This is a genomic window from Novosphingobium sp. Gsoil 351, from assembly GCF_009707465.1.
Taxonomy (GTDB): domain Bacteria; phylum Pseudomonadota; class Alphaproteobacteria; order Sphingomonadales; family Sphingomonadaceae; genus Novosphingobium.
The window spans coordinates 2,533,428-2,589,667 of the sequence record NZ_CP046120.1; the positions used below are offsets into that span (position 1 = coordinate 2,533,428).

The 56,240-nt window shown below is 66.5% G+C and carries 53 protein-coding genes and 3 pseudogenes (1 of these 56 only partly in view); 31 read left to right on the top strand and 25 right to left on the bottom strand.

The genetic code is table 11. The features are described from left to right. Window positions 1-247: 247 nt before the first annotated feature. From GKE62_RS12285 to GKE62_RS12295, 3 genes are all read left to right on the top strand, one after another. Window positions 248-1,276, top strand: a complete 1,029-nt coding sequence (locus GKE62_RS12285) for a quinone-dependent dihydroorotate dehydrogenase (RefSeq protein WP_154692485.1) — start codon at window positions 248-250, stop codon at window positions 1,274-1,276. An 11-nt stretch (window positions 1,277-1,287) separates the two neighbouring features. Next, window positions 1,288-3,027: a gamma-glutamyltransferase gene (gene ggt / locus GKE62_RS12290; RefSeq protein WP_154692486.1), complete on the top strand. Its 1,740-nt coding sequence runs from the start codon at window positions 1,288-1,290 to the stop codon at window positions 3,025-3,027. A 142-nt stretch (window positions 3,028-3,169) separates the two neighbouring features. Continuing rightward, window positions 3,170-4,969 carry a long-chain fatty acid--CoA ligase gene (locus GKE62_RS12295; protein ID WP_154692487.1) on the top strand — a complete coding sequence of 600 codons (1,800 nt, stop codon included), beginning with the start codon at window positions 3,170-3,172 and terminating at the stop codon, window positions 4,967-4,969. Window positions 4,970-5,087: 118 nt separating this feature from the next. Here the strand turns inward: GKE62_RS12295 and GKE62_RS12300 are convergent, their stop codons facing one another. The 4 genes from GKE62_RS12300 to GKE62_RS12315 form a co-directional block, all read right to left on the bottom strand. Continuing rightward, window positions 5,088-5,627 carry a hypothetical protein gene (locus GKE62_RS12300; RefSeq protein ID WP_154692488.1) on the bottom strand — a complete coding sequence of 180 codons (540 nt, stop codon included), beginning with the start codon at window positions 5,625-5,627 and terminating at the stop codon, window positions 5,088-5,090. Window positions 5,628-5,728: 101 nt separating this feature from the next. Continuing rightward, a complete protein-coding gene (locus tag GKE62_RS12305) occupies window positions 5,729-7,378 on the bottom strand; it encodes a M20/M25/M40 family metallo-hydrolase (protein WP_154692489.1) in 1,650 nt (549 codons plus the stop codon). A gap of 133 nt (window positions 7,379-7,511) precedes the next feature. Continuing rightward, window positions 7,512-8,309 (bottom strand): crotonase/enoyl-CoA hydratase family protein, encoded by a 798-nt coding sequence (locus tag GKE62_RS12310; protein ID WP_154692490.1) that lies wholly within the window; start codon window positions 8,307-8,309, stop codon window positions 7,512-7,514. 137 nt (window positions 8,310-8,446) lie between these two features. Beyond that, complete coding sequence (locus tag GKE62_RS12315) at window positions 8,447-9,646, bottom strand: LL-diaminopimelate aminotransferase (RefSeq protein ID WP_154692491.1); 1,200 nt, start codon at window positions 9,644-9,646, stop codon at window positions 8,447-8,449. A gap of 193 nt (window positions 9,647-9,839) precedes the next feature. On the opposite strand from GKE62_RS12315, the gene GKE62_RS12320 reads away from it, so the two are divergent. From GKE62_RS12320 to GKE62_RS12340, 5 genes are all read left to right on the top strand, one after another. Beyond that, window positions 9,840-11,717: an alpha/beta hydrolase gene (locus tag GKE62_RS12320; RefSeq protein ID WP_154692492.1), complete on the top strand. Its 1,878-nt coding sequence runs from the start codon at window positions 9,840-9,842 to the stop codon at window positions 11,715-11,717. Between the two features lie 137 nt (window positions 11,718-11,854). Next, the gene (locus GKE62_RS12325) at window positions 11,855-12,898 is read left to right on the top strand and encodes a rod shape-determining protein (RefSeq protein WP_230206676.1); all 1,044 of its coding nucleotides are present in this window, start codon (window positions 11,855-11,857) and stop codon (window positions 12,896-12,898) included. 123 nt (window positions 12,899-13,021) lie between these two features. Then, on the top strand, window positions 13,022-13,900 hold the full coding sequence (locus GKE62_RS12330; RefSeq protein WP_154692493.1) for a phasin family protein: 879 nt from the start codon (window positions 13,022-13,024) through the stop codon (window positions 13,898-13,900). 142 nt (window positions 13,901-14,042) lie between these two features. Continuing rightward, window positions 14,043-14,423, top strand: coding sequence for an ATP-dependent Clp protease adapter ClpS (gene clpS, locus GKE62_RS12335; RefSeq protein ID WP_154692494.1), 381 nt, complete (start codon window positions 14,043-14,045; stop codon window positions 14,421-14,423). A gap of 102 nt (window positions 14,424-14,525) precedes the next feature. Then, on the top strand, window positions 14,526-14,921 hold the full coding sequence (locus tag GKE62_RS12340; RefSeq protein WP_154692495.1) for an MAPEG family protein: 396 nt from the start codon (window positions 14,526-14,528) through the stop codon (window positions 14,919-14,921). A 16-nt stretch (window positions 14,922-14,937) separates the two neighbouring features. Here GKE62_RS12340 and GKE62_RS12345 read toward each other — a convergent pair whose 3' ends face one another. Continuing rightward, entirely contained in the window at window positions 14,938-15,645 is a 708-nt protein-coding gene (locus tag GKE62_RS12345) for a VIT family protein (protein WP_154692496.1), read from the bottom strand. A gap of 83 nt (window positions 15,646-15,728) precedes the next feature. Between GKE62_RS12345 and GKE62_RS12350 the strand changes: the two genes are divergently transcribed. Further along, entirely contained in the window at window positions 15,729-16,973 is a 1,245-nt protein-coding gene (locus GKE62_RS12350) for an LptF/LptG family permease (RefSeq protein WP_154692497.1), read from the top strand. After that, on the top strand, window positions 16,963-18,063 hold the full coding sequence (gene lptG / locus GKE62_RS12355) for an LPS export ABC transporter permease LptG (RefSeq protein WP_154692498.1): 1,101 nt from the start codon (window positions 16,963-16,965) through the stop codon (window positions 18,061-18,063). Before GKE62_RS12350 ends, lptG begins: the two co-directional genes overlap by 11 nt. A 1-nt stretch (window position 18,064) precedes the next feature. Here lptG and GKE62_RS12360 read toward each other — a convergent pair. Beyond that, a pseudogene (locus GKE62_RS12360) lies at window positions 18,065-19,137 on the bottom strand (fatty acid desaturase). Window positions 19,138-19,252: 115 nt separating this feature from the next. On the opposite strand from GKE62_RS12360, the gene GKE62_RS12365 reads away from it, so the two are divergent. After that, entirely contained in the window at window positions 19,253-20,410 is a 1,158-nt protein-coding gene (locus GKE62_RS12365; protein WP_154692499.1) for an N-acetyltransferase, read from the top strand. Between the two features lie 125 nt (window positions 20,411-20,535). Next, the gene (locus tag GKE62_RS12370; protein ID WP_154692500.1) at window positions 20,536-20,973 is read left to right on the top strand and encodes a response regulator; all 438 of its coding nucleotides are present in this window, start codon (window positions 20,536-20,538) and stop codon (window positions 20,971-20,973) included. A gap of 321 nt (window positions 20,974-21,294) precedes the next feature. Here GKE62_RS12370 and GKE62_RS12375 read toward each other — a convergent pair whose 3' ends face one another. Next, a complete protein-coding gene (locus tag GKE62_RS12375) occupies window positions 21,295-22,005 on the bottom strand; it encodes a Crp/Fnr family transcriptional regulator (RefSeq protein WP_230206677.1) in 711 nt (236 codons plus the stop codon). Window positions 22,006-22,214: 209 nt separating this feature from the next. Here GKE62_RS12375 and GKE62_RS12380 point away from each other — a divergent pair, with 209 nt between their 5' ends. Continuing rightward, complete coding sequence (locus tag GKE62_RS12380) at window positions 22,215-22,553, top strand: response regulator (protein WP_195908371.1); 339 nt, start codon at window positions 22,215-22,217, stop codon at window positions 22,551-22,553. Window positions 22,554-22,649: 96 nt separating this feature from the next. Then, on the top strand, window positions 22,650-23,444 hold the full coding sequence (locus GKE62_RS12385) for a response regulator (protein WP_154692503.1): 795 nt from the start codon (window positions 22,650-22,652) through the stop codon (window positions 23,442-23,444). A gap of 26 nt (window positions 23,445-23,470) precedes the next feature. On the opposite strand, the gene GKE62_RS12390 is transcribed toward GKE62_RS12385, so the two are convergent. After that, a complete protein-coding gene (locus tag GKE62_RS12390; RefSeq protein ID WP_154692504.1) occupies window positions 23,471-25,144 on the bottom strand; it encodes a CHASE domain-containing protein in 1,674 nt (557 codons plus the stop codon). A gap of 241 nt (window positions 25,145-25,385) precedes the next feature. Here GKE62_RS12390 and GKE62_RS12395 point away from each other — a divergent pair, with 241 nt between their 5' ends. The 3 genes and pseudogenes from GKE62_RS12395 (at window position 25,386) to GKE62_RS12405 (ending at window position 27,418) form a co-directional block, all read left to right on the top strand. Further along, window positions 25,386-25,574, top strand: a complete 189-nt coding sequence (locus GKE62_RS12395) for a NepR family anti-sigma factor (RefSeq protein WP_154692505.1) — start codon at window positions 25,386-25,388, stop codon at window positions 25,572-25,574. Continuing rightward, window positions 25,567-26,169, top strand: coding sequence for a sigma-70 family RNA polymerase sigma factor (locus GKE62_RS12400; protein WP_154692506.1), 603 nt, complete (start codon window positions 25,567-25,569; stop codon window positions 26,167-26,169). The genes GKE62_RS12395 and GKE62_RS12400 overlap by 8 nt, the downstream gene beginning before the upstream one ends. Before the next feature lie 167 nt (window positions 26,170-26,336). After that, window positions 26,337-27,418: pseudogene (locus GKE62_RS12405) on the top strand (AI-2E family transporter). A 4-nt stretch (window positions 27,419-27,422) separates the two neighbouring features. On the opposite strand, the gene GKE62_RS12410 reads toward GKE62_RS12405, so the two are convergent. Beyond that, a complete protein-coding gene (locus GKE62_RS12410) occupies window positions 27,423-28,022 on the bottom strand; it encodes a superoxide dismutase (protein ID WP_370516002.1) in 600 nt (199 codons plus the stop codon). 126 nt (window positions 28,023-28,148) lie between these two features. Here GKE62_RS12410 and GKE62_RS12415 point away from each other — a divergent pair, with 126 nt between their 5' ends. Beyond that, window positions 28,149-29,141, top strand: coding sequence for a PAS domain-containing protein (locus GKE62_RS12415; protein WP_195908372.1), 993 nt, complete (start codon window positions 28,149-28,151; stop codon window positions 29,139-29,141). Between the two features lie 41 nt (window positions 29,142-29,182). Here the strand turns inward: GKE62_RS12415 and GKE62_RS12420 are convergent, their stop codons facing one another. Further along, window positions 29,183-29,803, bottom strand: coding sequence for an HNH endonuclease (locus tag GKE62_RS12420; protein ID WP_154692509.1), 621 nt, complete (start codon window positions 29,801-29,803; stop codon window positions 29,183-29,185). A 178-nt stretch (window positions 29,804-29,981) separates the two neighbouring features. On the opposite strand from GKE62_RS12420, the gene gluQRS reads away from it, so the two are divergent. The 5 genes from gluQRS to GKE62_RS12445 all read left to right on the top strand — a co-directional run bounded on the left by gluQRS (window position 29,982) and on the right by GKE62_RS12445 (window position 32,976). After that, on the top strand, window positions 29,982-30,851 hold the full coding sequence (gene gluQRS / locus GKE62_RS12425) for a tRNA glutamyl-Q(34) synthetase GluQRS (RefSeq protein WP_154693708.1): 870 nt from the start codon (window positions 29,982-29,984) through the stop codon (window positions 30,849-30,851). After that, on the top strand, window positions 30,824-31,054 hold the full coding sequence (locus GKE62_RS12430) for an HIG1 domain-containing protein (RefSeq protein ID WP_154692510.1): 231 nt from the start codon (window positions 30,824-30,826) through the stop codon (window positions 31,052-31,054). Before gluQRS ends, GKE62_RS12430 begins: the two co-directional genes overlap by 28 nt. A gap of 38 nt (window positions 31,055-31,092) precedes the next feature. Further along, on the top strand, window positions 31,093-31,659 hold the full coding sequence (locus GKE62_RS12435) for a cob(I)yrinic acid a,c-diamide adenosyltransferase (RefSeq protein WP_154692511.1): 567 nt from the start codon (window positions 31,093-31,095) through the stop codon (window positions 31,657-31,659). Between the two features lie 64 nt (window positions 31,660-31,723). Continuing rightward, the gene (locus GKE62_RS12440) at window positions 31,724-32,593 is read left to right on the top strand and encodes a 3-hydroxyacyl-CoA dehydrogenase family protein (protein WP_154692512.1); all 870 of its coding nucleotides are present in this window, start codon (window positions 31,724-31,726) and stop codon (window positions 32,591-32,593) included. Window positions 32,594-32,664: 71 nt separating this feature from the next. Continuing rightward, window positions 32,665-32,976, top strand: a complete 312-nt coding sequence (locus GKE62_RS12445; RefSeq protein WP_154692513.1) for a hypothetical protein — start codon at window positions 32,665-32,667, stop codon at window positions 32,974-32,976. 38 nt (window positions 32,977-33,014) lie between these two features. Here GKE62_RS12445 and GKE62_RS12450 read toward each other — a convergent pair whose 3' ends face one another. From GKE62_RS12450 to hflK, 5 genes are all read right to left on the bottom strand, one after another. Then, complete coding sequence (locus tag GKE62_RS12450) at window positions 33,015-33,221, bottom strand: hypothetical protein (protein WP_154692514.1); 207 nt, start codon at window positions 33,219-33,221, stop codon at window positions 33,015-33,017. Window positions 33,222-33,304: 83 nt separating this feature from the next. Next, on the bottom strand, window positions 33,305-33,850 hold the full coding sequence (locus GKE62_RS12455; protein WP_154692515.1) for a PA2169 family four-helix-bundle protein: 546 nt from the start codon (window positions 33,848-33,850) through the stop codon (window positions 33,305-33,307). A 157-nt stretch (window positions 33,851-34,007) separates the two neighbouring features. Next, the gene (locus GKE62_RS12460) at window positions 34,008-35,549 is read right to left on the bottom strand and encodes a Do family serine endopeptidase (protein WP_230206678.1); all 1,542 of its coding nucleotides are present in this window, start codon (window positions 35,547-35,549) and stop codon (window positions 34,008-34,010) included. A gap of 116 nt (window positions 35,550-35,665) precedes the next feature. Continuing rightward, complete coding sequence (hflC, locus tag GKE62_RS12465; protein WP_370516004.1) at window positions 35,666-36,508, bottom strand: protease modulator HflC; 843 nt, start codon at window positions 36,506-36,508, stop codon at window positions 35,666-35,668. Continuing rightward, window positions 36,505-37,617, bottom strand: a complete 1,113-nt coding sequence (gene hflK, locus GKE62_RS12470; RefSeq protein ID WP_154693711.1) for a protease modulator HflK — start codon at window positions 37,615-37,617, stop codon at window positions 36,505-36,507. Before hflK ends, hflC begins: the two co-directional genes overlap by 4 nt. Before the next feature lie 354 nt (window positions 37,618-37,971). Here hflK and GKE62_RS12475 point away from each other — a divergent pair. The 4 genes and pseudogenes from GKE62_RS12475 (at window position 37,972) to GKE62_RS12490 (ending at window position 43,598) form a co-directional block, all read left to right on the top strand. Continuing rightward, a pseudogene (locus tag GKE62_RS12475) lies at window positions 37,972-38,738 on the top strand (Mrp/NBP35 family ATP-binding protein). Between the two features lie 137 nt (window positions 38,739-38,875). Continuing rightward, on the top strand, window positions 38,876-41,158 hold the full coding sequence (locus GKE62_RS12480; RefSeq protein ID WP_154692516.1) for a xanthine dehydrogenase family protein molybdopterin-binding subunit: 2,283 nt from the start codon (window positions 38,876-38,878) through the stop codon (window positions 41,156-41,158). Continuing rightward, window positions 41,158-42,171 (top strand): ferrochelatase, encoded by a 1,014-nt coding sequence (gene hemH / locus GKE62_RS12485; RefSeq protein ID WP_154692517.1) that lies wholly within the window; start codon window positions 41,158-41,160, stop codon window positions 42,169-42,171. The genes GKE62_RS12480 and hemH overlap by 1 nt, the downstream gene beginning before the upstream one ends. A 47-nt stretch (window positions 42,172-42,218) precedes the next feature. Continuing rightward, the gene (locus GKE62_RS12490) at window positions 42,219-43,598 is read left to right on the top strand and encodes a cytochrome P450 (RefSeq protein WP_154692518.1); all 1,380 of its coding nucleotides are present in this window, start codon (window positions 42,219-42,221) and stop codon (window positions 43,596-43,598) included. A gap of 42 nt (window positions 43,599-43,640) precedes the next feature. Here the strand turns inward: GKE62_RS12490 and GKE62_RS12495 are convergent, their stop codons facing one another. The 7 genes from GKE62_RS12495 to GKE62_RS12525 all read right to left on the bottom strand — a co-directional run bounded on the left by GKE62_RS12495 (window position 43,641) and on the right by GKE62_RS12525 (window position 49,899). Continuing rightward, window positions 43,641-43,883: a hypothetical protein gene (locus GKE62_RS12495; RefSeq protein ID WP_154692519.1), complete on the bottom strand. Its 243-nt coding sequence runs from the start codon at window positions 43,881-43,883 to the stop codon at window positions 43,641-43,643. A gap of 344 nt (window positions 43,884-44,227) precedes the next feature. Continuing rightward, entirely contained in the window at window positions 44,228-46,495 is a 2,268-nt protein-coding gene (locus GKE62_RS12500; protein WP_370516098.1) for a transglycosylase domain-containing protein, read from the bottom strand. A 106-nt stretch (window positions 46,496-46,601) separates the two neighbouring features. Then, window positions 46,602-47,003: a peptide-methionine (R)-S-oxide reductase MsrB gene (gene msrB / locus GKE62_RS12505; RefSeq protein ID WP_154692520.1), complete on the bottom strand. Its 402-nt coding sequence runs from the start codon at window positions 47,001-47,003 to the stop codon at window positions 46,602-46,604. Between the two features lie 28 nt (window positions 47,004-47,031). Then, the gene (locus GKE62_RS12510; RefSeq protein WP_154692521.1) at window positions 47,032-47,472 is read right to left on the bottom strand and encodes an NfeD family protein; all 441 of its coding nucleotides are present in this window, start codon (window positions 47,470-47,472) and stop codon (window positions 47,032-47,034) included. 3 nt (window positions 47,473-47,475) lie between these two features. Further along, window positions 47,476-48,426, bottom strand: coding sequence for an SPFH domain-containing protein (locus GKE62_RS12515; protein ID WP_154693713.1), 951 nt, complete (start codon window positions 48,424-48,426; stop codon window positions 47,476-47,478). A 248-nt stretch (window positions 48,427-48,674) separates the two neighbouring features. Then, entirely contained in the window at window positions 48,675-49,391 is a 717-nt protein-coding gene (locus tag GKE62_RS12520) for a hypothetical protein (RefSeq protein ID WP_154692522.1), read from the bottom strand. Between the two features lie 136 nt (window positions 49,392-49,527). Continuing rightward, window positions 49,528-49,899: a hypothetical protein gene (locus tag GKE62_RS12525; RefSeq protein ID WP_154692523.1), complete on the bottom strand. Its 372-nt coding sequence runs from the start codon at window positions 49,897-49,899 to the stop codon at window positions 49,528-49,530. A 176-nt stretch (window positions 49,900-50,075) separates the two neighbouring features. Between GKE62_RS12525 and GKE62_RS12530 the strand changes: the two genes are divergently transcribed. The 4 genes from GKE62_RS12530 (at window position 50,076) to GKE62_RS12545 (ending at window position 53,015) form a co-directional block, all read left to right on the top strand. After that, entirely contained in the window at window positions 50,076-50,567 is a 492-nt protein-coding gene (locus tag GKE62_RS12530) for a helix-turn-helix domain-containing protein (protein WP_195908374.1), read from the top strand. 297 nt (window positions 50,568-50,864) lie between these two features. Continuing rightward, window positions 50,865-51,518, top strand: coding sequence for a cupin domain-containing protein (locus GKE62_RS12535; RefSeq protein WP_195908375.1), 654 nt, complete (start codon window positions 50,865-50,867; stop codon window positions 51,516-51,518). 173 nt (window positions 51,519-51,691) lie between these two features. Beyond that, window positions 51,692-52,453, top strand: coding sequence for a class II aldolase/adducin family protein (locus tag GKE62_RS12540; RefSeq protein ID WP_154692525.1), 762 nt, complete (start codon window positions 51,692-51,694; stop codon window positions 52,451-52,453). Window positions 52,454-52,472: 19 nt separating this feature from the next. Further along, window positions 52,473-53,015, top strand: coding sequence for a (2Fe-2S)-binding protein (locus GKE62_RS12545; RefSeq protein ID WP_154692526.1), 543 nt, complete (start codon window positions 52,473-52,475; stop codon window positions 53,013-53,015). Here GKE62_RS12545 and GKE62_RS12550 read toward each other — a convergent pair. The 3 genes in view from GKE62_RS12550 to GKE62_RS12560 are tightly spaced (at most 10 nt apart) and all read right to left on the bottom strand, a layout consistent with a single transcriptional unit that may run on beyond the window. After that, a complete protein-coding gene (locus GKE62_RS12550; RefSeq protein WP_195908376.1) occupies window positions 53,012-53,683 on the bottom strand; it encodes a PepSY-associated TM helix domain-containing protein in 672 nt (223 codons plus the stop codon). The genes GKE62_RS12545 and GKE62_RS12550 overlap by 4 nt on opposite strands. Next, window positions 53,680-54,360, bottom strand: a complete 681-nt coding sequence (locus GKE62_RS12555) for a Fe2+-dependent dioxygenase (protein ID WP_154692528.1) — start codon at window positions 54,358-54,360, stop codon at window positions 53,680-53,682. Before GKE62_RS12555 ends, GKE62_RS12550 begins: the two co-directional genes overlap by 4 nt. Window positions 54,361-54,370: 10 nt before the next feature. Next, window positions 54,371-56,240, bottom strand: the 3' portion of a protein-coding gene (locus GKE62_RS12560) for a TonB-dependent siderophore receptor (RefSeq protein ID WP_230206679.1). The gene runs 596 nt beyond the window's last position; the window shows 1,870 of its 2,466 coding nt (coding positions 597-2,466); its start codon lies off the right edge, out of view — the gene reads right to left on this strand; its stop codon occupies window positions 54,371-54,373.

The following is a 56,240-nucleotide window of genomic DNA, read 5'->3' on the forward strand; positions in this document are numbered from 1 at the left end:
ACCCGACAAAGAAGGGCAGCCCGGCCACGAATGGCTGGACTGCCCTTTTAAAGTGGAGAACTCGCCGCATTTCTGCACCGAGCCCTTCGGGTCGCAGGCGTGGCTTAGGCCACCGGTGGATTTGCGAATTGTATGGATTCGACAAATTGCCGGCCTCACGAAATATTTTGTTGCGTATCCTTATGTTACAGATGTGTGACGCGGCTTGCGTTGAACCACGCCCGGACCACTGCCATAGGCGTGCGGGATGCTGTTTGCGTTGCTCCGCCCTGCGCTGTTCGCGCTCGACGCCGAAACCGCGCACGGTCTGAGCATCGCCGCGCTAAAGACGGCGCCGTTGCCGGCTCAGCCGATCGACCCGGCTTTGCGCACCACCGTCGCGGGAATCGCGTTCCCCGGTCCGCTCGGCGCCGCGCCCGGTTACGACAAGAATGGCGAGGTGCCTGGCGCGCTGCTGCGCCTGGGCTTCGGGTTCGCCGAAGTCGGCACGGTCACCCCGCTGGCCCAGCCCGGCAATCCGCGCCCGCGGCTGTTCCGCTTGGCCAAAGATCGCGCTGTGATCAATCGGATGGGTTTCAACAACGCCGGAGCCGAGGCGATGCTGGCGCGGCTGAAGGCCCGCGCAGGGCAGGCGGGCGTGATCGGGGTCAACATCGGCGCAAACAAGGATTCGCCCGATCGCATCGCCGATTATGCGCAACTGGCGCGGCTCATGGCGCCGGTCGCGAGCTATCTGACGGTAAATATCAGTTCGCCCAACACCCCCGGCCTGCGCGCGTTGCAGGACGAAGGTGCGTTGGGGGCGCTACTCGATGCGGTGATGGCGGCGCGCGGGGACGAAGGTCCACCTGTCTTTCTCAAGCTTGCCCCCGATCTCGAACCTACGGACATCGACGCGATCTGCCGGATCGCGCTCGAGCGGCGGCTCGGCGCGTTGATCGTCTCGAACACCACCATTTCGCGTCCGGCCTTGCGCTCGCGCCATGCCGCGGAGGCGGGCGGGCTGTCGGGCGAGCCCTTGCGTGACCTCGCCCACCAACGCCTGCGCGATTTCCGCGACGCCAGCGGCGGGGCGATTCCCTTGATAGGGGTCGGCGGGATCGCGACCGCCGATGACGCCTGGGCGCGGATTCGCGCGGGAGCAAGCCTCGTCCAGCTGTACTCGGCGATGGTCTTCGCAGGTCCGGGCATCGCCCGGCAGATCAACGCCGGGCTGGTGCGCCGGATGCGCCGCGACGGATTTTCCTCGATTGCCGAGGCGGTCGGCAGCGCATAGCGTCGGCGGCGATGTCGCACCGTCTCTTGATTCCGTTCGCCGCGCTCGCGCTGTCTGCTTGCGCCACCCTTCCCGCCACGACCACCGCGCCCCCGCGCATCGGCCAGCTCGATAGCGCCACCGCCGGGGCGCAAGGCATCGTCAGCGCCGCCGATCCGCGCGCGTCGCAAGCCGGGGCGGAGATGCTTCGCGCCGGGGGCACCGCCACCGACGCCGCGATCGCAACGATGCTCGCGTTGACCGTGGTCGAGCCGCAGAGCTCGGGTATCGGGGGCGGCGGGTTCCTCGTCCGGGGCGACCCGAACGGCGCGGTGACTACGTACGACGGACGCGAGAATGCGCCCGCCGCGGCGAACCCCGAGTGGTTCTTCAAGGACGGCAAGCCGATGTCGATCCGTGAGGCGATCCCCGGTGGGCGCAGCGTCGGCGTGCCCGGCTCGATCCGGATGGCCGCGCTCGCCCATCGGCAGCATGGTAAGCTGCCCTGGAAGCGCCTGTTCGGACCCGCGATCCGCCTCGCCCGTGACGGGTTCGCGGTGACCCCGCGGTTGCACGAAGTACTGGCCGAATATCCCGTCACCGGGGCGTACGACGCCGAGGGCCGCGACTTGTTCTACAACCAGGACGGAACCGCAGCCGCGACCGGCCGGATCATCCGCAACCCCGCGCTTGCCGACTTCCTGACCGAGCTGTCCGAAAAGGGTCCCGGCGCGTTCTACACCGGGCAAAATCCCACCGCGGCGACGGTCCGGATCAACCAGGCGCCGACCAACCCCGCACCAACCACGCCCAGCGATTTTGCTGCCTACCAGGCGAAGGAACGTCAGCCCCTGTGCGGTGCATACCGTGGCTATCGCATCTGCGGGATGGGCCCGCCATCATCGGGCGCGACGACGGTGTACGCCACGCTCAAGCAACTCGAACGGTTCGATCTCGGCGCGCTGGGCAAGGATTCGCCGGTCGCCTGGCACCTGATCGCCGAATCCGAACGCCTCGCCTACGCCGATCGCGGGCGCTACCTCGGCGACGGAGATTTCGTGGCCGTCCCCGCGGCGGGTCTGATGGACCCCGCCTATCTGGCGAGCCGTTCGGCGTTGATCGATCCGGCGCGCACGCTCGGCGTCATCTCCCCCGGCACCCCGCCGGGCGCGCAGGCGCTGAGCTGGGCCGATCCGGCGACGCAACCCGAAAATGGCACCTCGCACTTCGTCGCGGTCGACAAGGCGGGCAGCGCGGTCAGCTACACCTCCACGATCGAATCGATCTTTGGTTCGGGGCTGGTGGTCAACGGCTACTACCTCAACAACGAGCTGACCGATTTCAACCTCGCCCCTAGCGACGCCAACGGACGCCCGACCGCAAACCGGGTCGAAGCCGGCAAACGCCCGCGCAGCTCGATGGCCCCGACGCTTGTCTATGGTCCTGACGGCGCCCTGCGCCTCGCGATCGGCGCGGCCGGGGGCGCAACGATCCCGGCTCAAGTGCTCAAGGCGATCATCGGCGTGATCGACTGGAAGCTCTCGGCGCAGGACGCCATCGCGCTCCCGGTGATCTTCGCGCCCGAGGGCGATACGGTGTTCGTCGAGAAGGGCAGCGCGCTCGAGGCGATGATCCCGGCGCTCGTCGCGCTCGGCCATAAGTCCGTGATTGCGCGTGAGCCCAGCTTCAAGGCCAACGCGATCGAACGCGTCGGCAATCGCTGGATCGGGGCGGCCGATCCGCGCAGCGAGGGCGCAGCAGTCGCCGAGTAGTTGCCGTCATGCCGCAGACTGATAAAGCCACCTGACAAGGCCCACTCATGTCGAGCAAAGTCGAGACATGCCGCGCCAGGCTCGGCCATTGCGCGACATCCTTCGACACACTCGGGATGAGCGGAGGTGGGGGAGCAATGAGTTGAAGCTGGCCGATTTCGATACCTACAACAGCCTGGTTGCGATGTTTCTCGACCGCGCCGCTACCCGCGGCGATCAGCCGTTCCTGTCGGTCAAGCGCGCTGGGCAGTGGCAGGCAATCTCTTGGGCTCAGGCGGCGGAGCGGGTTTGCCTGCTCGCCGAAGGACTGCTCGGCCTGGGGCTCAAACCCGGCGACCGGGTGATGCTGGTGTCCGAGAACCGCCCCGAATGGTGCATCGCCGATCTGGGGATCATGGCCGCGGGGCTGGTGACCGTGCCGACCTACACCACCAACACCGAACGCGATCACCTCCATATCCTCGAGAATTCGGGCGCCAAGGCGGTGATCGTCTCGACCGCCAAGCTCGCCAAGCCACTGCTCCCCGCGGTATTCCGCGCCGAATGCGAGCATGTCATCGGCATCGAGCCGCTGCGCACCGCGCAGGCCGGCATGGTGTCGTTCCACGATTGGGACGCCCTGCTGGGCGGCAATGCCGCGGCCGCGCGCGCGACCGTCGATGCGCATCAGGCCACCGTTGAGCGGGGCGACCTCGCCTGCCTGATCTACACCAGCGGCACCGGCGGGGCGCCGCGCGGGGTGATGCTCCACCACGGTTCGATCATCACCAATGTCGCGGGCGCGGCGCGGATCATTTCCGAAGACTTCGGCTGGGGCGACGAACGCTTCCTCTCGTTCCTTCCGCTCAGCCATGCCTACGAGCATTCGGGCGGGCAATTCCTGCCGATCGGGCTGGGCGCGGAAATCTGGTACGCCGAAAGCCTAGAGAAGCTCGCCTCCAACATCGAGGAATCCCGCCCGACGATAATGGTGGTGGTCCCCCGCTTGTTCGAGGTGTTGCGCACCCGGATCATGCGTCAGGTCGAAAAGCAGGGGAAGGTCGCCAACTACCTGATGGGCCGGGCGATGAGCATCGGTGAGGGGCGGCTGGCGGGTAAGGACCGATTGCGCGACAGGCCAATGAATCTGATCCTCGACCGCACCCTGCGCCCCAAGATCCGCGCCCGCTTCGGCGGGCGGATGAAGGCGATGGTCTCCGGCGGGGCGCCGCTCAACCCCGAAGTCGGCGCGTTTTTCGATACGATGGGGATCACCCTGTTGCAGGGCTATGGCCAGACCGAGGCCGGACCGATCATCAGTTGCAACCGCCCCGCCGCGGGCATCCGGATGGATACTGTCGGCCCGCCCATGCACGGGGTCGAGGTGCGAATCGCCGAGGACGGTGAAATCCTCGTCCGCGGCGAACTGGTGATGCATGGCTACTGGCAAAATCCAGCGGAGACGGCGCGCGCGCTGGTCGATGGTTGGCTCCACACCGGCGACATCGGGCATCTCGACGATAGGGGCCGAATTGTCATCACCGACCGCAAGAAGGACATGATCGTCAACGACAAGGGTGACAACGTCGCCCCCCAGAAGGTCGAGGGGATGTTGACGCTGCAACCCGAGATCATGCAGGCGATGGTTGTCGGCGACCGCCGGCCCTATCTCGTCGGGCTGGTGGTGCCGGATGCGGAATGGGCCGCGGAATGGGCGGTGGCCAACGGCGAGAAGTTCGACATCAAGGCGCTGAGCGACCTCCCCGCCTTCCGCAACGCCGTCAAGGCCGCTGTCGACCGGGTCAACAAAGACCTCTCAGTAACCGAAAAGGTCCGCCAGATCGCCTTCGCCGACGAACCGTTCGGGATCGAGAACGAGGAGATGACCCCCAGCATGAAGATCCGGCGGCACAAGATCCGGGAACGCTATGGGGCGCGGCTGGACGGGTTGTACAAGGGGTGAGAGTCTAGCGAGCAGACGTGCTCCCTCCATCCGCGCGAACTTGCGAACGAATGTTTGCGTCCCACCGAAATTGCGGGTCTGGCGTCGAGAGCGCGTCACCGCAACGCCGTCAGCCCGCTCAGGCCGCCTCCTTCTCCACCCATTCCGGGTAGAACGTCGGCGCCCTGGCGCTCCAGCCCGGCGCGGTGGCTGCAGCCTCGCTGATCGACTGCAACAGCCCCCGCCTCCGTTCCGGACGAATCTGGGGCAGCGCGGCGGCGGCGCAGAACGCTGACGGCAGCCACGGCCGCACTTCCGCGCCGAGCAGGCGCTCGTAGAGGAAACGATAGGCGGAAAAGCCGGATAGCCGTTCCTGCGCCAGGTCGAATGCGGTCAGGCGAATCAGGGTGCCCATGAACTGCTCGATCCCGTCGAACCCGCCGTGATCTATGGCGCCGGCGGCCATCTCGCCGCGCAGGGCCTTGAGTTCCTGGTAGAGCAGGTACTGGCTGCGGATTGCCGAGGTCTCGTCGGGGGTACGCGCCCACAACTTGAAGGCGTCCTGGCGACCGAGCCCGATGTCGAGACTGCGCTTGATGTAGCGCTGCTCGGCGTTCGAGAAGCCGGCGAATTCGCGCAGTTCGGCGATCGTCAGCGATGCAGTGTCGGTAGTGGCCATGTGCCCCGTTGCTCCGGTCGGGATCCACCCCCCGTGGGTCCGTCACCGGCACAGTTCACCGCAATATGGTTAGCATCCGGTTAAGTGAACGGCAGGAGCGTTCAACGCCGGTCGGCCTTGCTGGCCGCACGGACTTGGGCGAACTCGCTACCCGCCTTCCATTCGGGCCAATGTCTGGAATTCGCGAGGTGATCGCCGATAGTTTGCATCAGCGCGACATCCTGTACCGCGCCCGTCAGGTTCCATTCGAGTGACCAGACGTCGCAGGTCTGGTGATAGCATTGGCCGGTATAGGCATCGACCCACGCCTGCCCCGCCGCTTTGCCGCCCTCGACCAGGTCGCTGGCTCCGGCGATCCCCATCATCAGCAACGGCGGCACCCCGCGCTTGGCCAGGCTGAAGTGATCGGCGCGGTAGTACAGACCGCGCTCGGGCAGGCTCTCGACGCTCACCGCGCGACCTTGCGCAGCGGCGACCCGGGCGAGATCGTCCTCGAGCGTCGTCTTGCCTTGGCCGACCAGGATCACGTCCTTGGCGGGACCCGCGGTCTGCAAGATGTCGAGCGTGAGGCTGGCGACGGTCTTGGCGAGCGGATAGACTGGGGCAGTCGCGTAGGCCTCCGACCCGAGCAGGCCCCGCTCCTCGGCTGTCCAGATGCCGAACACGACGCTGCGCTCGGGCAGCGGCGCGGCCTTGAAAGCGCGGGCGATCTCGAGCAGTCCGGCGACACCCAGCGCGTCGTCGTTCGCGCCGGGGCGGAACACGCGGCCCAGCGCGTCAGGCGCGCCGCGGCCATAGGCGTCCCAGTGCGCCCCGTACATCACCACCTCGTCGGGGTAAGCCGCACCGGGAATGCGGGCGAGGACGTTGTGGCTCTGGACCACGCCGTGGGTGCTGGGCACCGCGGCGTCGAGCGTGGCGCTGAGCGGCACAGGGCGGAACTTCGCCGTCCTTGCGGCGACTCGCAGCTTCGCCAGGTCCTGCCCGGCGGCGGCGAACAGCGCTGTGGCCGCCTCGCCCGAGATCCAGCCTTGCAGGGCCAGACTTGTGAGCTTGCCAGGCTCGCGGACCAGATCGTAGTTTTCGCCGCGCGGAGCGGTAACCACGCTCCAGCCGTAGCCGGCGGCCTCGGTCTCGTGGACGATAAGCGCGGCGACCGCTCCACGGCGGGCGGCTTCCTCGAACTTGTAGGTCCAGCGGCCGTAGTAGGTCATCGTCCGCCCGCCGAATTTACCCGCGACGGGATCGGTCTTGGCGGCGGCGAAATCGGGGTCGTTGACCAAGAACACAGCGACCTTGCCCTTGAGGTCGGCGCCTTTGAAGTCGTCCCACTTGCGCTCTGGCGCGGTCACACCATAACCGACGAACACCAGCGGAGCCTTTTCCACGCGCGCGACATCGACCGGTTGAAGTGTCGAGACGTAGACGTCGGTGCCCGGCTTCCACGAGATCGTTTGGCCGCTTGTCGCGACATCGAATTTTCTAGCCTCGCCCAGCTGGGTGTGGAGCAGCGGCACGGTCTGGGTCCAGGCCCCGGCGGGTCCGCCAGGTTCGAGTCCCAGCGCCTGGAATCGTCCGATCAGATAGCCGATCGTCCGGTCCTCCCCCACGGTGCCGGGCGCGCGGCCTTCGAACGTGTCGGAGGCTAGAACCTTTACCGTCTCGGCGAGGCGTTCGGCGGAAATATCCTGTGCCGCCAGCGGCGTGGCGGCGAGGAGGGCCGCGAGGCAGAGTGCGATGCGAATGTTCATGGCAATGACCCGTTGGTGCTGAGCTTGTCGACGCACCGTCCTGTTCTTCGTGCCTCGCGCACTGCTGCCCGAAGAACAAAGGGGTTCTTCGACAAGCTCTGGACGAACCGCGCTGGGTGAAGCGGGGCGAAAATTACGGATCGCCGAACTCGGCCTTGCGCTTTTCCAATCCGGCCAGCACCGCCTCGCGCTGGTTCTTGCTGCCCATCAAGCGCTGCTGCTCGTGGCTTTCGGCCATCAGCAACTGGTCGTTGGTCGCGTCCCACCACTTGTTGGAGATGGTCTTGGCGGCGCGCACCGCGTGCGGGCTCTTGCTCGCGATATCTTGCGCCAGGGCCATGGCGCGGGCCAGCGGATTGGCGTCGGCGTGGGTGGCAAAGCCATAGGCTACCGCCTCCTCGCCGGTAAATTCGCGGTGAGTGTAGGTCAGCTCGCGCAGCACGTCGTCGCGCACGTTGCCTCGCCACAGCACGTAGCCGGCCATGTCGGGGACGAGGCCCCACTTGACCTCCATCACCGCCAGCCGCGCATCGGGCGCGACGATCTTGATGTCGGCGCCGCTGGCGATCTGCAGGCCACCGCCGAAGCACACTCCGTGAATTGCCGCGATCACCGGAATCGGCAGCTTGCGCCAGACCATCGCCGCTTGCTGCGGGGCGTTGGCATTGCCGTGGGTGCGCTCGGTCAGCGGAACCTCGCGGTGGCGATCGGTTTGGCCCATGCTGGTAAGATCCAGCCCGGCGCAGAACGAACGGCCTGCGCCCGATAGCACCACGCAGCGTGCCGCAGGTTCCTCGAACAGGTGGCTGCCAGCTTCCAGGATCGCGGCGAACATCTCGGGATCGAGCGCGTTCATCTTGTCGGCGCGGACCAATTGAACGTGAGCCACCCCGTTCTCCAGGGTCAATTCGATGCGATTGCGGAAATTCATTCGGCGGGCTCCTTGATCAGCGCCATCCCTCGCCCGAAACCGCCGCATCGTCCAGCGGGTTTCGCCGGTCGAACCGCGTGCCGCCGTGTTGCCACTGATTCGCAAGCCGACAGAAATCGGCCTTCACGCGTATCAGCTTATGCAGCCGAGGCGTTGACCCCCATCGTCTGAAGATAGCGGCGGATGTTGCGCGCGGCCTGGCGCAGCCGCTGCTCGTTCTCGACCAGGGCGATGCGGACGAAGCCTTCGCCTTCCTCGCCGTAACCCACGCCTGGGGCCACGGCGACATCGGCGTGAACCAGCAACTGCTTGGAGAACTCAAGGCTGCCCATGTCCTTGAGCGCGGGCGGCAACGGCGCCCAGGCGAACATCGACGCCTTGGGCGGGGGAATGTCCCACCCGGCGCGGCCGAAGCTTTCGACCAGGACGTCGCGGCGCTTGGCGTAGAGTTCGCGGTTCTTGACGACGATGTCCTGCGGGCCGTTGAGCGCGGCGCAGGCGGCCGCCTGGATCGGCGTGAATGCACCGTAATCGAGGTAGCTCTTGACCCGGGTCATCGCCGAAATCAGCCGCTGGTTGCCCACCGCAAACCCGATCCGCCAGCCGGCCATCGAGAACGTCTTGCTCAGCGAGGTGAACTCGACCGCGACGTCCTTCGCCCCTGGCACCTGCAGGATCGAGACCGTTGGGTTGCCGTCATAGTAAAGCTCTGAATAGGCGAGGTCGGAGATCACCCAGACCTTGTTCTCCTTGGCCCACGCCACCAGCCGCTCGTAGAACGCAAGGTCGACCGTCTCGGCGGTGGGGTTGCTGGGATAGTTCACCACCACGATCGAAGGACGCGGCACGGTGAACGCCATCGCCCGATCGAGTGCGCGCCAGTAATCCTCGTTCGGAGTGGTCGGGACGCTGCGAATCGTGGCCCCGGCGATAATGAAGCCGAAGGTGTGGATCGGGTAGCTCGGGTTGGGGGCGAGCACGACGTCGCCCGGTGCGGTGATCGCGGTGGCGAGGCTGGCAAGGCCCTCCTTGGAACCCATGGTCACCACCACCTCACGCTCGGGATCGAGATCGACCCCGAAGCGGCGGCCATAATAGTTCGCTTGTGCCTTGCGCAGTCCGGGGATGCCCTTGGACTGCGAATAGCCGTGCGCGCCGGGCTTGCTCGCCACCTCGCACAGCTTGTCGATCACATGCTGCGCTGGGGGCAGGTCCGGATTACCCATCCCCAGGTCGATAATGTCGCGCCCCGCCTGGCGTGCCGCGTGACGCATCGCGTTGACTTCGGCGATCACGTAGGGCGGCAGGCGCTTGATGCGGTAGAATTCGTCTTCCATCGGGGCGGTTCGTTTCGTCCTTGGGCCGCGACGCGCACCATGCCGCGCCGCACCATGACTCTACGCGAATCCGCTGTTCCCGCAAACCACAACTCCGCAAGCCGCCGGTCGGTGGCGATTTTCGGACAGCGAAGGACTGCACCAAACCTCTGTCATGCGCTATGCGGATCGCGTCCGCCAAGGAATCCAAGCCATGACCGATACGCTCCACGACGATCCGCCGACCATCTTCGAAAAGCTGCGCGACATGCAGGGCGACGCGCTCCAACAGATGTTCGGCCAGTATCTGCCGGGCGCGCCCGAGGCCCTGCCGCAGCCCGCGGACGTCCAGCAGTGGGCGCTGGTCGCAGGCAAGCTTCAGAAGATGTGGCTCGATTTTTCGGCCGAGCAGGCAAGCAAGGGCCAGCCCGCGCTCGCCCAGATGTTCGATCCGGTGAAGTGGGCGGCGCAGGTCCAGGGCTGGTGGCGGCAATTGCCGCTGGGCGATCCGGCGGTGCAGAAGCAGATGTGGGAAGACGGTCTGGCGCTGTGGCAGACCGTGCTCGGCCAGTTCGGGATCGGGCCTTCGGCGGCCACCGGCGAGACCGCTGCCAAACTGCCGCGCAGCGACCGCCGTTTCGCGGACCCGAAGTGGCGCGAACAACCGGTGTTCGCGCTCATCCACCAGACCTACCTGATGCTTGCCGACCAACTCGTCACGCTGGCGCAAAAGACGCCGGGCCTCGACGAGCAGGGGCGCGCCCAGCTTGCGTTCAACACCAGGACGATGGTCGATGCGCTGAGCCCCGCGCATTTCCCGCTGACCAACCCGGTGGTACTCGAACGCACCCTGGCGACCAAGGGCGACAATCTGGTCAAGGGCATGGAGCACCTGCTGGCGGACCTCAGGAAGGGCCAGCTGACCCATACCGATCCCGATGCGTTCGAGGTCGGTCGCAACATCGCGGTGACGCCGGGCAAGGTTATCTTCGAAACCCCGCTGTATCAGCTGATCCAGTACACCCCGACCACGCCCGACGTGCTCGCCGTGCCGCTTGTGATCTTCCCGCCGTGGATCAACCGCTTCTACATCCTCGATCTCAACGAGAAGAAAAGCTTCATCCGTTGGGCGGTGGCGCAGGGGATCAGCGTGTTTGTTGTCTCGTGGAAGAGCGCCGATGCCAGCATCGCCGATGTCATGTGGGACGACTACGTACTCGGCGAGATCGAGGCGATCGACGTGATCCGCGCGCGGCTGGGCGTGGAGAGCGTCCACACCATCGGCTATTGCGTGGCCGGAACGACACTCGCCGCGGCGCTCGCGCTGCTTGCCCGCCGGGGCGAGGCGAGCAAGGTCAAGAGTGCGACGTTCTTCACCGCACAAGTCGATTTCGAGCTGTCGGGCGATCTGCGCCTGCTGATCGACGACAAGCACCTCGCGCTGATCGACAGCATGGTCACCGACGGCACTTTCGACGGGCGCTATATGGCCGCGACCTTCAACATGCTGCGCGGGCCGGACCTGATCTGGAACTACGTGATCAACAACTACCTTTTGGGCGACGACTACCCCGCGTTCGACTTGCTCCACTGGAACGGCGACGTCACCAACCTGCCGGCCAAGTGGCACAAGTCGTATCTGAAAGACCTCTACCGCGACAACAAGCTGGTCCAGCCCGACGCGCTCAGCATCGACGGAACCCCGCTCGACCTCGCGCTGATCGAGACCCCGATCTATATCCAGGCGGGCAAGGAGGATCACATCGCGCCCGCCGAAAGCGTGTGGCGGATGCTCCGCCATGTGAAGGGTCCGGCCAAGTTCGTGCTGGCGGGCAGCGGCCACATCGCCGGGGTGGTCAACCCGCCGGACGCGGGCAAGTACCAGTACTGGACAAATCCCGGGAAGCCCGGCTCGCTCACCGAATTCGTCGCGGGCGCCACCGAGACCAAGGGTAGCTGGTGGCCAGACTGGGTCGAGTGGCTCAAGATCCAGGACGCCGCTACCGTTCCGGCAAAGGGCAAGCGCGTGCCCGGCGGCAAGGGTGATCCGGTGATCGAGGACGCGCCGGGACGGTACGTGAAGTCTCGGTAAACCGGGCGGGTCGGCAGTCGCGCCCCGCCCCGCCGCCATGTCCGCCCGCCTCGTCGCACTGACGCGTCCGGTTCATCTGGCGCTCATGTTCGCGCCCCCCTCGCTTTGGGCGCACAACACGGGTCCGGGGTCTCCATTTGTCCTTCTTCGATTTTTCGCCGTTCCGCCCGGTCGATCTGGCGATCGACCTCGGCACGGCCAACACCGTCGTCTACGTCAAAGGCGAGGGGGTGGTGCTGGCCGAACCCTCGGTGGTCGCGCTCGAGACGATCGACGGGATCACCCGGGTGCGCGCGGTCGGCGATGACGCCAAACTGATGCTGGGGCGCACGCCCGACAATGTCCGCACCGTCCGCCCGCTACGCAACGGGGTGGTCGCCGATATCGAAGTGGCCGAGCAGATGCTCCGCCACTTCGTCGAAAAGGTCCAGGGCGCGCGCCGCTGGGGCCGGGCCGGGCCCGAGATGGTGATCTGCGTGCCCTCGGGATCGACGATGGTCGAGCGCCGCGCGATCCGCGATGCCGTTACGCGCGCCGGCGCAAGGAAGGTGTGGCTGATCGACGAACCGATGGCCGCGGCGATCGGGGCCGACCTGCCCGTGAACGAACCGACTGGATCGATGGTCGTCGACATCGGCGGCGGCACCACCGAGGTCGGGGTGATCTCGATCCAGGGGCTGAGCATGGCGATGTCGGTGCGCGTCGGCGGCGACCAGATGGACGACGCCATCGCCGCCGCGGTCCGTCGGCAGCACAACCTGCTGATCGGCGAGGCCACCGCCGAGCGGGTCAAGAAGGCGGTGGGCGCGGCGCGGCTGGCCAAGGGCGACGCCGAGGCTATGACCGTGATCAAGGGCCGCGACGTCGCCCGCGGGCGGCCGCGCGAGATCGAGGTGAGCCACGCCCTGCTGATCGAGGCCTTGGTCGAGCCGGTTGATCAGATCGTGCTGGCGGTGCGCCGCGCGCTCGAGCACACCCCGCCCGAAATCGCTGCCGACATCATCGAAGCCGGAATCGTGATGACCGGAGGAGGATCGCTGCTGCCGCGGATCGACGCGGTCCTGGCCGAAGAGACCGGGCTCCCGGTGCGGATCGCCGATGATCCGATGAACTGCGTCGCAGTGGGCGCGGGGCGGACGCTCGAAGGGCTAGCCTACCGCGGAGTGCTCCACCGGGTCTGACGCTCGCCCGAGCTATTTGCTGCACTGCAACAAAAAGTTCTTGACTTCGCAACTGCGGCGATTATTTGTGCACTGCAACATGAGCGGACCGATGGGTTCCGCGCTGCTGGAGTGAGATACGAAATGGCCGATGCCCCGATCACCGACGCTGCCGAAAAGGCCTATGCCGCGGCAAGCGAAAAGGCGGTCACCGCCCAGCCTGCCGTGACCAAGCCCGCGCCGGCCGAAGCCGCGCCCGCGCCAGTCAAGGCCGAAGCGCCGACCCCGGTTACGGCCAAGGCCGAAGCGCTCGCCGCCAAGCCCGCGCCCACCGTCAAGGCGACGCCGGCCGCCAAGCCCGCTCCGGCGAAGCTTGCGGTCAAGCGCGCCGCCAAGCCCGCCGTCGCCAAGAAGAAGCCGACGATCAAGGTGAAGGCGGCCGCCAAGGCCGCGCCGAAGCCTGTCGCCCTCAAAGCCAAGCCCGCCCGCAAGGCCGCGGCGATGGCAACCAAGACCGCAAAGCCCGTTTTCAAGCCCGCCACCAACCTTGTCACCAAACTGAAGGACACCACCATGGCCACCACCATCAAAAAGACCACCGAAGATTTCTCGTCCAAGATCCAGGACGCCGTGAAGGACGCCCAGGAGCGCGCCAAGACCGCGTTCGAAAAGAGCCAGGCCGCGCTGGGCGATGCCAACGAGTTCTCGAAGGGCAACCTCGAGGCGCTGGTCGAGACCGGCAAGGTTCTCGCCAACGGCATCCAGACGATGGGCAAGAGCTACGTCGCCGAGGTCAAGTCGACCTTCGAGGCGATGCAGGCCGACGCGAAGGAACTGACTTCGGTCAAGTCGCCCAAGGAGTTCGTCGAAATCCAGAGCAAGCTGCTGCGCAAGTACTTCGACAACGCCGTGGCGTTCAACTCGAAGAACGCCGAAGCCACGCTGAAGCTGGCCAACGAAGCGTTCCAGCCGATCTCCAGCCGCGTCAGCCTCGCGGTCGAAAAGGTCCGCAAGGCCGCCTAAGCATTTGCGGTCCGCGCAAACGCGCGGCCGCGAACGAAAAAGCCGCGGGCCGGGGGAAACCTCCGGCCCGCTCGCTTGTTGCACGTTCGATTAACCACCTGCCCTTGCCGCTCGGCCCTGACGATGCGATATTAAGGCGACGATGATTCCGTACGACGATCTTTGGCTCACCGTCCGCGCCGCGGACGACGATGATGGCCCCGGCGCCCCACGCGGCCCGGATGGCGACGATCAACTCGGCGTCGCGACCAAGACCCGGACCAAGCCGAAGAAGCCCAGCATGTTCAAAGTGCTGATGCTCAACGACGATTACACTCCGATGGAATTCGTGGTGATGTGCCTCAAGCGGTTCTTCGGGATGGATCTCGAAGCAGCGACGAGGGTCATGCTTCACGTCCACCAGAAGGGCGTCGGGGTCTGCGGGATTTTCCCCTACGAGATCGCCGAGACCAAGGTGAACCAGGTGATGGATTTCGCCAGACAGAACCAGCACCCGTTACAATGCACGCTGGAAAAGGCGTGAGCTGAGAGTCCATCACGAGCTCGCTTCGTGAACAATTGACCCGCCGCTCGACACCAACCACGATCCGCGCCACAATCCCGCTGAACAACGGGGAACGCGATTATGCCGACCGAGCTGACGATCCTTGCATGGGGTGCCGTGCTCCTGTTCGTCCATATCGTCGCCGCGGTCCAGGCCAAGACCCGCCAGTACGGCGTCACCTGGAACATGGGCGCGCGCGACGAGGCGGTGGCGCCACCGTCACCGGTTGTCGGGCGGCTGGAGCGCGCCCGCGACAACTTCCTCGAAACGCTGCCCATCGCGATCATCGCGCTGCTCGGCGTGGTCGTCGCGGGCAAGACGAGCGAAACCACCGCGCTCGGCGGCTGGCTGTGGCTGGGCGCACGGGCGGTCTACCTGCCGCTCTATGGCTTTGGCGTGCCCAAGGTCCGCACCCTGGTGTGGATGGCCAGCATCCTCGGCCTTATCCTGGCGATTAAGCCACTACTTGTGGGCTGACTTTTGCGCTGCCGGATCAGGCGATGCTCGTCCCGAACAAGTTGCCGATGCCATAGGTCGCGGCCATCGCCAGCGCGCCCCAGAACGCCACCCGGACCACGCCCTTACCGATCGGCGCACCCCCGGCCCTTGCGCCAACTGCGCCAAGCAAGATCAGGAACAGGAGCGCCGCGACCGCCACCCCCATGACGAGCGTGGCGAGCGGGAGTAGCGCGGCGGCGGCAAGCGGCAGCGCAGCGCCGACAGAGAACGTCGCGGCCGAGGTCAGCGCCGCCTGGATCGGACGGGCCCGGTGCATTTCGGCCAAGCCCAGCTCGTCTCGGGCATGGGCGCCCAGCGCGTCGTGCGCCATCAGCGCGTCGGCAACTTCGAGCGCGAGATCGGCGGAAAGTCCGCGCCCGCGGTAGATCGCGGCCATCTCGGCGCGCTCTGCTTCCGGTTCGGCGGCCAGTTCAGCGCTTTCGCGCGCGACATCGGCCGCCTCGGTATCCGCCTGGCTCGAAACCGAGACGTATTCTCCCGCGGCCATCGACATGGCTCCGGCCACCAGACCGGCGACTCCGGCCACAAGGATCGGCTGCTTCGCCGCCGCCGCTGCGGCGACGCCGACGATCAGGCTGGCGGTGGAGACGATCCCGTCGTTGGCGCCGAGTACGGCCGCTCGCAGCCAGCCGATCCGCGCCACGGCATGGCTCTCGCGATGGATCGCGGTGGTTCTCGGCATCTTCGTTCTCCCACTCCGAACCCAGCCTCGCCGATTGCGGCTTTCGCGGCAAGCCTCGGCCAGCTAAGCAGAGCGCTCGTCTTATGCCCTTTCTGACCGCCAACGATCGTTACATCGGCAAGCTCGTCCTCGTGCCGATGGTCGGCACGTTCGTGCTCGCCGCGTCGTTGCTGATCCTCGACAAGATGCTGCGATTGTTCGATTTCGTCGCCAGCGAGGGCGGGCCGGTCGGGGTGGTGTTCAAGATGCTCGCCAACCTGATCCCCGAGTACGCGGGACTGGCGATTCCGCTCGGGCTGATGCTGGGCATCCTGCTCGCATTCCGCAAGCTGGCGACGAGTTCGGAGCTCGACGTGATGCGGGCGGTGGGTCTGGGCTATACGCGGCTGTTGCGGGCACCGTTCATCTTCACCATCGTGCTAGCCGGGGCCAACCTGCTCAACGTTTTCTATCTCCAGCCGCTGTCGCACTATTTCTACGAAGAACTGCAATACGAGCTGCGCTCGGGTGCGCTGGGCGCGGCGATCAAGGTGGGCGAGTTCACCACCCTGAAGGACAAGGTCGCGCTGCGGATCGAGCAGAGCGCCGACAACGGTCGCAAGCTCAGCGGCATTTTCGCCCGCGTCGCGAACGACAAGGGTCAGGTGCTGGCCATCTCCGCGCGGCAGGGGCAGTTCCTCGCCAACAAGGAAAGCCCCGATACGATCATCCTGCGTCTGACCGACGGCCAGATCGTCCAGGATGGACCCCGGATCGCCACCCCGCGGGTGCTGACATTCTCCAGCCACGACCTGCCGATCGACCTGCCCAAGATCGAGCAATTCCGTCAGCGCGGCGGCAAGGACAAGGAATACATCCTCCCCGAACTGCTCAAGCTGGGCTGGAACAAGGCCACGCCCGCGGCGCTGCGCAACGAGACCCAGGCCAGCTTCAGCTACCGTATGGTCGAGGTGGTGATGATGCTCATGCTCCCGTTCCTCGCGGTTGCGCTGGCGATTCCGCCCAAGCGATCGACCTCGGCGCTCGGCGTGTTCGTTTCAATCATCATGGTCGTCGCCTATCACAAGGTGAACCAGTACGCGTCCGACGTCGCCTCGCTCGGACGGATCGATCCGCTGATCGCGTTGTGGGTGCCGTTCGCGCTGTTCGCGGCCCTGATCGCGTGGATGTACTGGCGGGTCGCCTATGTCCCCGGTGGGCAGGCGATCGGCGGGCTGGAACGCGGCTTCACCAAAGTCAGCGGGGCGTTCCGCAAGCTGTTCGGGCGCAAGCGTCTGCGCGACGAGCCCGTACCCGAAGACATCGAAGGCCAGCCGCTTGCAGTTTGAATTCTTCCCCTCGCGCACCGTCACCCTCTACATCGCCAAGATGTTCGCGGTGCGGATCGTCGCGGTCCTGGGGATGCTGGTGCTGGTGCTCCAGATGCTCGACCTGCTGGGGGAAAGCGGCAAGATCCTCGAGGCGGCGGGCAACGGCCAGGCGCAAGTGTGGCACTACGTGACCTTGCGAGTTCCGAGCCTGGTTCAGACCTTCCTACCCTATTCGGTGCTGCTGGCGACCATCCTCACCCTGGTTCAGCTCAACCAGAATAGCGAGGTGATCTCGATGAAAGCTGCGGGGCTTTCGGCGCATCAGATCCTCGCCCCGCTGGTGCTCACCGCGATGCTCGTTGCCGGGATCAGCTTCGGCTTCAACGAACGTCTGGCGACCCGCGCGGCTTCGACGCTCAAGGCCTGGCAGGCGGTGCAGTACGGTAAAGTTCCGCTCGCTGCCGCGGCGAAGACCAACGTCTGGCTCGCCGACGGGGCCAACGTGCTCTATGCCCAGGCCATCGGCGGAACCGGCGCGGACACCACAATGACCGGTGTATCGTGGTACAGGCGCGACGAGGCCGGGCGGGTGATCGACATTGTCACCGCGCCGAAGGCCACTTACGCCGCGCCGGGCTGGCGGCTGGAAACCCCGCGCAGCTTCGCGGTCCAGAGCGTCAAGCTGGAGAAGATGCCCGCCGCGACGATCGTCGCCGAACGGATCACGCCCGAGCAGATCGCGATCAGTAAGGTCGATGCCGATGCCGAAGACCTGTTTACCCTACGTAGCTCGATCGATGCGATGCAAGCCGCGGGACGCCGCACCGGCGAGCTGGAAAGCGCATGGTGGCACAAGATTTCGGGGCCTCTGTCGGCTGTCTTGATGCCGTTGCTCGGCGCGGTCGCGGCTTTCGGGCTGGCGCGATCTGGCCACGTCCTCGTCCGCGCGGCCATCGGGATGGCGCTGGGCTTTGCATTCTTCGTGGTCGACAACGCCGCTTTGGCGATGGGCAGCCTCGGGGGTTATCCGCCCCTGCTCGCCGCCTGGGCCCCGTTCGTGCTATTCGCGCTGATTGGTGAGACGGTGCTGATCCGGACGGAAGAGTGAACTAACGCGCCAGCATCGTGCTCCGCGCGAGCCGGAACACCAGATGCAGCAGGCCGGGGTGGTTGGCTTCGTGGTAGGTCGACGGTGCGGTCAGTTCGCCGCTGAGCCGGCGGTGTGCTTCGGGCAGCGAATGGTAGGGCATCGACGGAAGCAGGTGGTGTAGCGCGTGATAGCGCAGGCCCACCGGGGCCCACAGCTCGGCCCACGGGCCGGGCGGGGGGACGTTGACCGAATCGAGGTATTGCGCGGTGACGGTCATCGGCTCGCCTTCGTTGACCCAAAGGTGGGCAACCAGCGTGCGCAGTTGATTGAGCACCGCGGTGAGCGAGACCACCGCCATTCCGATCGCCAGCGGACGCCAGTCCCACAGCGCCGCGCTGGCGAGCAGGACCCACGACCACAACCAGACGCCGGTTTCCTGCCACTGCACCTGACGGCGGAATTCGCCCTCGGCAGGGCGGCGGCGGAAGGCGGGATTGATCGACAGCGCGGAGGCGCGCTCCCACACCAGCCTGCGCAGCGGGGGATGATCGCGCCGAGCGGGACCAGCACCGCCGAACGGATCAGCAGGCCGACCGGCAGCAGCAGCGCGATCACGATGAACAGCGGCAGCGACCACGGCTTCATCAGCCCCAGCGGCAGGTATTCGGGGTCCTCGGCCGTGCCGTAGCGGGTGCGCGCATGGTGCAGCGTGTGGACGTTCTCATACATCAGCGACGGCGTCAGCAGGGGGATGCCGACCAAAAGGTTCCAGCCGAAGCGAAAGCCGGGCAGGGCGGTCTTGTGGATATGGGTCAGCTCATGAATGAACAGCAGCGCGCGGTACAGTGCGAGCGCGGAGACCAGCCCGCTGGCGATGGCCGCCCACGGGTTGTCGAGCAGGATCGCCCCCGCCAGCCCGGCATAGCCCAGCAGCGCGGACAGTAGCATGTCGGGCCAATAGATCGCCGCCCGCGCCGCCGCGAGATCGCGGGTCAGTTCGACCGCGGCGCGCAGCATGGCCCGATCGTCCGGAATTTCCGGCGAGGTACGGCCAGCGTCGAGCGGAACGGCAATGGCTTGCAAAACGGTCATTCAGGTTTCCAACGGTATCCCAAATCTAGGCCCCCCGCGGTGATGCGCAAGGCTTGGCATTGCCGCCAGCGGATAGCATAGGCTGCGTCCGCTATACCTGAACAAAGGCAAGACCATGGCCGCAAACCCCATAATCGTGACGCCGGCCGCGGGCAAAGCCGATCTTGAGGCGTTCATCGACCTGCCGTTCCGGCTCTACGCCGACGATCCGCACTGGGTCCCGCCGCTCAAAGCCGAGGTTCGCGAGCTGCTGACGCCGGGCAAGAACCCGTTCTTCGAGCACGCCGAGGTCCAGCTGTTCCTCGCTCACAGGGGCGGCGCGGTGGTTGGGCGCATCTCGGCGCATATCGACAAGCTGGCGCTGACCCTGCCGCCCGAACAGGGCATGGGGCCGGGCACGGGCAACTGGGGGATGATGGAGGCCGAGGACGCGGAGGCTATGGCCGCGCTGATCGCCCGCGCCGAGAACTGGTTGCGAGCCAAAGGCATGACGCGCGCGCTCGCCCCGCTCAGCCTGTCGATCTGGGACGAGCCGGGCTTGCTGGTCAAGGGCGCCGATCACAGCCCGATGGTGATGATGGGGCACCACGATCCGCGCTACCAGGCGTGGATCGAGGCGCTCGGCTACGCCCGCGCCAAGACGCTCCTGACCTACGACCTCGACATCGTCGCGGGGTTCGGCCCGCTGATCGAGCGGATCGTCGCCTCGGGCGAGAAGAACCCGCGCATCCGCATCCGCAAGGTCGATCTCAAGCATTTCGATCGCGAGGCCGCGACGATCCTGGCGATCCTCAACGATGCCTGGTCGAGCAACTGGGGGTTCGTGCCGATCACCGATAGCGAGATCGCCTATGTCGGCAAGAAGCTGAAGCCGCTGGTCAAGGACGACTTGGTGATGATCGCCGAGCTCGAGGGCGAGCCGGTTGCGTTCATGATGACGCTGCCGGACCTCAATGGTCCGATCAAGGCGATCCGCGGCAAGCTCTTCCCGTTCGGCTGGGCGAAGCTGCTGTGGTGGCTGCGCAAGCCGACCGATGCCTCGATGCGGGTGCCGCTGATGGGGGTGCTCAAACGGCTGCAAAGCTCGCGCCTGGCCAGCCAGCTAGCCTTTATGATGATCGAGTATATCCGCCGCGTGGCCCTTGCCAAATACGGCACCAGGCGTTCCGAGATCGGCTGGGTGCTCGACGACAACCAGGGCATGAACGCGATCGCCGATGCCATCGGCAGCAAGGTCAACCGCGAGTATTTCATCTACGACAAAGCGCTTTGACCCGGTGTTGCCGGAATGGCGCAGCACCGCAAAATCGCAGTCCTGGTGGAAACACTGCGCGGTTTGCCGCGTTCGCTAGCCTGAGCCGGAGGACCGTATCCGCGCACGGTCCACAAGGATGAAAAATGGCGAAGACGACATCACCGCGGAAACGGCAGCCCTCGCTGGGGCGTGCGCTGATTGTCGAAGATGATCCGCTGCTGGCGCTGAACCTGGAAGATGCGCTGATGGCCGGCGGGGCCGAGGCGGTGGTCGTCTGCGAGAGCGTGGCCTCAGCGATGGACGAGCTCGAAAGGCTCAAGCCCGACATCCTGATCCTCGACGTCCATCTCGCCGACCGCGACGATGGATGGGCCATGGCCGAACTTGTGACCACGCTTAGCCCGCGGCCCCCTGCGATCATCTTTTCGACCGGCGCGCCGGAACGCATCCCGGATCACGTCGCCCAGCTTGGGGCGGTGCTCGCCAAGCCCTACGACCCGGCCGCGCTGATCGGCGTCCTGGCCAAATTGCAGCGCAAGCCCGGGCTGCTGGGGCGGCTGCGCGAGGCGCTGGCGAGCTAGCCGCCAGCGCCGTCGCATCGGCCGAAGCTGCTATTCGAGCGGCCCTCTTGGCCTAGCCCCACTGCCGCATGCACGCCGGACAGTTGAAGGCAGCGTTGCTAAGTTCTTAGCACCTTGCGAAATATTCGCGCGGGAAAACGGCTGATGCCGAGCCTGCGGCCTACCTGTCGATCCAAAAAAAGGCCCCCGCACGAAGCGAGGGCCTTTCGGGATCGTATCACCGGCCGCTTGGACGGGAGGGGGGGTCTCGGCGGTGACAAGGCTATAATTCCGGAGCAAAAGTTTGGTTCCGGCCCGTTCGAAAAATTTTTGAAAAGTTTCTTAGAGGTACGGGCGCGGGGTGCTGGGGGTATGATCGAAGCGCGTGAACTCCCGCGCGGCGTCCATATCGGCGATGAGGATCTCGCTAAGATTCCAAGTGATCAGGTTGGATTGACGCAGCGCCTGCAAGGTGCGGTTGGTATGGACGAGCGACAGCCCGAGCATGTCTGCGATCTGAGTCTGGGTAACGGTCAGCGCTACCGAATTGCCATGGGCCAGCCCGGTCTCCATCGCCCGTTGGACGAGGAACACTGCCAGGTAGGCAATCCGCTCGCGCGCGGTGCGCTGCCCCAAGGCGACGAGATGCTCCTCAAGCGCTTCTTCCTCCTTCGCCGCCAGCCAGATCACGTCATAGCCCAATTCGGGATGCGTCTGGATCAGTTCGGGGAAGCGACCGCGCGCAAACACGCATAGCCGCGCGCTGGTCAAGGCTTCGACCCCGTGCGTCAGCGGCTCGCCCATGGCTGCCTGAAGTCCGATGAGGTCGCCTGGAAACATGAAATTCACGATCTGGCGGCGTCCGTCCTCGAGCAGCTTGAAACGGATCAGCACGCCTTCCAGCACGGTGAACACGTGAGCGCTGCGCTGGCCCTGGACTAGCACCTGGGTGCCGCGGTCGATGCTCAGCTCGCCCTGCTTGAACCGTTCCATGTAGGCGACCTGACCCGCATCGAGTGGGCGCAGGCCGCGGCAGGCGGCGAGCGGGCACAACGCGCATGGCACTCGATTTTCTAATCCCGCGAACGTCATTCGTGCCCACCCCTCTCGCGTGGCCCTGCAGCCAAGGACACTCCGGAAGCTATGTCAAATGATGGCGCTGCGACCAATGTGTCCCGCTATTGCCCCACGGTTCGTCGCACATCGCTCGTCGCCTGGGCGTACAAGGGTTCTTGCCATTGCCCTCGATTTCGTCGCGCTGCGTGTTGATTCTGGAAGATAGCGTCCTGGTCGCGATGGCGATCGAGGCGGCATTGGCGGACCGTGGCTACGACACGATCGTCGCCGGGACGCTTGCCGCCGCGCATGAGCGGCTGGGGCGAACGGTGCCTGCCGCGGCGCTGCTCGACCTGCATTTGCCCGATGGAAAGTCGATCGAGCTGGCGCGCTCGCTGCATGATCGAGGGTGCCGGATCGCGATGTGTTCGGGATCGGACAGGCTGCCCGAGGAATGCGACTTCGCTGCCAGCTTTCGCAAGCCGGTAGTGCCGTCCGACCTGGTACGTTGGCTCGAAGAAAACCTCCGCGACGACGAAGCTTGAATCGCGAAGCGGCGTGCTCCACTTGGCGTTGGCCGGCGTGGAACTATTCTCCGACCGACGCGTTTGTCTGCGGGTCTAAATCCGGAAGGGGTCTCAATGTCGCTTGGCGCAAGAGTAGCTACCAATCTCCCATATCTGCGCCGCTATGCCCGCGCGCTGACCGGCTCGCAGGCGACCGGCGACGCGTTCGTACGCGAAACGCTCGAAGCTGCGCTGGTCGACGAGGGTTTGCGCCGGATGATCGGCACCGGCCGTGCCGAATTGTATCATGTATTCAACAAGGTATGGTCGAGCGGCTTCGTCGATACCGGCGTTGTCGTTGCAGGCGAGGGCAGCCATGAAGCCGCCGCGCAGGCCCGCCTCTCCCACATAACTCCGCTCAACCGCCAGGCGCTGCTGCTGACCACGCTGGAGGATTTCTCGATCGATGAGGCTGCCTTCGTGATGGACAAGGAGCCCTCGGAAGTGGAGGCGTTGGTCCAGCAGGCGGTCCAGGAGATCGACCGCGAATCCACCACCACGGTGCTGATCATCGAGGATGAGCCGCTGATCTCGATGCAGCTTGAAGATCTCGTCCGTTCGCTCGGCCACGACGTTTGCGGTATGGCCGCGACCCGCACCCAGGCGCAACAGATCGTCGCCGAGACCACTCCGGGACTGGTCCTGGCGGACATCCAACTGGCCGACGGCAGTTCGGGGCTCGACGCGGTCGACGATATTCTGAAGATCGGCAGCGTCCCGGTGATCTTCATCACCGCCTATCCCGAACGCCTGCTTACCGGTGACCGGCCCGAACCGACTTATCTGGTGACCAAGCCGTTCCAGGAATCGACCGTCCGCGCTGCGATCAGCCAGGCGCTGTTTTTCGGATCGAGCCGCCCTCTGGCGTAAGCAACGCCGCAATCGAAGGGCTTAATTCAGCCTTTCGATTGCGGGCGGGAACGCAACGCGAAATCCACGGGCATTCGCACCGGCAGGATCAGCGCGCAGCGCACCCCTTCGGGTTCGAACTTGAGTTCGACCGGGTTGCGCAGTTCGTGGGCGACGATCTTTTCGATCAGTTCGGTGCCGAAGCCGCGCTTGCGTGCCCCCTGGCTTACCGGGGGACCGCCGCGCTCCGCCCATTCGATCCGGGCCAGATCCTGGGTAATCAGGTGCCAGGTCACCGCAACTTGGCCTGTGGGCACGCTTAGCGCGCCGTACTTGGCGGCGTTCGTCGCCAGTTCGTGAATCGCCAGGCCCAGCGACAGCGCGTCGTTGGGCGCCAACTCCACCGCGGGTCCGGAAATGTCGAGCGCGCGTTCGCTGTCCTGTGCGTAGGGCGCCAGTTCGGCACGCACGACCGCGCCGATCGGGGTCGATCCCCAATCGGACTGGGTGAGCAGGTCGTGCGTCGCCGACAGCGCGCGAATGCGACCTTCGAGGCTGCTTGCGAAGCTGTCGAGATCGGTCGCGCGGCGCCGGGTTAACGAGAGGATCGAAAGCACATTGGCGAGCGTGTTCTTGACCCGGTGGTTCAACTCTCGTGTCAGCGAATTGCGAATCGACGCCTGCTCTTCCAGCCACGTCAGCGCCTGGCGATCTTCCGCCGCCTGCCGGGTGACCAGCCGAGCGAGCACCAGCAGCAGGCTCGCCACCAGCATCCCGAAAAGCATCGTCAGCAGCGACATCGACGACAGCGTCGACGGCCGGCTGCTTTCCACCTGGAGCACCCATGGGCGATTGGCGATAGCCAGCGGCTCGGTGACGGTGACCCCCGAAGGATCGGCCAGCGGGGTCTGGGCAAGCAGGTTCGCTGGTCCGATCGAGCGATCGTAGAGCCGGATCCCGACGTTCTCGCTGTTTTCGAGCTGTAGCGCCGAGTGAAGGAAGGTTTCGGCCACGAACGGGCTGTAGACGAAACCGCTAAGCCGTTTGGCACCGTCGCTGCCGATCCTGAAGACGGGCATGTAGATGACGAAGCCCGGGCGGTGCGATCCGCTTCGGTCTTGGGCCAGCACCAGTTTGCCGGTGGCGGTGGGCCGTGAAAAGCGGACCGCTTCGGCCATGGCCATGCGACGGACCGAGTTGGAATACATGTTGTAGCCAAGCACCCCGCGATTGCGCTCGGTCTCGGGCTGGAGATAAGTCACCGGCACCGCATAGACCTGGTCGTCGGTCGGTAGTGGGTGGATCGTGAAGTTGCTCGGGCCGTGGGCGCGGATATCCCGCTGGACCTGCGGGATGTCTTCGCGATCGACCCGCATGGCCCAGCCGATCCCTTCGGCGCCGCGATAATCGGAATCGAGCCGCAACTGGCTCAGATAGGTCTGGAACAGCGATCCGCTGACCGCCTGCTGGGTGCTGAATACCGCCGCACCGGAGCGGAGGTAGGCCTCGTGGGTATCCGCCCGCCGTTCGAGAGCGGAAGCGAGAACCTTCGCGGTCTGCGAAAGTTGGGTAACCCGGCGCTTGGTCTCGGTGCTTTCGATCGCGGCGACACTGACCAGCGTGACTGCCGAAGTCAGCAGAAAGATACCCACCGGGAGCGCCCGGGGAAATCGTTCGTACCAGTGGCGCCGCAGCGCACGCTTACCGACTTCCCCCGTCATGCCGCCTTGATTTGCTCCACGCCGCGCCGATCCGCAAGGCAACCCCGCGGCGGTGATCCCACAGCGGATGCCAGAACTTGTAAAATGCGACGCTATGGGAACCACAAGCGGTTGCTTTCGTTCCTCACCTCGCTGGCTGAACCACGGCGAATGCGTCGTGGCCCATTGCTATGCGGATGCCGACCGGACAATGCGCCTGGGCCGGTTAGCAGCCTGACCGGCTTTGGGGGGTCAGCAACGGATGAAGAAAACGAAACAGGTGAAAGACAAGGCGATGAAGGACATCGGGATGGAGCGCAACGAGCGCAGGCGGCAGGCCTCTCCCGATTGGGCGTCGGGTCTGCGGCGCCTTTACGATTCGGTGGTGGAGGAACCGCTGCCGGATTCCTTTTCGAAGCTGCTGGACGACTTAGACAGCGCGGATGAGTGAGATGCGTAGCGCCGCCGACGCGGTCAGTTTCAAACGGGAGCTTACCGGCGTGATCCCGCATTTGCGGGCGTTTGCGCGCGGCCTGTGCGGTCGTCCCGATCTGGCGGACGATCTCGTGCAGGAAACCTTGCTCAAGGCCTGGGCCGCGCAGGAGCGGTTCGAGCCGGGCACCAGCATGCGGGCCTGGACCTTCGTGATCCTGCGCAACGCCTATCTCACCGACATGCGGCGCAATCGCTTCCGCGCCGATTATGACGAGACGGTCGCCGAGCGGATCCTCGTCGCGCCGCCGGGACAGGAGGGGCCGATGCACCTGGCCGATCTCCACCGCGCGCTGCTGACCCTGCCGCCCGAGCGCCGCGAGGCGTTGCTGCTCGTCGGCGCGGGCGGTTTCAGCTATGAGGAAGCCGCCGAGATCTGCGAATGCGCGGTCGGTACGATCAAGAGCAGGGTCGGTCGCGCGCGCGCTACGCTCACAGCGATGATCGAAGACGGTTCGATCCCGCGCCGCGCCGTGGGCGATGCGGTGGCGCACGATGCGATCATGGCCGAACTCGGCGCATCGACCAGTCCGCCGGAGCCAGTGCCCAACTGAAGCCGTCGACCGGGCCGGAGGGACTCGCCATCCGCAAGCTGCGGGTCGGCTTGCCGGTCGCCCCCGTTCTGACCTAGAGTTCGCCCCAAATGGCATCGAACCCTCCCGCGACCGATCCGGAACCTGCGGCGCAGGAAGCGCTGCCGATCACGCGCCTCCTCTCGACGATGGTCTTCCTGCTAGGTCTGGCGCTGTTCCTGGGGCTGCCGTTCGTGCTCTCGGTGGGCTCGGTGGTGTTCCTGCCGCTGGTGTCGGCCATCATACTTACCATCGTCCTGACACCCCTGGCCGACCGCCTGATCCGCCTCGGCCTGCCCAACGTCGTCGCCTCGGCGCTGTCGCTGCTTGCGGCGATCGTGGCAGTGGTGCTGGCCATCCTGGTGATTGTCCAGCCGGCCTACGATCTGGTCGATCAGGCGCCGCGCATGATCGCGCGGATCGGCGAGCAGTTTAACACGCTGCGCGGCAGCTTCGGTTGGATCGCCGACATCGACCGCCAGCTGGCGCGGATCACGGGGCATGCCTCGGGCGCGCAGGTCATCGTCGCGGGGCCCTCGGTGCTCGAACAGGTGGCGATCGCCACCCCCTCGGTGGTGATCGAGACGCTGCTGACCCTGCTGATGAGCTATTTCATGATCGAGGCGCGGATCCGGATGAAGCGCAGCCTGCTGCTCGACCGGCACAGCTTCGGCGCCAGCCTGCGGGCGGCTCGGGTTATGCGCGATGTCCAGGACCGGGTCGCCTCATACATCATCACCGTCGCGCAGATCAATTTCGGGGTCGGCGTGCTTGTCGCGCTGGGCGCGTGGGCGCTGGGGCTGACCGCGCCGGTGATGTGGGGGGGCTCGCGATGGCGCTCAATTTCCTGCCCTACGTCGGGCCGCTGACGATGGTCGGGCTGTTCGCGCTGGTCGGGCTGGGCACCGCGGATACCATCGCCCTGGGACTGGTGCCGCCGCTCCTGTTCTTGGGCCTCCACGCGGTCGAATCGAACGTGGTCACCCCGGCGCTGCTGGGGGCGCGGTTCACCGTCAATCCGGTGATGATCCTGCTCTCGATCAGCTATTTCTCGTGGATCTGGGGCGTGATCGGGGCGCTGTTGTCGGTGCCGATCCTGCTGACGTTGACGGCGCTGGTCGAGCATCTGGGCAAGCCCAACATCGTAGGCTTCCTCTTCGGAGAACCGCTGTTCGACGGCGACGGGCGGATCGACGATACCGCCGACCCCCCAATCGCCGAAACGACCTGATCGCTTAGCCGGGGTATTCCCAGGTGCCCTGCGCGGCCAGATTGACGGCGGCGAATTCCCAGTTGAGCAGTCCGCCGACCACCGCCTCGAGATATTTGGGCCGTTCGTTTTTCCGATCGATGTAATAGGCATGCTCCCACACGTCGATCGTCAGCAGCGGCTTGATCTCGCCCAGCGCGAGGGTGTCGCCGTCGTGTGTTTCCTCGACCGAAAGCTTGCCGTTGGCGGAGGCCAGCCACACCCAGCCCGAGGCGAAGTGCTGCTCGCCGCGCTTGCGCAGTTCTTCGCTCAGCGCCGCGAGCGAGCCGAAATCGCGCTCGATCGCTTCGGCCAGCGCGCCCTTCGGCTCGCCTCCCTGCGGCGCCAGCGAGTGCCAATAGAAGCCGTGGTTCCAGGCCTGCGCAGCGTTGTTGAACGCCGCCTTCTCACCCTTCGCCTTGGCGGCGGCGATGATCTCCTCGAGCGGGGCATCGCCCAGGCCCATTTTCGCCGCGGCCTCGTTGGTCTTGTCGACATAGGCCTTGTGGTGCTTGCCGTGGTGGGTCTGCATGGTTTCGCCCGAGATTGCCGGCGCCAGCGCGTCATCGGCATAAGGGAGGGGCATCAAATTTAGCGGCATGGTCGCTCCGATCGGTGCTAGGGTCTGCAATGCGAACGCGTGGCAGTGGCGATGGTGCCGCGAAACTTGCAAAGGCGCGTCGCCAGCAGCCAACCGAGGATCGCGATCAGCGTGGAGTTCAAGAACGATAGTTGGGAATTCGTCGGCGGCTTCGGCGAGCACACGCGCGACATGCTGGCGACGGTGCTCGACCAGAGTGAGGACTGCGTGAAGATCCTCGATCCTGACGGTCGGGTCGAGTTCATGAACCGCAACGGGCGCTGCTCGATGGAGATCGACGATTTCGCCACGGTCTCCGGAAAACCCTGGCACACGCTTTGGCCCGAGGATGCGGCGAATCAGGTGCGCGACGCCCTGGCGGCCGCGTTGGTCGGTCGGTCGAGCAGGTTCGAAGCGTTCTGTCCGACCGCCAAGGGGACGCCGAAGTGGTGGGACATTCAAGTCTCGCCGGTCCGGGGCAACGCCGGCGACGTGCTGGCCATCCTGGCGGTTTCGCGCGACGTGACCGAGCGCCACCGGGCGATGGAGAGCCTCACCACTATGGCGCACGAGATGCGTCACCGCCTGCGCAACGCCTATGCGGTGAGCGGGGCGATCGCGCTCGCCAGCGGGCGTGAATATCCGGGGGCAAGCGACTTCGCCGAGGCGCTCGCACAGAGGCTCAACGGCCTTTCAGCGGTCCAGGGCAGCCTGATCGATCCAGGCGAGCGTGAGCAGTTGCCCGCTCTCGTCGCCAGGATCGCCCACAGCTTCGATCCCGACGGAACCCTGATCCGTTGCGACGGCTTGCCCGCGATAGACCTGGGCGAGCAGGCGGTTCGCTTGCTGGCGCTGGTCCTGGGCGAGCTGGCCACCAATAGCCTCAAGCATGGCGCGCTGCGCGATGCCCGGCCGCTCGACATCTCCGCCGGGGAGCACGATGGGGTGCTGCAGCTCGATTGGCGCGAGCCGTTGGCCGTGTCGCTTGCCGGAGCAACGTCACCCGCCGAAGGCAGTGGCTTTCGCCTGATGCAGCGCATGGCGCGCGCACACCGCGGCAGCTTCAGGATCGAGCAGCGCGACGGAGAACTGGCGGCGCATCTCGAAGTGCCGGTCGCGCTCTGAGCCCCGCGCGCGGCGGTCCGTCAGCCGGTCACAGCGCAACGTCAGGGCTCCAGCTCGATGTCCCAGTACAGCCAGTCTCGCCAGCTATCGTGGAGGTAGTTGGGCGGAAACGCCTTGCCGCGCTCTTGCAGTTGCCAGTTTGTCGGCCGGATCGGATCGACCTGCAGCGCCATGTGCGCCTGCTTGGGGGTCCGCCCGCCCTTTTTCAGGTTGCACGGGGCACAGGCGGTAGCAACGTTCTCCCAGGTCGTCCGCCCGCCGAGGCGGCGCGGGATGACATGGTCGAAAGTCAGGTGGCGGGGCGATCCGCAATACTGGCAGACGAACCGGTCGCGCAGGAACAGGTTGAAGCGGGTGAAGGCGGGGAACTCGCTCGGCCGGACATACTGGCGCAGCGCGATCACAGAGGGGATCTTCATGTCGAGCGAGGGCGAATGAACCTGGCGGTCGTAGCTGGCGACGATGTCGACCCGCTCGAGGAACACCGCCTTGATCGCGGTCTGCCATGGCCACAGGCTCAACGGGTAGTACGATAGTGGGGTGTAGTCGGCGTTGAGCACCAACGCCGGGCAGGCGGCGAGGTTGCGCTCAGGATCGTGCGATTGATTTTCGCCGATATGGCGCGCGCGCGCCGCGCGTTCGATGAGTTCGGGATGGAACATGGTCCCGGGCGTATCCTCCCTTCGCACGCCGGATCGCCGCGGGTCCGGCTGCTCGCGGGTTTGACCATGCGCGGGCGCGCGCCGTCAAGACCGCACGCCCCACGCTGTCCCCAACCCCTTGCCGGTGTTTCGTTACCGCCACACGACAGTCGCGATGGCGCGGGCTAGACTTGACGGCGTGATAGTCACCCGCTTCGCCCCCAGCCCCAACGGACACCTCCATCTCGGCCATGCCTACGCCGCGATTGTCGCGCACGATGTGGCGCGCGCGGCGGGCGGGCGCTGCCTGCTTAGAATCGAAGATATCGACGGCGCGCGCAGCCTTCCCCAGTTCGCCGAGGCGTTTCGCGCCGATCTCGCTTGGCTGGGGCTGGAGTTTGCTGAAGTGCCCGCGCAGTCCACGCGGCTGGCAACCTATTGGGCGGCCGCCAATCGATTGCGGGACCGGGGTCTGCTTTATCCGTGCAGTTGCACCCGGGCGCAAATCGCAGCGGCGGCGACGTCGGTCGGACCCGATGGACCGCTTTATCCGGGAACCTGTCGCCGGCGCCCCATCGATGCGAAAGGGCGAATCGTGTGGCGGCTAGATATGGCGGCAGCGATCCGGTCAGCTGGCCCGCTGACCTGGACCGACGCCCACGCAAGCGAGCAGCAGGCCACCCCGGAGCTGTTTGGAGATGTCGTCCTGGTCCGCAAGGACGCGCCCGCCAGCTATCACCTCGCCGCCACGCTCGACGACGCGGCGGACGGGATTACCTGCGTGACCCGGGGGATGGACCTCTTCCGCGCCAGCCATCTCCACCGTCTGCTCCAGGCGCTGCTCGGCTTGGCGGTGCCCGTCTGGCATCATCATGGGCTGCTGGTCGAGGCCGGCGGGCGCAAACTCGCCAAGCGCGACGGCGCCCCTGGTCTGACCGAGAGGCGGCTGGCGGGAGAAGACGGACGAGCGCTGTGCGACGCTTTGCGCGCACGGCGGTTTCCTTCTGGAATTGCCCTGTCCGAAGGCCTACATTCCAGGTCATGGCAAACACACTCTTCGTCCTCGTGATCATCGGCCTGGTGATCATGGTGGTGGTTTCGCTGGTGCGCGGGATCGTCGCCTTCCTCCAGACCACCAAATCCGACCTCAACACTCCAGGCACCGGTGCGACGCCGATGCAGTTGCAGCAGAACAAGATGATGTTCGCGCGGATCAAGTATCAAGCGCTGGCGATCCTGGTGGTCGCCGTGCTGATGCTGTTCAATCGATAGGCTTTCGCTGAAGCAGCGGCTCGCCTAAGCCGCTTCGCATGGTCAAGCTCAACAAGATCTACACCCGCACCGGCGACGATGGCACCACCGGGCTGGTCGACGGTTCGCGCCGCGCCAAGCATGATCCGCGGATGGCCGCGATCGGCGACGTGGACGAGTTGAACTCGGCGCTCGGTCTCGCCGCGCTGGCGGTAGACGGTGCGACGCTGGCGGACCTGCGCCGTATCCAAAACGACCTGTTCGATCTCGGCGCGGACCTCGCCACGCCCGGCGATGATTTCGCGCCTTCGGATATGGTCCTCCGCATAGTGTCTCCGCAAGTCGCCTGGCTCGAGCGCGCGATCGACGCCGCGAACGCCCCGCTCGCGCCGCTGACCAGCTTTATCCTGCCCGGCGGGAGCGAGGCCGCCGCGCGCGTCCATCTCGCGCGTGCCGTGGCCCGCCGCGCCGAGCGCGCCACCACCGCCTTGGCCGACTCGGAGCCAGTCAACCCGCAGGGTCTCGCCTACCTCAACCGCCTGTCGGATTATCTCTTCGTCCTTGCTCGCGCGATCAACGCAAGGGGCGAAGGCGACGTCCAATGGGTGCCCGGCGCCAATCGCTGAAATGTTGCACCTGCGAAGGTGGGCGGCTAGGCACCCGGCTTCCTGAGGCGAGGGGGACGGCAAGATGCAGACGGTAGCGGTAATCGGCGCGGGCCAGATGGGTTCGGGCATCGCCCAGACGGTTGCCCAGCACGGCATGCGCGTGCTCCTGTCCGACATGGACCTCGCCCACGCGACCCGCGGCCGGGCCGGAATCGACAAGGCGCTGGGCAAGCTCGTGGGTCGCGGTAAACTGTCGATCGCGGACGCCGAGGCCACACTGGGCCGCATCGTCGCGGTCGCCGACTACGAGCCGATGGTCGAGGCCGAACTCATCATCGAGGCGGCGACCGAGAAGGAAGAAATCAAGCGGAAGATCTTCGAGGCGGCTGGCAAAGTGCTTGCGCAAGGGTCGATCATGGCCTCGAACACCAGCTCGATCCCGATTACTCGAATGGCCTCGTCCACGCCCGACCCGAAGCGCTTCATCGGGCTGCATTTCTTCAACCCGGTGCCGGTCATGGGCCTTATCGAGGTCATCCCGGGCCTTGCCACCAGCCCCGAGACGGTCGCCCGGACCAAGGCGTTCGCGAGCGCGCTGGGCAAGGAAGTGGTCGAGGCGCAAGACGAGCCCGGCTTCGTCGTCAACCGGATCCTCCTGCCCATGATCAACGAGGCGGTGTTCGTGCTCGGCCAGGGCACCGCCAACATCGCCGACATCGACAAGGGCTGCCGGATTGGTCTGAACCATCCGATGGGGCCGCTGGAACTGGCCGATTTCGTCGGCCTCGACACCTGCCTCGACATCGTCCGAGTGCTCTACAACACCACCGGAGACAGCAAGTACCGCCCCGCGCCGCTGCTGATGAAGTACGTCGAGGCCGGCTGGCTGGGGCGCAAGACCGGGCGAGGCTTCTACGACTACACCGGCGAGATTCCCGTCCCGACACGCTAAGGGTCCCACCCGCTGAGGGAACGTCCGTCGCGGCCAAACGTAACCGATGATACCTCTCATCGGAGCCGAGCATGGACGATTCCCGCCGCAACGACGATTTCGCCCCCGAAGCCCACAACGTCGAGCAGGACGATGAGGATGCACAGGCGCAGACCGTCGCCGACCAGGCCTTGCGCGGGGGCGGGGAGACTTTGTCGGATAGCGAGAAGGTACCGGGGGGCGATCCTGATGGCACCCCCGACCTGGTCGACCACATGAACCAGATGGCCTCGTCAGGCCGGATCGATATGAGCGCCTTTCGCGGCGAACGCAGCGATGACGACGAGGAAGGGCTCTACGGCGAAGGCGGGATTGAGGACGACACCCCTCGCGGGGCGGAGTAGCGTTACCTCAACCCTGCGGGGCGATCGGGCATCAGCGCTTAGCGGCTCTTGATACCCTCGAGGTTCTTGATGATTTGCCGCGCATGCACTTCCTCCGCGCTCGGCCGGTCTGCTTTCGCGGGCTTGGCAGCGGTGGTATCGTCGGCGTCGGGGATCGTGCAATAAGCGGTCGCCAGAACCCCAGCCGACCAGATCAGCGCTTTCCAGCGGCTGGTGAAAACCTGCGAGGTGCGCACGCCGAGCATGCGCTGAGCATACCGGCAAATCGTTAAGCAAAAGCCCCGGCCGTTGCCAGCCGGGGCTTCGCTGTTCTCGGCGATGCTGGACGTTAGATCAGCGTGTCGTCCTGGCGGCGCAGATCGCTTTCGGAAGCGTATTCCTGCTGCGCCCCGGCATCCTGCCGGCCCTCGCGATAGCTGTCGCCGCGCTCGCGCTGATGCTTGAGATTGCTCATCTCGTCGTGGCCGGACTTGACCGAATTCCAGGCCGTCGAAATCGCCGAGCGCGCCTCGGGTGCAAGATCGTCTGCCTTCAGCGCGGTTTCGAACTTACCCTTGAGATAGTCCTCGCCGCGCTCGATTTCGTTGATGATCGCGGTGTCGTCGGTGCCGGTCACCGCTTCCTTGAGGTTCAGGAACGCGCGGTGGATGCCGCCCATCGTCGAGCTATCGTCCTCGGGGTTGCCGCCCAGGCGGGTGACCGCCGCCTGAAGCCCAGCCACCGCCGACTGCCGCTCTTGCGCACGGGAGCGGAAGCGCTGCGCAAGATCTGGATCGCGAACGTCGTCAGCGGATTTGGTGTAACCTTCAACGCTATCGAGCAGCGTGGCGATCAGGGTATTCAGCGTGGTCGTATCGGAATTGTGCGTCGTCATGGCAGGTTATCCTTCTGCGAAAAGGGGTGACCTGCTGACAACGTCCCAGCCGCACGAGAGTTGCCTGTTTTATCGCAATATTTCCGCGGTCATCGCGAACCGGTGTCGGCTTGGCGCATTCCCGCGCTGATGTCGAACCAGCGCGGGAACGGTCGCGTCAGCGCAGCCGCACCGGGATGTAGATAGCGGGCTGTCCCCGGCGCTGAACGCGCAGCAGCACCGCGTCGCGGCTTCCACCACGCGCCGCCTTGATCGCCGCCTCGAGGTCCGCGCCCGATCGGACCGGACGGTTGTTGGCCGAAAGGATCACGTCTCCGCGGCGCAGGCCCTTGGCCGCCGCATCCGACGAATCGTCGACGGCAGAAATCACCAGCCCGCCCGTGCCCTCGGGGAAGCCGAGCTGGCGCGCGATCGTGGGGGTGAGCTCCGTCACCGCGACCCCGGCGGCTTTTTCCACCAGGCCCTGCTGGCTAGGCGCGGGCTTGGTCGTGCCGAATTGGTCGGCGTCGCCGTCGTCGGTGCCGAAATTGCTCGCGGCCAGCTCTTCCTCGCTCGGTCGCTTGCCGACTGTGGCGGTGACCGTCTGGCGCTTGCCATCGCGCAGCAGTTCGATCGGGATGCGCGCGCCCGGGGCTTCGTTGGCGACGATGAACGACAGCGTCTGGTCGGGGGTCACGTCCTTGCCATCGACCTTGACCACCACGTCGCCGGCCTGCAGTCCCGCACGCGCGGCGGATTGGCCGGGCACCACCGACTGGATGAATTCGCCGCGGTTCTTGGGCAGCCCCAGGCTGGCGGCCAGATCGTCGCTGAGCGGCTGAATCTGGACCCCCAGATAGCCCCGCTCGATCGCTTGCCCTGACCGCAGCTTCTCGACGATCGGACCGGCGATCTCGGCGGGAATTGCGAAGCCGATCCCCACGCTGCCGCCGGTGGGGCTGAAGATGGCGTTGTTGATGCCGATCACGTTGCCCTTCATGTCGAACATCGGCCCGCCCGAGTTACCGCGGTTGATCGCGGCGTCGGTCTGGAGGTAGCGGTCATACGCCCCACCGCTCCCGGTATTGCGATAGACCGAGGAAATGATCCCGCTGGTAACGGTGCCGCCAAGGCCGAACGGATTGCCGATCGCGATCACCCAGTCGCCGACCCGCGCCTGGCGCGAATCGCCGAAGCGGACGAACGGCAACTGCCTGGGCGCGCTGATCTTGAGCACCGCGAGATCGGAGGCGGCGTCGCGTCCGATAAGCTTGGCCGGATAGTCGGTGCCATCCGGTGTGGTCACGGTGATCGTCTCGATTTCGCCCTGGCCGTCGGCGGTGATCACATGGTTGTTGGTCACGACATAGCCGTCGGGCGAAACGATGAAGCCTGATCCGAGCGACTGCGCCTCGCGGGTGCCACCGCCACCGCCTCCGCCCTGCTGGTTGCCGAACAGTCCTTCGAACGGGGTTCCGGCGAAAGGATTGCCTTGCGCCTGAACCTTGATCCGCTGCCGGGTGGAGATGTTGACCACCGCGGGTTGGAGCTGCGCGGTCAGGTCAGCGAAGCTGGCCGGGGCGCCGGCGCGCGGGACAACTTGCGCCATCTCGCGCGCGTCGTTCTGGGCGACCTGAGCGCCCGCGGGATTGCCGGTGACCAGCGCCAGCGCGCTGCCGGCGAGAAGAAGGGCGGAAGTAACACCGTAAGCGTATCGCACGTGACTGAATCCTCTTTGCTCGTTCCCCGCCATCGGACCTGCGGGGAGAGGTCGTCCCGGCGCGGATTCACGCCGTTTCGCCTTAACAACCATTGAATGACCGCGCTTATAGCAGGTTATTTTCCGCGGAACTGCTTCAGATACTCGTTGTCGGGCGAAAGGATGATCGAGGTCGTCCCGTCCTTCGACGCGAATGTCGCGTCGTAGCTCTGCATCGCCCGGTAGAAATCGTAGAACGCGGGGTCTTTGCCGAAGCTGTCGGCATAAGTCTTCGAGGCCTGCGCCTGCGCCTGCGCCCGGGTGATCTGGGCGTTCTTCTCGCCTTGCGCGCGAATCGTCGTCGCCTCCTGGTTGCGCGCGCTCTGCATCCGCGCGAAGGCGGATTCGAGCGGGGTACCGTCGGGCAGATCGGCGCGCTTGATCCGTACGTCGATCACTTGCGCGCCGTATTCGCGCGCCTCGCGGTCGAGTCCGTTGCGGATATTCTTCATCGCCTCACCGCGGTCGGCGGTGAGCAGCGAGGCGAAGCTGCGCTTGCCCAGTTCCTGGCGCAGCACCGAGTTGAGAATCGGCTGGAGCTGTTCGGAAACGCGCTCGGTGGTCCCGGCCGTCTCGACCATCTTGACCGGATCGATGATCCGGAAGCGGGCATAGGCATCGACCTCGAGCCGCCGCTGGTCGACCGAGAGCACCTGTTGGCGCTCCATGTCGACGTCGAGCACGCGCTTGTCGATCCACACCACCTGCTCGAGGAACGGAATCCGCGCGACCAGGCCCGCCCCGGTCTGGCCAAAATCGGCGTTGGGCCGGAAGCGGTTGACCACGCGAACCGGCTCGCCGGTGCGCACGATTACCGCCTGCATCGTTTCAGGCACGACCATCAGGCTGCTGAACGCCGCGACGATGGCGATCGCCAGCGCGATCAGCGCGGGTTTGTTCTGGTGAAGGATCTCTCTCACGGCTTGACCTCTGACTCGGGCGGAGGCGTTCGCTTGAGCTCGGGTAGCGGCAGATAGGTCTGCACCCCCTGTGCTTCGACGATCGTCTTGTCAGTCTTGCTCAGCACACGCTCCATCGTCTCGTAGTACATCCGCTGGCGCGTGACTTGGGGGGCGAGCTTGTACTGCTCGTAAACCTTGTCGAACTCGGCCGCCTCGCCTTGGGCGCGGGCGGTTAGCTGCTGGGCCCACGCCTGCGCGCGGTTGACGGCGCTTTGCGCGTCCTGCTGCGCTGCGGTGACTTCCTTGAACGCATCGACCACTTGGACCGGAGGGTCGGCCTTCTTGATCTCGACACCCTGGATAAGGATGCCCGAACGATAGGCATCGAGGATCGCCTGCATCCGCTGGCGCACGTTCTGCTCGATCTCGGAACGGCCCGAGCCGCCCATCGCGTCGGTCAGCGAGACTTCGGCGACCGAAGCGCGCATCGCCGCCTCGGCGACTTCCTTGACGGTCTCATCGGGCTCGGCGAGCTGGAAGGTGTAGAGCTTGAGATCCTTGATGTTCCAGCGGACCAGGTACGACAGGTCGACCAAGTTCTGGTCGCCGGTCAGCATCAGCTTTTCTGCCTCGCCCTCGGGGATGGTGTCGCGGCGGATCGAGGTCACGTCAGTCACCGCCACGGTCTGAAACGGCCACGGCGCGGTGAACGAGATGCCCGAATTGATCGTCCGGCTATACTTGCCGAGCGTTGTGACGATTCCCTCTTCCTTGGGGCCGATCTGGTGGATGCTGGAGAACGCCAGCCACAGCCCGGCGACCCCCGCGGCGATCAGCGGCAGCCAGCTCTTGCCGTCGGGCCGGTCGGGCAGGCGCGGGAAGTTGCCGCCTCCGCCGCCCCCGCGGCGCTTGGTCCCCGTGCGATTGCGGAAGATATCCTCGATGCTGGCCGAACGGCGCGGTGGTTCGCCGCTCCCATCGCCCGTGGGCGGCAGCCATGGATTGCGCGGGCCATCGGCTCTGGGAGGAGAAGTGGAAGGTGGTTCCGCAGGGGGACCATCGCCCTCCGTTCCGGAATCCCCGGGCGCGTTCGATCCGCCACCCCACGGGTTCTTGCGGCCCGCCATCGCCAGGCCGATCGCGGCACCGAAACTCTTGACACCCAACCGGTGCCACCCGCCCTTATCGTTCATCTTGCCGATATAGGGGGGCGCGATTTCAAAAAACAGTGTCGCGCCCCAAATTCCTCTATAGGAGCCGCTGCCATGGCGGGCGACGCGGATACGGGCACCGAAAAGCAGATCGAGGAGGCGCTGGCCGAGGCTGCGGGACCGCGGCTGCAATCGGCACGGATGAAGGACGGCGTGGCCACGCTGGTGCTCGAAGTCCACGGTCTCGACCGGCTCGAACGCGATCGCCTGGAGATCGCGGTGCGCGATGCGCTGCGGCCGCTGAGTGCGGTCCGCGAAGTGCGGATCGCGATGACCGCGGACAAGCCCAAGCGCCAGGTCATCGCGGTCGGATCGGGCAAGGGCGGGGTCGGCAAGTCCACGCTTTCCGCCAACCTCGCGATCGCGCTGATGCGCCAGGGACGCAAGGTCGGGCTGGTCGACGCCGACATCTACGGGCCCTCGCAGCCGCGAATCATGGCCAACGAAGGCAAGCGTCCCGAAGCGCGGGGCAACAAGCTGATCCCGGTGGAAAGCCCGTGGGGCGTGCCGCTGCTGTCGATGGGCTTCCTGGTCCAGCCGGGACAGGCGGTCGCCTGGCGTGGGCCGATGGCGGCCAACGCGATGGGCCAGTTGCTCGATGCCGAATGGGGCGATGCCGACACCCTGATCATCGACCTCCCGCCGGGCACCGGCGACGTTCAGTTGACGATGATGCAAAAGCACAAGCCCGATGGCGCGGTTATCGTCAGCACCCCGCAGGACCTGGCGCTGATGGACGCCGCCCGCGCGATCGGGATGTTCGAACAAGGGGACGTGCCGATCGTCGGCATGGTCGAAAACATGGCCGGCTATGTCTGCCCGCACTGCGGCGAAGAGAGCGAGCCGTTCGGCCAGGGCGGCGCCGAGGCCGCGGCTAAATCGATGGGCCTGGCGTTCCTCGGACGCATCCCGCTCGACCTGACGATTCGCCAGGACAGTGACGCCGGGCGCCCCCCGCGGCGCACGACGGCCCGCCGGGACAGGCGTTCGCTGCGATCGCCAAGCGTGTCGCCACCTGGCTGGAAAACCAGAAATAGCGGTGGCCTTTACCAACGTCGATCTTTCCGAACCCCGCTCATCCCGAGCGAAGTCGAGGGATGCCGCGCGACTTTCGACTGTTGCGCGGCGTGTCTCGGCTTCGCTCGACACGAGCGGGGTGGGGTAGGGAGCGGGAATGAGCCCCACCCGCCGCGGTTTGCTCATGGGGGCGCTCGCTGGGGGCGGCCTCATCGCGGCTTACACGCTTCTGCCTCGCCGCTACGCGCTGCCGCTCGAACCCGCGCCGGGCGAGACCGCATACAACGCCTGGATCAAGATTGCCCGCGACGGGGTGATTTCGGTCGCGGTGCCGCAGTGCGAGATGGGGCAGGGCGTCACCACGCTGCTCCCCCAGATCGTCGCGGTCGAACTGGGCGCGGACTGGCGCCAGATCGCGGTCGAGCCCGCCGCGATCAGCCCGGCCTATGCCAACCCGGTCATCGCGGCGCGCTGGGCGGGGGTGCGCAGCGGATGGTTTTCAAGCCTGGGCGACGATCCCGACGGCACGCTGGCGCGGCGCTTCGCCGAGGGTCACGCGGTGATGATCACCGCCGACGGCACCGCGCTCGCCGCCTACGAGGCTCCGGCGCGCGAGGCGGCGGCGGCGGTGCGTAATGTCCTGGCGATGGCCGCCGCCGAGCGCTGGGACGTCGGCTGGGAGGAGTGCGAGGCCAAGGACGGGTTCATCGTCCACGGCAAGCGACGCCTGCGCTTCGCCGATCTCGCGGTCGAGGCCGCGGAGTATGATCCGCCCGATCCGCCGGTGCTGCGCGCCGAGCCGGCCCGCGAGCGCCCCGGCGCGGCGGCGGGGTCGACCCCGGAATCTCAAAGGCTTGATGCGCCGTCCAAGATTGACGGCAGCTTTGCCTTCGCCGGCGACGTCCGCCTGCCGAATATGGTCTATGCCGCGATCGCCCACGGCCCGATCGGCGACAGCACCTTGCAGGGCTTCGACGAGCAGGCGACGCGCGGGATCACCGGCCTGACGGGCGTGGTCAAAACGAAGCGCTGGCTCGCCGCGGTCGCCAGCGACTGGTGGGCCGCCGACCGCGCGCTTACCGCGATGCGCCCGCGCTGGCACGTCGAGGCGGGGGCGGCGGACAGCGGGCGCATCGCCGCCGCGCTCGATGCCGCGCTGCGCCGCGGAGAGGCCGAGCGGCTGGTCGAAAAGGGCGACCCCGACACCGTGATTGGCCGCCCCGCAACCTTGGTTTCCCGCTACGAGGCGGCTCCTGCGCTGCATGCCACGCTGGAAACCTCGACCGCCACCGCGCGGTTCGCAGACGGCAAGCTCGAGCTGTGGCTCGCCAGCCAGGCCCCGGAACAGGCGCGGCAGGCGGTGGCGAAAGCCATGGGTTTGGCGGCCCGAGAGGTGGTGCTCTATCCCATGCCAGCGGGCGGATCGTTCGACCGGCGGCTCGAGCACGAGGTCGCCGTCGAGGCCGCGAGCATCGCCCGCAGCGTCGGCCGCCCTGTCCAGCTCATCTATTCGCGCCAGCAGGAAACCCTGCGCGGTTGGCCCAGAGCGCCGGTCGCCGCGGTGCTGGCCGCGAAGCTGGTTCCCGGAGGCGAGATCGCCGCCTGGCGTACCCGGATCGCGGTCCCCGCGACCAATCGCGAATTCGCCGCCCGCCTGTTCGACCGCGCCACGCCCTTGGAGGCGCTCGCGGCCAGCGCCGGGGCGAGCGATGCGCTCGCCACCGAGGGCGCGATCCCGGCATATGCCATCCCTCACCTCGCGGTCGATCGCGTGGCGGTCGATCTGGCGCTGCCGACGTCGCGCCTGCGGGGCAATGCCCACGGCTACACCGCGTTCTTCACCGAAAGCTTCATTGATGAGCTCGCCCACAAAGCCCGGCGCGAGCCGCTGTCGTACCGGATCGAGCTGCTCGCCACCGACGTCCGCCTCGCCGCCTGCCTGACCGCGGTGGCGCGGCTGGGGCAGTGGGGCGGGGGGATCGAGCAGAGCGGGCAGGGCCTCGCTTGCCACCGGATGGACGACATCGCCGCGCCAGGGACCGGGGGCGGGCGGATCGCGGTGATCGCCACCGCGCGGCGCGACGAGCGCGGGGTGCGCGTCGACAAGCTTGCCGCGGTCGCCGACATCGGGCGGATCGTGAACCTCGACCTCGCCCGCCAGCAGATTGAGGGCGGATTGATCTTTGGCCTGGGGCTGGCGATGGGCGCGGCAGGCGGCTACGAAGCGGGCGTGCCCATGACCGCGCGGTTGGCGGCGCTGGGTCTGCCCTATCTGGGCGACACCCCGGAGATCGTCGTGGACTTTATCGACAGCGAAGCGCCCCCGTTCGATCCGGGCGAGCTGGGCACCGTAGCGATCGCCCCGGCGGTCGCCAACGCGCTGTTCTCCGCCACCGGGGTGCGCTTTCGGCGGCTCCCGCTGCTGAGCGAGGACGTGTGATGGCTCGACCAGCTGACCACCCGCCCGTCCCCAAGCCCCGCATCGGGGTGTTGCTGATCAATCTTGGCACCCCGGATTCTCCCGACGCGCCCGCAGTGAAGCGCTATCTCAAGCAGTTCCTCTCGGACCGCAGGGTGGTCGAGATACCGGCATTGCTGTGGCAGCCGATCCTGCGCGGGCTGGTGCTAACCACCCGGCCCAAGAAATCGGCCCACGCCTATTCGCAAGTGTGGAGCGAGGGAGGCTCACCGCTCGCGGCGATCACCGCGGCACAGGCCAAGGCGCTGCAGGAGCGGTTGGGCGATGCGGTGTTGGTCCGTCACGCGATGCGCTATGGCCGTCCGGCGCTGGGCGACGAATTCGACGCGCTCAAGTCAGCCGGGTGCGAGCGCATTCTCGTCGCGCCACTCTATCCGCAATATTCGGGGGCGACCACCGGAAGTGCGCTCGATGCGCTGGCTGACGCGTTGAAGGCGATGCGTTGGACCCCGGCGGTGCGCACCCTCCCGCCCTATCACGACGATGCGGCCTATATCGACGCGCTGCACAGCGATCTTGCCGCGCAGATCGCGGGGCTGGGGTTCGCTCCGCAAGTGCTGCTGCTCAGTTTCCACGGCATGCCCGAACGGACGCTGACGCTTGGCGATCCGTATCACTGCCACTGTCAGAAGACCGCCCGCATGCTGCGCGAACGGTTTGCCGCGAGCCACGCGGGACTGCGGGTCGAGACCAGTTTCCAGTCGCGCTTCGGACGAGCGAAGTGGCTCGAACCAGCGACCGATACGATGCTGATGACAGAGGCCGAACAGGGCACCAGGTCGCTGGTCGTCGCGGCGCCCGGCTTTTCCGCCGATTGTCTGGAAACGCTGGAGGAACTGGCGATCCGCGGTCGCGAGCAATTTACCGAAGCCGGTGGGCAGGACTTCGCCGCGCTCGCCTGCCTCAACACCGGCACGCCCAGTATGACGATGCTCGAGGCATTGGTGCGGCGCGAACTTGGCGGGTGGATTTAGCGCGGCGCTTTGCTTACACGGCGGTAAGTAATCACCACGAGGTTCCTATGGCGACGCTGGCCCAATCCGCTCCCCGCTTCACCCACTGGAGCCAGAAGCTTCCCGCCGATGCGCTCGCGCATATCCCCGGCGAGACCGGCATCCCGGTGTTCGGGACCACGCTCGCGCTCGTCTCCGATCCGATCGGCTACGGCAAGCGAATGCATGCGACATACGGCAACGTCTTCCGCTCGCGCCCGTTCGGGGTCAACCAGGTCACGCTGATCGGGCCCGACGCCAACGAGCTGCTGCTGTTCGACCGCGACAAGCTGTTTTCGAGCGAGCAGGGTTGGGGTCCGGCGCTCGATCAGTTGTTTCCGCGCGGGCTGATGCTGATCGATTTCGAGGCGCACCGGGTCGATCGCCGGGCGCTGTCGATCGCGTTCAAGCCCGAGCCAATGCGGCACTATTCCGACGCGCTGAATCGCGGGATCGCCAACGGCGTCAGCGGGTGGGGCGGCAAGCCGATGCTGTTCTACCCGGCGATCAAGCAGCTCACGCTCGATCTGGCGGCGGACAGCTTTCTGGGTATTCCGTGGGGGCCGGAATCCGCCAGGGTCAACCAGGCGTTCGTCGATCTGGTCAACGCCTCGATCGGAATCGTGCGCAAGCCCTGGCCGGGCACCGCGATGGGGCGCGGGGTGGCGGGGCGCAAGTTCCTCGTCGAATTGTTTACCGCCGAGACGCTTAAGCGTCGCGAGACCGGTGGCGGGCAGGACATGTTCAGCCAGTTCGCCAACGCCACCCGCGAGGACGGCAGCCTGCTCGACGTGAGCCAGGTGGTCGATCACATGATCTTCCTCATGCTCGCCGCGCACGACACGATCACCAGCGCGGCCAGCTCGCTGCTCTACTACCTGCTCAAAAACCCCGATTGGCAGGACAAGCTGCGCGCCGAGGCCATGGCGGTGACGAACGGCACCGGCAACGTCGCCTACGACGACATGACGCGCATGGAACTGACCGAAATGGCGTTCAAGGAAGCGTTGCGTCTGATCCCGCCGGTGCCGGGCCTACCCCGCCGCGCACTGCGTGAGTTCACCTTCAACGGCTATCGTATCCCGGCGGGGACGCAGGTCGGAATTAGCCCGCAGATAACCCACAAGATGCCCGAACACTGGCCCGACCCGCTGCGCTTCGACCCGCTGCGCTTTACCCCGGAGGAGGTGGCCAAGCGCCACAAGTACGCGTGGGTGCCGTTCGGGGGCGGGGCTCACATGTGCGTAGGGCTGCACTTCGCCTATATGCAGATCAAGATTCTGCTGGCGCAGGTGCTGACGCGCTACGAACTGGTGCTGGAAGAGGGTTACGATCCGCCGTGGGCACCGTGGCCGATTCCCAAGCCGAAGGACGGCCTGCGAATGATGTTTCGGCCGCTGGCGGATTGAGCGACACTGCCCTCTCCCCGAGGGGGGAGAGGGCATTAAATCTCAGTACGTTGCCGGGGGATCGCTCGCGGGAAAGCTCTCATCGAGCGCCTGGTCGCGCTTGCTCCAGGTCTTTGGGTCGCTGCGCATTCCTTCCGGTCCGGCGTGGCGCACCTTGGCGAAGTTCTCGCCATCGGTTTCGCCGGGCGCGAAACCGGCGTGCTGCAGCTTGCCGGGGTTGCCCGAAACCGCGCGCCACAAGCCGTAGCCGATGGCGCCGAGCGTGGCCAATCTCAGAAGTCCCATTGTTGCTCTCCTTGAACTCGTTCGAGGGGAGAACGCCCACGGGTGAGAGTCGGTTGCGCCGGCAAGGCAATTTATTTCCTGCGATCACTCGCCCAGCAGGTATTTCCACCGGAACGCCAGCTCCGCCAGGAACGCGTGGTCCCCGCACTCCCCTCTTGGAATGGCCGTGGCCTTCGTTGGCCGCCACGATGTGCCAAACCTCGCGGCCGTTGCTTTTGATCGCGGTGAGCGCGGCGCTGGCGAGCAGCGCAGCCGCGATAATCTTGCGGAACATGATAAGAAGGTCTTTCGCCGGAACCTGATAGGCGAACGCCAGTCAGCGGGTGGACCTCCAGCAAACCGGGTCAGTTCGGTCGCGCGCCGGGATAGACTGGAGGCCCGCGCGGCGGGGGTGGATACTGCCTGGTTCGCGGGTCAGGCGCATAGGGGCGCCCGCGGTCCGGCGCATATTGCCGTGCGCGCGGATCGCCATCGGTGGAGCGCGCGCGCGGATCGACTGGGGGCGCATTGCGGCCCGTCGCCTCGTTGAGGAATTCGTCGCCCGCGGCTTGCGGATTCTGAACATCGGGCAGCACTCCGCCGGGCGCTGGCGGTTGATCGCTGCCGTCGCGCGGGCCGACCGGCTCACCGGGTATCTGCTGCGTCGTGCCCGGATCGATCAGGTTGCCCTGCTCGTCGACGTATTGGTAATCGTTGGGCTGGCCGTAATACGCCTCGTCGTCGGGTTCGAGCTGCCATTCGGGCAGCTTGAGTTCGGTGTCGAACTGTTCGACCGGGCGGCGCGCGACGGCGTAGCGCATATAGGCGGCAAAAGCGCGCGCCGGGGCGGTCCCGCCCTGCAGGCCGGGAACCGCGCGGGCATCGTCGCGGCCCATCCACACCCCGGTGGTGATCCCGCTCGAGAAGCCCAGGAACCAGCCGTCCTTGTTCGAGCTGGTGGTCCCGGTCTTGCCTGCCACCGGGCGGCCAATCTGCGCGGCCTTGCCGGTGCCGATATTGACCGCGGTCTGGAGCAGGTCGGTGATACCTGCCGCGACGTAGCCGGGAACGAGGCTCTGTCCGCCGCTCGCCTGATGGCGATAGAGCGAATCTCCGTCGAGCGTGGTGACCTTTTTGATTCCATAGGGTTCGATCGCGGCGCCCTTGGCCGATACCGCGGCGAATGCGCGGACCATGTCGATCACCCGCACGTCCGAGGTACCCAGCACCATCGAGGGCAGGGTGTTGATCGGGGTGGTGATTCCGAAGCGGCGGGCCATCGCCGCCACCGTGCTGAAGCCCACCTCGTTGCCGAGCTGTGCCGCGACGGTGTTCTTGGAATAGGCGAACGCGGTGCGCACGTCGATTTCGCCCGCATATGTTCCGCCCGAATTGCGCGGCGTCCAGCCGTCGATCGTCACCTTCTCGTCGACCACCCGGTCGTTGGGTGTGTAGCCCGCTTCCAGCGCGGCGAGGTAGACGAACAATTTCCATGCCGAGCCAGGCTGACGCACCGCCTGGGTCGCGCGATTGTAGTTGGAATGGACGTAGTCCGTGCCGCCGACCATCGCCAGCACCGCCCCGTCGCGGTCGAGGCTGACCAGCGCGCCCTGCGCGGCGCCCGGAACGTTGGCGGCGATCGCCGCGGTCGCCGCGCGCTGCATCCCCAGATCGAGCGTGGTCCAGACCTCGATCGGTTCGGTGTTGTCGGGCAGCAGGATGTCGAGCTGGGGCAATGCCCAGTCGGTGAAATAGCGCACCGAATCCTGGCGCTCCTCGGGCGCGAGCTTGACCGCGGAGACCTCAGCACTGGCCGCTTCGCCCGGACTGATCTTGCCGTTGGCCTGCATCGCGCGAAGCACGACGTTGGCGCGCTTGACCGCGGCGGCGGCATCGGCGGTGGGCGAATAGCGCGACGGAGCCTTGACCAGCCCGGCGATGATCGCCGCTTCCTCCAGGCTCAGCTGTGTCGCGGGGTGGCTGAAGAACTTGCGGCTGGCCGAATCAATGCCATAGGCGCCGCCGCCGAAATAGACCTTGTTGAGATAGAGCTCGAGGATCTGGTCCTTGGAGAACTTGGCCTCCAGCGCCATCGCCAGCACGGCCTCGCGGACCTTGCGGGTGAGCGAGCGCGAGTTGTTGAGGAAGATGTTGCGCGCCAGCTGCTGGGTGATCGTCGAGGTTGCGCGCGCGCCTTCCTGATCGCGCACGCTGACAAACACCGCGCGGGCGAGGCCCAACGGATCGACCCCGATGTGCGAGCGGAAGCGGCGATCCTCGATCGAGATCATCGCATCCTTCATCACTTGGGGGATCTGCGAGTTGGGGATCCAGTGGCCATAGCTCGGCCCCAGGGTGACGATCTCGGTCCCGTCGGCGGCGCGCACGACGATAGTCTGGCCGACCTGGCTGCTCTTGAGCGCCGCATAACCGGGCAGCGAGCGCGCGGTGACCGCCACCGCCACGCCCAGAAAAAGCATTCCGACCAGCGCCAGCGCCCCGACCCACAGCCCCGCGCGGCGCAGCCACAGCCGCCAGCCCTGGGGGGCGGCGCGCGGGACCTTGCGCGGCGGCGGCGGGGGCGGTGCGGAACTGCGGCGCGACCCGCGGCGCATCGGTTGCTTACCGGCCATGATCGCGCTTGTTTCTCCCGCCGGCGAGGGGTTCGTGCCGCCGGGCGCCGCCATGCATAGGCGTTTTGCAACGCAGGGTTAATAGCTTGCTGTCGTCGCCTCAGCCTTACGGCTTTTCCTCGAAATCTAGCGCCGCGCTGTTGATGCAATAGCGCAAGCCCCCGGCATCGCGCGGACCGTCGGGGAAGACGTGTCCGAGGTGGCCCTCGCACTTGGCGCAGCGCACTTCGGTGCGGACCATCCCGTGCGAGGCGTCGCGGACTTCCTCGACCGCTTCGTCCGCGACCGGCGCGGTGTAGCTGGGCCAGCCCGACCCCGAGTTGTACTTGGTATCCGACGAGAACAGCGGCTCGCCGCAGCCGGCGCAGCGGTACAGCCCGGGTGCCTTGTTCTGGTCGTAGGCCCCGGCAAAAGCCCGCTCGGTGCCGGCCTGGCGCAGGACGGCGTACTGCTCGGGGCTGAGCCTTTCGCGCCATTCGGCGTCGGTGAGGTGGATCTTCTCGGTCATGGAGCTCTCCTTGGCCGCGGATATGGGATCAGGGAACGGCATCGACAATGAGCGTCGAGCCAGTGCTTCCGGTCACCGTCAGCTTCGTGCCGGGTATCGCGTCAGGCCCCTGCGCCAGCCATTCGGTGTCGCCACAACGCACGCGCCCGCTGCCGCCTTCGATCGCGTGGGTCACCACCACCTTGCGCCCCACCAGCTGCTGGCCGCGCTGGTTGAGCAACGGGTCGGCGCTCTCGACCGGATGGCCCCGCAGCCAGCGGCGGCCGGCGAGGACGTTGACCACCGCCAGACCTGCGAACAAGACCACCTCGAGCGGCAGCGGCAGGGGCAAGAGGAAGCCCAGCAGGCCCACGATCATCGCCGCGGCGGCGAACCAGATCAGGAACACGCCGGGCACGACCATCTCGGCGATGGCCAGGACCAGGCCGAGCACCAGCCAGGTCCATTGCGGATCGAACGAGTCGAACATCGCCTATTCCGAAGGCGGCAGACTGGGCGGAACGCTCGCGCGGCTCTCGGGCCGCAGCTGGCGAGGCGGTTGCGGCTGGGGCCGGGCGGGGGGTGCGGTGCCGCCGCCCAAGGCGTCCTTGACCAGTTCGCCCACCCCGCCGAGCGTGCCGATCAACTGGGTCGCCTCGATCGGGAACAGGATCGTCTTGGCGTTGGGCGAGCGCGCGAATTCGGCCACCGCCTCGGTGTATTTCTGCGCGACGAAATAGTTGAGCGCCTGCGTGCCCGAAGTGGCGATCGCGTCGGACACCACCTGGGTCGCGCGGGCCTCGGCCTCGGCGGCGCGTTCGCGCGCTTCGGCATCGCGGAACGCGGCTTCCCTGCGGCCCTCGGACTCCAGGATCTGCGCCTGCTTCTCGCCCTCGGCCTTGAGCACCGCGGCGCTCTTGCTGCCTTCGGCCTCGAGGATCTGCGCGCGCTTCTCGCGCTCGGCCTTCATCTGGCGGGCCATCGCGTTGGAGATGTCTGCGGGCGGACGGATGTCCTTGATCTCGATCCGGGTGATCTTCACGCCCCACGGTTCGGTCGCCGAATCCACCACCAGCAGCAGCCGGGAATTGATTTCGTCGCGCTTCGATAGCGTCTCATCGAGGTCCAGGCTGCCCATCACCGTGCGCAAGTTGGTCGTCGTGAGCTGCATGATCGCCTGATAGACGCTGGAGACCTCATAGGCCGCCTTGCCCGCGTCGAGCACTTGGAAGAACACCACCGCATCGACCCCGACCATCGCGTTGTCGCGGGTGATGATTTCCTGGCCCGGGATGTCGAGGACCTGCTCCATCACGTTGATCTTCTGGCCGACCCGGTCGACGAACGGGATGATCAGGTGGAGCCCCGGCTGCGCGGCGAGGGTGAACTTGCCGAGCCGCTCGATGGTATAGACGTGGCCCTGGCGGACCACGCGCACTCCCATCATCAGGAACACGAACACCAGCACCAAGAAGGCAACTACGAAGGCTTCCACGTCGAACTCCCTTGATCGAGGAGGGCGAGTCTAGCTGCTGGAGCGCACGGGAAAAGCGGAATCGGTCGCAGTTGGTTCGATCCTCCCCTGCAAGGGGAGGTGGCAGCCCTCTTGGGCTGACGGAGGGGTGACAACGACGGTGTGGACACCCCTCCGCCTCCGCTTCGCTGTGGCACCTCCCCTTGCAGGGGAGGACCTCAGTAGTGCGATTTCTCGTCCGGCTTGGCGAACTCGTAACAGGTCTGGAGATCGTACTTCTCCACCCCTGGCCCCGTGCCCAGCGCTTCCTTGAGCATCCGGTCATGCTCTTGCGCCACGCTTCTGTCGATCGCGTCGCCGCTCAGCCCCTTGGCCGCCAGGGCCTTGCGCTGGCGCGATTCGACGACCGCGGAAAGGATCTTCAGATCGCGCGCCTCGGGCCCGGCCATGCCTTCGCGGGCATGGACTTCCTCGTAGGCGAGGGTGAGGATCGCGGCGCATTGGCCCAGCGTCGGCTTGGCCAGCGGGGGCACTTCGGCGTCCAGCCGCGGCAGACAGGGTGCGATCGTGCGCGTCAGGGTGCCCTGCGGATCGCCCACCGCGGCCGCCAGCTTCTGCAGGCGTTCCACTTCGCTTTCGAGCAGCACCTTGACCGTCTCGCGGGTGATGCCGGTCTTGTCGATCGTCCTGGCGCCGAAACGGACGAAGTATTCGCGCCCGCGGACCTTGAGCGGGGGAAACCGCAGCGCGGCTTCCTCGCCGCGCGCCTGGTCAGAGGCGACGATCGCAAACACCGCCGAACACGTCAGCTGGGCCTTCTGCTCGGCGTCGAGCTCGGGAAGCGGCGGCGGGGCTGGAGCGGGTCCGGCGGCTTGCGCGGCGAGCGGGGTGGCGACGAGCGCGAACAGCGCGGCGACAGCGGGAAAGCGGATCATCGCGCCCGTATAGGGACCGCCGCGCGTCCGGTCATGAACAAAAGAGGGCCGCAAGCGAGGCTTTGGCTCGCTGCGGCCCGGGGAGGAGGCGCGCCCGGGGGGCAGGGGGTCGTGACCGGGCGCGCTGGGAGGGGTGTTAGCGGCGAGCGACAGCCGAGGTCTTTTCGCCGTTGCACTTGGCCAGGCCCTCGGCATCCAGGGCCTCGCCCTTGCTGGCGAAGCTGGCGACTTCGCCGAACTTGCGGGCGACGCGGGCGCAGACGACCTCGGCGCGCGAGGTGCCCTGGCTGCCGCGGCAAGTGGCGCCGTCGCACTTCCAGGCGACATCACTGACGACGGCCGTCTTGGCGCCGTCGAGCGGCGTGGCGAGCTGGACTTCGTAGAAGCTGCCGCCCGCGGCGAAGGCCGGGCTGGCGGTGGCGCCAAAGCTCAGCGCGGTGCCGACGAACGCGGCGGCGACGAAAGCGAGCTGGCTCAGCGAGGAGCGCGAGGAAAAAGTAGTGGTCATGGTCGTTTCCCTTCCGAGGAGCTGTCGGAAACCCGGGGAGGAGTTTTCCGTTGCGAATCGATACCTATCGCATTAGGTTGCAGGTTGCAACTAGAAACCTATTATTTTTTTGGCGGTGATTAAATTTTGAGATTTGCGCGTTTCTGGGGTATCTCAGGCGCGAGAGAGGAACACCGATGGGTAAATTGCGCGAACCGCTCAACGATCTGGCGGCCTGCGGCCTGCCTTCGGCGCTCGACGTCATGGGTGAGCGCTGGTCGTTCATGATCTTGCGCGCGGCGTTCAACCACGTCCGTCACTTCGAGGAATTCCTCGAGGAACTGGGCATTGCCCGCAACATTCTCTCCAACCGCCTCTCGCGGCTGGTCGATCACGGCATCCTCAAGCGCGAGCATTGCGCCGACGACCGCCGCCGCATCGAATATCGCCTGACCGACAAGGGCCGCGACCTGCTTCCCGCCATGCTCGCGTTGCGCCAGTGGGGCGAAAAGTACGGTTGCACCGTGCCCAACATCCCGGTGCTGTGCGACGAACGCGACGGGCGGCCGATCGCGCCCATCGCGATCCATGCCGCCGACGGGCGCGTGCTCGCCCCCAGCGAACTGACCTGGCGCGAGCGCAGCGAAGTCGACGCGATGGAACGGCGCCAGTCGATCGCCGCCGCCTGAAGCACTTCCGCGGCCGCTGGGACCGGCGCCTGGCGAAGAACACGCCCCATGTAGAGTGGCTTGTCGAAATCGCGGACCAACAGCGGTCAGACCGATCGCGACCCCTTTTGCGGACATCTCGACGTCCTGCCCTGCTGCCTCGTCGCTCGAAGATTGCTTGGTCGATACCGGCAAGGGTTCGCCGACCTTGCCCCCTCGATGCCGTAACCTGCCGATTTTCGTATCCCAATATCCCCGGGTCGCGCACAGCAGGGTAACAGCGACCGAGGGGCGAAAGACATGTTCAGAAATGCATCGTTGTTTGCCGCGCTTGGTCTGCTGCTTTTACCGGACGCGGTTGCGCAACCCGCTTCGACGCACACTGGCGGGGTTTTCCCCATGCATCCGATGGTGGAGGGCGTCTGGGTCGAAAAGCTGGTCGGCGATCCAGAAGTACCCGACGCGGAATTTGTCATCCGCATCCATCACGACCCGGGCTACTTCGTCCTGCCGCACACCCATCCGCGTACTGAGAACATCACGGTATTGAGTGGCGCATGGGCGCTCGGCATGGGCGCGCGGTTGGACCGGTCAAAGCTCGTCCCCATGCCTCAAGGCGCGCTCGGCGTAGTCGCGCCAAAGATGGCCCATTTCGGCTATGCCAAGCTGGAAACCATCCTCCAGGTCCACGGCATCGGACCGTTCCTCAACCTGCCGGTCGACCCGGTGTTCGAGCTGAGCGCACACGGCATCCTCGCCAAGCCCTCGTTGCTCAAGCCCGGCGTACCGACCACGGCCAAGCCGGACTGCTTCAAGCTCAGGGTAGGGGAGCGGATTCACGGACGAATGGGTGCTGGCACGGTCGCCGGCGCCTTGTGTTCGCCAAGCAACCTGTTCACCGAATACTGGATCACGAAAGTCGACGGGAAGCGGTACTGGGCAACGCTTGACGAGTTGCGCCCCGCATCATGACGGCAGGAGAGCCTACCGGAACGATCGCACCATCAAAGTCCGTTTCCACCTCGTTCCTGACATTGCCGAGCAGCTGGCCGACCGCGGAGCTAGCGGTTGCGCGATTGCATCGGCGCCGACGGTCATGCGATAGAGATTGCACATCGCAACCCGAATGATGCGGAGAGAGGGCCATGGCCACGCAACTGAAGCGCAACCTGGACTGCAGCGAGGAAGAGTGGGCGATCCGCCAGGAGCTCGCCGCCTGCTATCGGATCTTCGACCTGCTCGGCTGGTCCGAATCGATCTACAACCACATCTCGGCGCGGGTGCCGGGTGAGGACAACGCCTTCCTGATCAACCCTTATGGGCTGCTCTATTCGGAAGTCTGCGCGAGCAACCTGGTCAAGATCGACATCGACGGCAACAACCTCGACGGCAGCCCCTATCCGGTCAACAAGGCGGGGTTCACCCAGCACGCCTATTTCCACCGCCACCTCGATTGGGCGCACGCGATCTGCCACACCCACACCACCGCGACGATGGCGGTGTCCAGCCTCGAATGCGGGCTCCAGCCGGTCAACTTCTACGCCTGCAACTTCGCCGGAAAGATCGGCTACCACGATTTCGAGGGCGTGACGGTGCGCGCCGAAGAAGGCGAACGGCTGCTCACCAACCTCGACAACAAGCGCATCCTATTCCTACGCAACCACGGCCCGGTCATCCTCGGCAAGTCCTTGCCCGAGATGTTCCTCACCCACTGGGGGTTCCAGCGCGCCTGCGAAATTCAGCTTGCGACGATGGCCGCGGGCAAACCGATCGTCGTGTCGCAGGACGTGATCGACGTGCATCAGCGCGACCTTAGCCAGGCCTCGCCTCCCGGCGGGCCGGGCGCGGCCGACTTCGCCGCCTGGACCCGGCGGATCGACCGGGTGGATCGCAGCTGGCGCGATTGATCTGACCGACACCTGAGGCTTGTCCAGCTTCACCCTCAACGATCGCCCGGTCGCGTTCCGGATGGATCCGCAGACTCCGCTGCTGTGGGGCCTGCGCAACGCCGCCAACCTGACCGGCACCAAGTTCGGCTGCGGCGCGGGCGATTGCGGGGCGTGCATGGTGATCGTCGATGGCGAGGCGATCCGCAGTTGCCTGGTCAGCCTGGCCGAAGTCGAGGGCCGCAGCGTCACCACGATCGAGGCGCTGAGCCGCGATCGCAGCCATCCGGTGCAACAGGCGTTCGTCGCCGAGGGCGCGATCCAGTGCGGCTATTGCACCCCGGGGATGGTGATGGCGGCCGCCGCGCTGCTCGCCCGCAACGCCGATCCCTCGGCGCAGGACATCGTCGCCGCGCTGCCCAACTTGTGCCGCTGCGGGGTCTATCCGCGCCTCGTCCGCGCGGTCCAGCGCGCCGGGCGCATCATGCGCGGCGAGGAACGGATCGCTGCCGCGCCGGCGCCGGGGATCAGGCCCGAGGATGCCGCGCGCCAGGTTCCGGCGATGGAGGCGAAACTCCCCTAGCCGAACGTCGGCACCGCCGCCGCCAGCGCCCACGCCAGCGAGCCGCCGGCCAGCGCCCCCGCCAGCAGCCGCGGCCCGTGCAGCCGCGACCACAGGAGGAACCCGGTCAACGCCATCACGATCAACGCGCCCGCGATGGTGTCGATCAGCAGCACCCACGCGATCGGCAGGCCGACGCCCTTGTGCAGGTTCTTGAGCACGCCCAGCGCATTGACCTCCTCGCGCCTGGCGGTGACGTGGTTCGATCCGGGGACATATTCGACCGTCACCCGCGCGCCGGGCATCGCGAAAGTCTGGCTGAACGGCGCGGCGGTCTTAACCTCGCGGCCCATGAACCTGCCGCCCTCACGACGCTTTTCGCCCGGCTTTCCGCGCGCCGGCTGGGCATCGACCGGCAAGCGTAGCTCCGCCTTGGCCCAGCGGCCCAGCGCCCTGGCGTCGGGGATTGCCCCGGGCGCGACGGGCAACTCGACCGCCGCCAGTTCGACCGGTTCGCCGGTGTCGATCTTGGCCTGCTGGCGGTGGTTGAGGAGCACGCCCGACAGGCCCAGTCCCAGGAAGAACAGCGCCCCCCACAAGCCCGACCAGGCGTGGATGCGCTTGAGCCACTTGAGCAGGTCGGCCGATTGAAGCCCGCGCGGAATGAACGGATGGTAGGCGACCTTCACGCGTCGGCCCATCGCCTCAAGAGGTTGTGGTACACGCCGGTCAGCTCGATCACCGGACGCGCGTCGTGGCCTTGCGCGGCGGCGACGCTGCGGGCGGCGTTGTCGAGATCGAACAGGATCCGCCGCGCGCCGTCGTCGCGGACCATCGACTGGACCCAGAAGAAGCAGGCGATCCGTTCTCCGCGCGTCACCGGTTCGACCCGGTGGAGGCTGGAGGCGGGGTATAGCAGCATGTGCCCGGCGGGCAGCTTGACCGCCTGCGCTCCGGCGCGGTCCTCGACCGTCAGTTCGCCGCCGTCGTAGCTGCCGGGATCGGCGAGGAACAAGGTGGCGGACAAGTCGCTGCGCACGCGCAGGCCGTCGGGACCCAAGCGGATCGCGTTGTCGACATGAGTCCCGAAGGCCTCTCCGGCGGCGTAGCGGTTGAACAGCGGGGGGAAGATCTTCGCGGGCAACGCGGCGGCGATGAAGGTCGGGCAGGCCTGCAAGGCCGCGATGACCACTGTCCCGGCCTCGCGCGCCGCCGCGCTGCCTTCGGCAAGCTGGCGGTTGCGCTTGGCGAGCGCCGACTGGTGGCCAGAGGTGGCGTTGCCGTCGATCCACTCGCCACCGTCGATCGTGGCACGCACCGCGGCGAGCTGTTCCGCGTTCAGCACATCGGGAATGGCGATCATCATCGAGCGCTACTCAAAAGCTGTAGAACAGGCTGAGCGTCGCCTGACGCGCGTCGCCCGGCGTGGCCCAGCCGCCGGTGATCACCCCCGAGGTGGCGTTCACGTTGTTGCGGATCGAGGTGTAGTAATCCTCGTCGAACAGGTTTTGGACATTGAATTGCGCCGCAAGGCGCGGGGTCACCGGGTACGACACCAGCAGGCGTTGGGTGACGTAATCGTCCGACTTGAACTGGCGGCGCTGGAGCAAGGTGCGCTGGTGGAGCGCGAAGCTGCCCTGGTAGGTCAACCCGTACCCGACCTCGAGCCCGAACGGGAAACGATACGAGGTGAACAGGCTGCCCGAATGCTCGGGCGTCTGGAGCAGCCGGTCGCCGGCCTGGGGATCGCGGATCGCGGCGCTGTTGAGGCACGCGGCGCTCGGCGCGGCGAGGCAGGCGTCGGACACGCTCTGCTTCACCCGCCCGTCGAGGTACGTGTAGTTGGCGAAGACCAGCCAGCGCGGGGTGACATAGCCCGAAGCCCCCAGCGCGATCCCGTCGACCCGGCTGCGCCCGTCGAGCACCTGCAGCCCGGCGGGTTGCGCGGGATCGTTCGACGGCACCCGGTAGTTCGTCCGCTCGTTGCGGAACGCGGCGGCGGTGAGCAGGACTTTGCCCACCTCGGCCTTGGCGCCGATCTCGTAGCTGCGCGCCTTTTCGGGGGCGACGTTGCAGAAATTCACGAACGTCGCGCCCGATCCACTGGTGCAGCCCAGCCGGACCGTGGCCGAGGACGGCGTGGAGGAGTTGGCGACTGCGGCGTAGAGGCTGACCTTGCCCACAGGCTTGTAGATCGCCCCCGCGCGCCACGAGAACAACGTTTCCCGGCTCGACTGGACCGCGAGTTCGGCCGCGGTCGGCACCGCGGTTCCGGCGGGATAGAACGCCAGCGGCACCGGGCGGAAGCGCGCGCGGTTGCTTTCATAGCGGACGCCCCCGTTGAGCTCGAAATGCGGTCCGAATTCGAGGTTGTCGAACGCGTAGATCGCCAGATTGGTGGTCGATGCCTTCGACCGGGCGGTGACCGTGTAGTTGATCGGCCCGGTGTAGGTCGTGTCCGGGTTCGGAATCGGCGTCTGCGGCAGGATCAGCGCGCGGCCTTGCGCATCGCGGATCAGTTCGGCGGTGGTGATCGCATAATCCTCCACCGTCGCCGCGCCGCCGATCACCAGGGTGTTGTGCGTCCCGCCCTTGGCGCCGCTTTCGATCCGCAGGTCGGTCTGGTTGTAGAGGAGCTGGTTGACCTGATCGCGCACTCGCCCGCGCGGGCCGTTGGGCTGGAAAAACCCGGGGGGCACGGCGATGCCGAACGCGTTGGGGCTGGTCAGCGGGTTGGCGGCGCCGCGAAACACCCCGGCGGCGTTGACCACGTTTTGGATCGAGGCGGTACACGCCGCGCCCACGGTCTGGCCCGGTGCGGCGGTGATCGGCTGGCGGCCGCTCCCGGTCAGGCAGAAGGTGCCCTGCGGCGCACTGGTCACGCTGTATTGCCCGACCCGCTGCCAGCGGGTGAGGTTGCGGAGCGAGACGCCGCCCGAAAATTCGTGGCGCAAGGTCGCGCTCAGGCGGTCGACGGTGGTTTCCTGCTCGTCGAGATTGACGATCCCGAAATAGTCGCTGTCGTCCGCTTCGCTGAGCGGACCGTCGTTGATCTCGTTCTTGAAATAGGGAACGCCGTAGATCGGCGTGTTGTCGTCGCGCTGGTGGAAGTAGTCCAGCGTCAGGCTGGTCGGACCCGCGATGCCCAGGGTAATCGCCGGGGCCACCCCCCACCGCTTGAAGCGCTCGACGTCGCGTCCGGGAACGTCGTTGCGGTGAACCATCGCGTTGAGGCGGACCGCGACC

Bases quoted from the DNA above. Each gene is read 5' to 3' on its own strand.
- GKE62_RS12440 (WP_154692512.1), top strand. From the start codon at position 31,724: ATGCAGACGGTAGCGGTAATCGGCGCGGGCCAGATGGGTTCGGGCATC.
- GKE62_RS12305 (WP_154692489.1), bottom strand. From the start codon at position 7,378: ATGAACATTCGCATCGCACTCTGCCTCGCGGCCCTCCTCGCCGCCACG.
- GKE62_RS12525 (WP_154692523.1), bottom strand. From the start codon at position 49,899: ATGACCACTACTTTTTCCTCGCGCTCCTCGCTGAGCCAGCTCGCTTTC.
- GKE62_RS12410 (WP_370516002.1), bottom strand. From the start codon at position 28,022: ATGCCCCTCCCTTATGCCGATGACGCGCTGGCGCCGGCAATCTCGGGC.
- GKE62_RS12315 (WP_154692491.1), bottom strand. From the start codon at position 9,646: ATGGAAGACGAATTCTACCGCATCAAGCGCCTGCCGCCCTACGTGATC.
- GKE62_RS12435 (WP_154692511.1), top strand. From the start codon at position 31,093: ATGGTCAAGCTCAACAAGATCTACACCCGCACCGGCGACGATGGCACC.
- GKE62_RS12490 (WP_154692518.1), top strand. From the start codon at position 42,219: ATGGCGACGCTGGCCCAATCCGCTCCCCGCTTCACCCACTGGAGCCAG.
- GKE62_RS12340 (WP_154692495.1), top strand. From the start codon at position 14,526: ATGCCGACCGAGCTGACGATCCTTGCATGGGGTGCCGTGCTCCTGTTC.
- GKE62_RS12480 (WP_154692516.1), top strand. From the start codon at position 38,876: ATGAGCCCCACCCGCCGCGGTTTGCTCATGGGGGCGCTCGCTGGGGGC.
- GKE62_RS12555 (WP_154692528.1), bottom strand. From the start codon at position 54,360: ATGATGATCGCCATTCCCGATGTGCTGAACGCGGAACAGCTCGCCGCG.
- msrB (WP_154692520.1), bottom strand. From the start codon at position 47,003: ATGACCGAGAAGATCCACCTCACCGACGCCGAATGGCGCGAAAGGCTC.
- GKE62_RS12310 (WP_154692490.1), bottom strand. From the start codon at position 8,309: ATGAATTTCCGCAATCGCATCGAATTGACCCTGGAGAACGGGGTGGCT.
- GKE62_RS12500 (WP_370516098.1), bottom strand. From the start codon at position 46,495: ATGGCCGGTAAGCAACCGATGCGCCGCGGGTCGCGCCGCAGTTCCGCA.
- GKE62_RS12450 (WP_154692514.1), bottom strand. From the start codon at position 33,221: ATGCTCGGCGTGCGCACCTCGCAGGTTTTCACCAGCCGCTGGAAAGCG.
- GKE62_RS12365 (WP_154692499.1), top strand. From the start codon at position 19,253: ATGGCCGCAAACCCCATAATCGTGACGCCGGCCGCGGGCAAAGCCGAT.
- GKE62_RS12350 (WP_154692497.1), top strand. From the start codon at position 15,729: ATGCCCTTTCTGACCGCCAACGATCGTTACATCGGCAAGCTCGTCCTC.
- GKE62_RS12370 (WP_154692500.1), top strand. From the start codon at position 20,536: ATGGCGAAGACGACATCACCGCGGAAACGGCAGCCCTCGCTGGGGCGT.
- GKE62_RS12510 (WP_154692521.1), bottom strand. From the start codon at position 47,472: ATGTTCGACTCGTTCGATCCGCAATGGACCTGGCTGGTGCTCGGCCTG.
- GKE62_RS12345 (WP_154692496.1), bottom strand. From the start codon at position 15,645: ATGCCGAGAACCACCGCGATCCATCGCGAGAGCCATGCCGTGGCGCGG.
- GKE62_RS12320 (WP_154692492.1), top strand. From the start codon at position 9,840: ATGACCGATACGCTCCACGACGATCCGCCGACCATCTTCGAAAAGCTG.
- GKE62_RS12285 (WP_154692485.1), top strand. From the start codon at position 248: ATGCTGTTTGCGTTGCTCCGCCCTGCGCTGTTCGCGCTCGACGCCGAA.
- GKE62_RS12495 (WP_154692519.1), bottom strand. From the start codon at position 43,883: ATGGGACTTCTGAGATTGGCCACGCTCGGCGCCATCGGCTACGGCTTG.
- GKE62_RS12330 (WP_154692493.1), top strand. From the start codon at position 13,022: ATGGCCGATGCCCCGATCACCGACGCTGCCGAAAAGGCCTATGCCGCG.
- GKE62_RS12530 (WP_195908374.1), top strand. From the start codon at position 50,076: ATGGGTAAATTGCGCGAACCGCTCAACGATCTGGCGGCCTGCGGCCTG.
- GKE62_RS12455 (WP_154692515.1), bottom strand. From the start codon at position 33,850: ATGACGACGCACAATTCCGATACGACCACGCTGAATACCCTGATCGCC.
- GKE62_RS12430 (WP_154692510.1), top strand. From the start codon at position 30,824: ATGGCAAACACACTCTTCGTCCTCGTGATCATCGGCCTGGTGATCATG.
- GKE62_RS12385 (WP_154692503.1), top strand. From the start codon at position 22,650: ATGTCGCTTGGCGCAAGAGTAGCTACCAATCTCCCATATCTGCGCCGC.
- GKE62_RS12515 (WP_154693713.1), bottom strand. From the start codon at position 48,426: ATGGGAGTGCGCGTGGTCCGCCAGGGCCACGTCTATACCATCGAGCGG.
- GKE62_RS12540 (WP_154692525.1), top strand. From the start codon at position 51,692: ATGGCCACGCAACTGAAGCGCAACCTGGACTGCAGCGAGGAAGAGTGG.
- ggt (WP_154692486.1), top strand. From the start codon at position 1,288: ATGTCGCACCGTCTCTTGATTCCGTTCGCCGCGCTCGCGCTGTCTGCT.
- GKE62_RS12445 (WP_154692513.1), top strand. From the start codon at position 32,665: ATGGACGATTCCCGCCGCAACGACGATTTCGCCCCCGAAGCCCACAAC.
- clpS (WP_154692494.1), top strand. From the start codon at position 14,043: ATGATTCCGTACGACGATCTTTGGCTCACCGTCCGCGCCGCGGACGAC.
- GKE62_RS12395 (WP_154692505.1), top strand. From the start codon at position 25,386: ATGAAGAAAACGAAACAGGTGAAAGACAAGGCGATGAAGGACATCGGG.
- GKE62_RS12400 (WP_154692506.1), top strand. From the start codon at position 25,567: ATGAGTGAGATGCGTAGCGCCGCCGACGCGGTCAGTTTCAAACGGGAG.
- hflK (WP_154693711.1), bottom strand. From the start codon at position 37,617: ATGGCGGGCCGCAAGAACCCGTGGGGTGGCGGATCGAACGCGCCCGGG.
- GKE62_RS12390 (WP_154692504.1), bottom strand. From the start codon at position 25,144: ATGACGGGGGAAGTCGGTAAGCGTGCGCTGCGGCGCCACTGGTACGAA.
- GKE62_RS12520 (WP_154692522.1), bottom strand. From the start codon at position 49,391: ATGATCCGCTTTCCCGCTGTCGCCGCGCTGTTCGCGCTCGTCGCCACC.
- hemH (WP_154692517.1), top strand. From the start codon at position 41,158: ATGGCTCGACCAGCTGACCACCCGCCCGTCCCCAAGCCCCGCATCGGG.
- GKE62_RS12300 (WP_154692488.1), bottom strand. From the start codon at position 5,627: ATGGCCACTACCGACACTGCATCGCTGACGATCGCCGAACTGCGCGAA.
- GKE62_RS12420 (WP_154692509.1), bottom strand. From the start codon at position 29,803: ATGTTCCATCCCGAACTCATCGAACGCGCGGCGCGCGCGCGCCATATC.